The organism is Parvularcula marina (genome assembly GCF_003399445.1).
GTDB lineage: Bacteria > Pseudomonadota > Alphaproteobacteria > Caulobacterales > Parvularculaceae > Parvularcula > Parvularcula marina.
The window spans coordinates 399,920-449,933 of record NZ_QUQO01000002.1; the positions used below are offsets into that span (position 1 = coordinate 399,920).

49 protein-coding genes and 1 pseudogene (1 of these 50 only partly in view) are annotated in these 50,014 nt (G+C 59.9%); 34 read left to right on the forward strand and 16 right to left on the reverse strand.

All coding sequences use genetic code 11. The features are described from left to right. From DX908_RS15720 to pyrG, 4 genes are all read left to right on the forward strand, one after another. On the forward strand, positions 1-735 hold the 3' portion of the coding sequence (locus tag DX908_RS15720) for an alpha/beta fold hydrolase (protein ID WP_158548877.1). The gene continues 132 nt to the left of window position 1, outside the view; 735 of the gene's 867 nt are visible here — the last part of the coding sequence; the start codon falls outside the window, past its left edge; its stop codon occupies positions 733-735. Positions 736-790: 55 nt separating this feature from the next. Further along, positions 791-1,138, forward strand: coding sequence for a chorismate mutase (locus DX908_RS15725; RefSeq protein ID WP_116393431.1), 348 nt, complete (start codon positions 791-793; stop codon positions 1,136-1,138). Between the two features lie 115 nt (positions 1,139-1,253). Further along, complete coding sequence (hbs, locus tag DX908_RS15730; protein ID WP_116393432.1) at positions 1,254-1,526, forward strand: non-specific DNA-binding protein Hbs; 273 nt, start codon at positions 1,254-1,256, stop codon at positions 1,524-1,526. A gap of 109 nt (positions 1,527-1,635) precedes the next feature. Then, the gene (pyrG, locus tag DX908_RS15735) at positions 1,636-3,282 is read left to right on the forward strand and encodes a CTP synthase (RefSeq protein WP_116393433.1); all 1,647 of its coding nucleotides are present in this window, start codon (positions 1,636-1,638) and stop codon (positions 3,280-3,282) included. A gap of 14 nt (positions 3,283-3,296) precedes the next feature. Here pyrG and DX908_RS15740 read toward each other — a convergent pair whose 3' ends face one another. Further along, on the reverse strand, positions 3,297-4,187 hold the full coding sequence (locus DX908_RS15740) for a LysR family transcriptional regulator (RefSeq protein ID WP_116393434.1): 891 nt from the start codon (positions 4,185-4,187) through the stop codon (positions 3,297-3,299). Between the two features lie 137 nt (positions 4,188-4,324). Here DX908_RS15740 and DX908_RS15745 point away from each other — a divergent pair, with 137 nt between their 5' ends. The 3 genes from DX908_RS15745 (at position 4,325) to DX908_RS15755 (ending at position 6,062) form a co-directional block, all read left to right on the forward strand. Continuing rightward, a complete protein-coding gene (locus tag DX908_RS15745) occupies positions 4,325-4,873 on the forward strand; it encodes a carboxymuconolactone decarboxylase family protein (RefSeq protein ID WP_116393435.1) in 549 nt (182 codons plus the stop codon). Between the two features lie 96 nt (positions 4,874-4,969). Beyond that, the gene (locus DX908_RS15750) at positions 4,970-5,431 is read left to right on the forward strand and encodes a nuclear transport factor 2 family protein (RefSeq protein ID WP_116393436.1); all 462 of its coding nucleotides are present in this window, start codon (positions 4,970-4,972) and stop codon (positions 5,429-5,431) included. A 4-nt stretch (positions 5,432-5,435) separates the two neighbouring features. Then, positions 5,436-6,062 (forward strand): pyridoxamine 5'-phosphate oxidase family protein, encoded by a 627-nt coding sequence (locus DX908_RS15755; protein WP_116393437.1) that lies wholly within the window; start codon positions 5,436-5,438, stop codon positions 6,060-6,062. On the opposite strand, the gene DX908_RS15760 is transcribed toward DX908_RS15755, so the two are convergent. The 4 genes from DX908_RS15760 to DX908_RS15775 all read right to left on the reverse strand — a co-directional run bounded on the left by DX908_RS15760 (position 6,034) and on the right by DX908_RS15775 (position 10,402). Beyond that, a complete protein-coding gene (locus DX908_RS15760) occupies positions 6,034-7,800 on the reverse strand; it encodes a glycoside hydrolase family 15 protein (protein WP_116393438.1) in 1,767 nt (588 codons plus the stop codon). The genes DX908_RS15755 and DX908_RS15760 overlap by 29 nt on opposite strands. A gap of 3 nt (positions 7,801-7,803) precedes the next feature. Beyond that, entirely contained in the window at positions 7,804-8,514 is a 711-nt protein-coding gene (gene otsB / locus DX908_RS15765; RefSeq protein WP_116393439.1) for a trehalose-phosphatase, read from the reverse strand. A gap of 46 nt (positions 8,515-8,560) precedes the next feature. Then, complete coding sequence (locus DX908_RS15770; protein ID WP_233508736.1) at positions 8,561-9,916, reverse strand: alpha,alpha-trehalose-phosphate synthase (UDP-forming); 1,356 nt, start codon at positions 9,914-9,916, stop codon at positions 8,561-8,563. A gap of 135 nt (positions 9,917-10,051) precedes the next feature. Further along, positions 10,052-10,402 (reverse strand): hypothetical protein, encoded by a 351-nt coding sequence (locus tag DX908_RS15775; RefSeq protein ID WP_158548878.1) that lies wholly within the window; start codon positions 10,400-10,402, stop codon positions 10,052-10,054. Positions 10,403-10,647: 245 nt separating this feature from the next. Here DX908_RS15775 and rpmF point away from each other — a divergent pair, with 245 nt between their 5' ends. The 7 genes from rpmF (at position 10,648) to DX908_RS15810 (ending at position 17,329) form a co-directional block, all read left to right on the forward strand. Next, on the forward strand, positions 10,648-10,830 hold the full coding sequence (rpmF, locus tag DX908_RS15780; protein ID WP_116393442.1) for a 50S ribosomal protein L32: 183 nt from the start codon (positions 10,648-10,650) through the stop codon (positions 10,828-10,830). 154 nt (positions 10,831-10,984) lie between these two features. After that, positions 10,985-11,911, forward strand: a complete 927-nt coding sequence (locus DX908_RS15785) for a hypothetical protein (protein WP_116393443.1) — start codon at positions 10,985-10,987, stop codon at positions 11,909-11,911. A 111-nt stretch (positions 11,912-12,022) separates the two neighbouring features. Then, on the forward strand, positions 12,023-13,306 hold the full coding sequence (gene eno, locus DX908_RS15790; protein WP_116393444.1) for a phosphopyruvate hydratase: 1,284 nt from the start codon (positions 12,023-12,025) through the stop codon (positions 13,304-13,306). A 181-nt stretch (positions 13,307-13,487) separates the two neighbouring features. After that, positions 13,488-13,925 (forward strand): FtsB family cell division protein, encoded by a 438-nt coding sequence (locus DX908_RS15795; protein ID WP_116393445.1) that lies wholly within the window; start codon positions 13,488-13,490, stop codon positions 13,923-13,925. A gap of 53 nt (positions 13,926-13,978) precedes the next feature. Next, on the forward strand, positions 13,979-14,542 hold the full coding sequence (locus DX908_RS15800; RefSeq protein ID WP_116393446.1) for an NnrU family protein: 564 nt from the start codon (positions 13,979-13,981) through the stop codon (positions 14,540-14,542). Between the two features lie 42 nt (positions 14,543-14,584). Beyond that, positions 14,585-15,535 carry a lipoyl synthase gene (lipA, locus tag DX908_RS15805; protein ID WP_116393447.1) on the forward strand — a complete coding sequence of 317 codons (951 nt, stop codon included), beginning with the start codon at positions 14,585-14,587 and terminating at the stop codon, positions 15,533-15,535. A 69-nt stretch (positions 15,536-15,604) separates the two neighbouring features. Beyond that, positions 15,605-17,329 (forward strand): dipeptidyl-peptidase 3 family protein, encoded by a 1,725-nt coding sequence (locus tag DX908_RS15810; RefSeq protein ID WP_116393448.1) that lies wholly within the window; start codon positions 15,605-15,607, stop codon positions 17,327-17,329. A 48-nt stretch (positions 17,330-17,377) separates the two neighbouring features. Here the strand turns inward: DX908_RS15810 and DX908_RS15815 are convergent, their stop codons facing one another. Continuing rightward, positions 17,378-18,346 (reverse strand): mitochondrial fission ELM1 family protein, encoded by a 969-nt coding sequence (locus DX908_RS15815; protein WP_116393449.1) that lies wholly within the window; start codon positions 18,344-18,346, stop codon positions 17,378-17,380. A gap of 50 nt (positions 18,347-18,396) precedes the next feature. Between DX908_RS15815 and DX908_RS15820 the strand changes: the two genes are divergently transcribed. Next, positions 18,397-18,837, forward strand: a complete 441-nt coding sequence (locus DX908_RS15820; RefSeq protein ID WP_116393450.1) for a DNA polymerase III subunit chi — start codon at positions 18,397-18,399, stop codon at positions 18,835-18,837. Positions 18,838-18,841: 4 nt separating this feature from the next. Here DX908_RS15820 and DX908_RS15825 read toward each other — a convergent pair whose 3' ends face one another. Beyond that, positions 18,842-21,037, reverse strand: a complete 2,196-nt coding sequence (locus DX908_RS15825; RefSeq protein WP_158548879.1) for a lytic transglycosylase domain-containing protein — start codon at positions 21,035-21,037, stop codon at positions 18,842-18,844. Positions 21,038-21,228: 191 nt separating this feature from the next. Between DX908_RS15825 and dapA the strand changes: the two genes are divergently transcribed. From dapA to DX908_RS15855, 6 genes are all read left to right on the forward strand, one after another. After that, positions 21,229-22,134 (forward strand): 4-hydroxy-tetrahydrodipicolinate synthase, encoded by a 906-nt coding sequence (dapA, locus tag DX908_RS15830; RefSeq protein WP_116393452.1) that lies wholly within the window; start codon positions 21,229-21,231, stop codon positions 22,132-22,134. Positions 22,135-22,138: 4 nt separating this feature from the next. Then, complete coding sequence (locus DX908_RS15835) at positions 22,139-22,678, forward strand: DUF1697 domain-containing protein (RefSeq protein WP_116393453.1); 540 nt, start codon at positions 22,139-22,141, stop codon at positions 22,676-22,678. Positions 22,679-22,748: 70 nt separating this feature from the next. Then, positions 22,749-23,246 (forward strand): SsrA-binding protein SmpB, encoded by a 498-nt coding sequence (gene smpB, locus DX908_RS15840; RefSeq protein ID WP_116393454.1) that lies wholly within the window; start codon positions 22,749-22,751, stop codon positions 23,244-23,246. 179 nt (positions 23,247-23,425) lie between these two features. After that, entirely contained in the window at positions 23,426-23,635 is a 210-nt protein-coding gene (locus DX908_RS15845; RefSeq protein ID WP_116393455.1) for a cold-shock protein, read from the forward strand. A gap of 128 nt (positions 23,636-23,763) precedes the next feature. Then, positions 23,764-24,453, forward strand: a complete 690-nt coding sequence (locus DX908_RS15850) for a TerB family tellurite resistance protein (RefSeq protein ID WP_116393456.1) — start codon at positions 23,764-23,766, stop codon at positions 24,451-24,453. After that, positions 24,450-25,262 carry a PhzF family phenazine biosynthesis protein gene (locus DX908_RS15855; RefSeq protein ID WP_116393457.1) on the forward strand — a complete coding sequence of 271 codons (813 nt, stop codon included), beginning with the start codon at positions 24,450-24,452 and terminating at the stop codon, positions 25,260-25,262. Before DX908_RS15850 ends, DX908_RS15855 begins: the two co-directional genes overlap by 4 nt. Here the strand turns inward: DX908_RS15855 and DX908_RS15860 are convergent. Continuing rightward, on the reverse strand, positions 25,239-26,240 hold the full coding sequence (locus DX908_RS15860) for a DMT family transporter (RefSeq protein WP_116393458.1): 1,002 nt from the start codon (positions 26,238-26,240) through the stop codon (positions 25,239-25,241). The genes DX908_RS15855 and DX908_RS15860 overlap by 24 nt on opposite strands. A 200-nt stretch (positions 26,241-26,440) precedes the next feature. Between DX908_RS15860 and DX908_RS15865 the strand changes: the two genes are divergently transcribed. Together DX908_RS15865 and serA are read left to right on the forward strand one after the other, a co-directional pair. After that, positions 26,441-27,601: a phosphoserine transaminase gene (locus tag DX908_RS15865; RefSeq protein WP_116393498.1), complete on the forward strand. Its 1,161-nt coding sequence runs from the start codon at positions 26,441-26,443 to the stop codon at positions 27,599-27,601. Positions 27,602-27,609: 8 nt separating this feature from the next. Next, positions 27,610-29,190 carry a phosphoglycerate dehydrogenase gene (gene serA / locus DX908_RS15870; protein WP_116393459.1) on the forward strand — a complete coding sequence of 527 codons (1,581 nt, stop codon included), beginning with the start codon at positions 27,610-27,612 and terminating at the stop codon, positions 29,188-29,190. A gap of 5 nt (positions 29,191-29,195) precedes the next feature. Here the strand turns inward: serA and DX908_RS15875 are convergent, their stop codons facing one another. Further along, entirely contained in the window at positions 29,196-30,032 is an 837-nt protein-coding gene (locus DX908_RS15875; RefSeq protein WP_158548880.1) for an outer membrane protein, read from the reverse strand. A 155-nt stretch (positions 30,033-30,187) separates the two neighbouring features. Between DX908_RS15875 and DX908_RS15880 the strand changes: the two genes are divergently transcribed. Beyond that, the gene (locus DX908_RS15880) at positions 30,188-31,480 is read left to right on the forward strand and encodes an adenylosuccinate synthase (RefSeq protein ID WP_116393461.1); all 1,293 of its coding nucleotides are present in this window, start codon (positions 30,188-30,190) and stop codon (positions 31,478-31,480) included. On the opposite strand, the gene DX908_RS15885 is transcribed toward DX908_RS15880, so the two are convergent. Together DX908_RS15885 and DX908_RS15890 are read right to left on the reverse strand one after the other, a co-directional pair. Further along, positions 31,477-34,320: a hypothetical protein gene (locus DX908_RS15885; protein WP_116393462.1), complete on the reverse strand. Its 2,844-nt coding sequence runs from the start codon at positions 34,318-34,320 to the stop codon at positions 31,477-31,479. The two genes, DX908_RS15880 and DX908_RS15885, sit on opposite strands and share 4 nt — an antisense overlap. Before the next feature lie 74 nt (positions 34,321-34,394). Further along, positions 34,395-35,507 carry a patatin-like phospholipase family protein gene (locus DX908_RS15890; protein WP_116393463.1) on the reverse strand — a complete coding sequence of 371 codons (1,113 nt, stop codon included), beginning with the start codon at positions 35,505-35,507 and terminating at the stop codon, positions 34,395-34,397. A 98-nt stretch (positions 35,508-35,605) separates the two neighbouring features. Here DX908_RS15890 and trkA point away from each other — a divergent pair, with 98 nt between their 5' ends. From trkA to DX908_RS15915, 5 genes are all read left to right on the forward strand, one after another. Then, a complete protein-coding gene (gene trkA, locus DX908_RS15895) occupies positions 35,606-36,979 on the forward strand; it encodes a Trk system potassium transporter TrkA (RefSeq protein WP_116393464.1) in 1,374 nt (457 codons plus the stop codon). A gap of 77 nt (positions 36,980-37,056) precedes the next feature. Next, positions 37,057-38,409: a potassium transporter TrkG gene (locus tag DX908_RS15900; protein ID WP_158548881.1), complete on the forward strand. Its 1,353-nt coding sequence runs from the start codon at positions 37,057-37,059 to the stop codon at positions 38,407-38,409. Between the two features lie 116 nt (positions 38,410-38,525). Beyond that, positions 38,526-38,774 carry an RNA chaperone Hfq gene (gene hfq / locus DX908_RS15905; RefSeq protein WP_116393466.1) on the forward strand — a complete coding sequence of 83 codons (249 nt, stop codon included), beginning with the start codon at positions 38,526-38,528 and terminating at the stop codon, positions 38,772-38,774. Between the two features lie 2 nt (positions 38,775-38,776). Then, positions 38,777-40,183 carry a GTPase HflX gene (gene hflX / locus DX908_RS15910; RefSeq protein ID WP_116393467.1) on the forward strand — a complete coding sequence of 469 codons (1,407 nt, stop codon included), beginning with the start codon at positions 38,777-38,779 and terminating at the stop codon, positions 40,181-40,183. Beyond that, positions 40,180-40,830: a hypothetical protein gene (locus tag DX908_RS15915; RefSeq protein WP_116393468.1), complete on the forward strand. Its 651-nt coding sequence runs from the start codon at positions 40,180-40,182 to the stop codon at positions 40,828-40,830. Before hflX ends, DX908_RS15915 begins: the two co-directional genes overlap by 4 nt. Here DX908_RS15915 and DX908_RS15920 read toward each other — a convergent pair whose 3' ends face one another. Next, positions 40,831-42,321 carry an alkaline phosphatase gene (locus DX908_RS15920; protein ID WP_116393469.1) on the reverse strand — a complete coding sequence of 497 codons (1,491 nt, stop codon included), beginning with the start codon at positions 42,319-42,321 and terminating at the stop codon, positions 40,831-40,833. It lies immediately after the preceding gene. Positions 42,322-42,411: 90 nt separating this feature from the next. Then, positions 42,412-42,867 (reverse strand): DUF3299 domain-containing protein, encoded by a 456-nt coding sequence (locus DX908_RS15925; protein ID WP_233508739.1) that lies wholly within the window; start codon positions 42,865-42,867, stop codon positions 42,412-42,414. Between the two features lie 180 nt (positions 42,868-43,047). On the opposite strand from DX908_RS15925, the gene acs reads away from it, so the two are divergent. The 3 genes from acs (at position 43,048) to DX908_RS15940 (ending at position 45,516) form a co-directional block, all read left to right on the forward strand. After that, positions 43,048-44,946 carry an acetate--CoA ligase gene (gene acs, locus DX908_RS15930; RefSeq protein WP_116393471.1) on the forward strand — a complete coding sequence of 633 codons (1,899 nt, stop codon included), beginning with the start codon at positions 43,048-43,050 and terminating at the stop codon, positions 44,944-44,946. A gap of 38 nt (positions 44,947-44,984) precedes the next feature. Beyond that, the gene (locus DX908_RS15935) at positions 44,985-45,209 is read left to right on the forward strand and encodes a CsbD family protein (protein ID WP_233508744.1); all 225 of its coding nucleotides are present in this window, start codon (positions 44,985-44,987) and stop codon (positions 45,207-45,209) included. A gap of 142 nt (positions 45,210-45,351) precedes the next feature. After that, positions 45,352-45,516, forward strand: coding sequence for a CsbD family protein (locus DX908_RS15940; protein ID WP_116393472.1), 165 nt, complete (start codon positions 45,352-45,354; stop codon positions 45,514-45,516). Positions 45,517-45,561: 45 nt separating this feature from the next. Here the strand turns inward: DX908_RS15940 and DX908_RS15945 are convergent, their stop codons facing one another. Beyond that, complete coding sequence (locus tag DX908_RS15945) at positions 45,562-47,424, reverse strand: DUF885 domain-containing protein (RefSeq protein ID WP_116393500.1); 1,863 nt, start codon at positions 47,422-47,424, stop codon at positions 45,562-45,564. A 76-nt stretch (positions 47,425-47,500) separates the two neighbouring features. Here DX908_RS15945 and DX908_RS15950 point away from each other — a divergent pair, with 76 nt between their 5' ends. Further along, a complete protein-coding gene (locus DX908_RS15950; RefSeq protein WP_116393473.1) occupies positions 47,501-47,680 on the forward strand; it encodes a hypothetical protein in 180 nt (59 codons plus the stop codon). A 55-nt stretch (positions 47,681-47,735) separates the two neighbouring features. On the opposite strand, the gene DX908_RS15955 is transcribed toward DX908_RS15950, so the two are convergent. Next, on the reverse strand, positions 47,736-49,136 hold the full coding sequence (locus DX908_RS15955) for a serine hydrolase domain-containing protein (RefSeq protein ID WP_199564781.1): 1,401 nt from the start codon (positions 49,134-49,136) through the stop codon (positions 47,736-47,738). Positions 49,137-49,418: 282 nt separating this feature from the next. Between DX908_RS15955 and DX908_RS15960 the strand changes: the two genes are divergently transcribed. Beyond that, positions 49,419-49,856, forward strand: a complete 438-nt coding sequence (locus tag DX908_RS15960; RefSeq protein ID WP_116393474.1) for an FKBP-type peptidyl-prolyl cis-trans isomerase — start codon at positions 49,419-49,421, stop codon at positions 49,854-49,856. A gap of 62 nt (positions 49,857-49,918) precedes the next feature. Here the strand turns inward: DX908_RS15960 and DX908_RS16730 are convergent. Then, positions 49,919-50,014: pseudogene (locus DX908_RS16730) on the reverse strand (electron transfer flavoprotein subunit alpha/FixB family protein); the annotation flags it as partial.

Consider the following 50,014-nt stretch of genomic DNA (forward strand, 5'->3'; position numbering starts at 1 on the left):
GACGGGACATGGGTTGCTGAGGCGATGACGGAGCGGGGCCTGCCGACTGTCAGCTATACGCGGGCAGGGCTCTACGGTTCTGATCCGGTCCCGGCGGGCGAGAGGCCCGATCCTTTCTTTCATGCACGCGACATGGCGCGGCTTCTCGATAGGCTCGGCATGACATCACCCGTGCTGCTCTTGGGTCATTCCATGGCAGGTTTGCGGCTTCGGGCATTTGCCACGCTTTTCCCTGAGCGGGTGAGGGGGCTCATCTTCATTGATGCCGTCACCCCGTCACAGCTCGGCTGGACGGTTCGGCGAGAGTTGGTCCGCACTGGCTGCCGGTTGATTTCGGTCTGTGGCGGCGCTGCGGAGTCGCAGTTCGGGCAGAAAGTTCTTCGTCTTTACCCGAACAATATCCGGCTTGAGGGACGGGCGCGGGCCGACAAGCTCGCCTCACTTGCTTCGGCCGCTCATCTTGCCGCGACACGGGCAGAGATGCTCGCCAGTACCGATCCGGCGCTCAAGCCCCGCTTCGGTGAGCTCCCTGATGTGCCCAACGGTGCCGTCACCGCGACCATCGTCGCGCGCGGTACCAGGGAAGAGCCCTTCCGCCACCTTCATATCCCGCGCACTGGCCATGCCGAGATCCTCCAGCCGGCACCTGCCGCCCGGATCGCCGATTTCGCGCTTGAGGTGCTCGGAGAGGGGGCGGGGCAAGCTGCGGCAACATCGCTTGCATTCCAAGGCTGACAAAGCCGCCTGAAACCGCCACATGCACTGTCAAAGACCATAAGGAGGCGCCGTCATGGCCGCTGATAAAGAGCCCCTCGATCCTGCCGACTGCCAGACCATGGAAGATGTCCGGATCGGGGTCGACACGCTCGACCGGGACCTCGTCAAACTGCTTCTCAAACGGCAGGGCTATATGGCCGCCGCCGCCCGCATCAAGCCCACCGCGGATGATGTCCGGGTGCCCTGGCGGATCGAGGAAGTGGTCGAGAAAGTGTGTGCTGAAGCCCGTAAAATCGGGCTCTCAACCCGAATCGCAGAGCCAGTTTGGCGAGTTCTGATCGAACAATGCATCGAATATGAGCTGGAAGAGTGGCATCAACTGCATTCAGATGGGTTAGAATTAAAGACCGCAAATCAATAAATTAGACAGGTTTTCCCCAGAAATCCCTGTTTTTCACGGCGAACGCCATTTGACGGCCACAAAGAACCGTTCTTACCGTTCCGGCCTGATTTTCTGCCAACCCCAAGGAAATTCCATGAATAAGAATGAATTTATCGACGTCGTTGCTTCCAAAGCTGACATGACGAAGGCCGATGCTGGCCGCGCTGTCGACGCTGTTTTCGACGCAATCACCGAGACGCTTCAGAAGGGCGACGATGTTCGCCTCGTCGGTTTCGGCACCTTCTCCTCGAGCCGCCGTGCAGCTCGTGAGGGCCGTAACCCGCGCACCGGTGAGACGATCCAGATCAAAGCCTCCAACCAGCCGAAATTCTCGGCCGGTAAAGGCCTGAAAGACGCGCTGAACTAATCGCGCCGGATCAGATTTCGGAAGAGGGCGCCTGAGGGCGCCCTTTTTTGTTCTGTCACGTAGTTTCGGGGTTGCCGTCCCGGTCCGAGCGCGCCTACAGGGAAATTCCATGACGCGGTATATTTTCATCACCGGCGGCGTGGTTTCCTCTCTCGGAAAAGGCGTGGCTTCTGCAGCACTTGGTGCGCTTCTTCAGGCCCGTGGCTATACAGTCCGCCTGCGGAAACTCGACCCCTATCTCAATGTCGATCCGGGCACGATGTCGCCCTATCAGCATGGCGAAGTCTTCGTGACCGAAGACGGCGCCGAGACCGATCTCGATCTTGGCCACTATGAGCGGTTCACCGGGGTCAATGCCCGCAAGACCGACAATGTGACGACGGGGCAGATCTATTCCTCGATCATCGAGAAGGAACGCCGCGGCGATTATCTTGGCGCGACCGTGCAGGTCATTCCGCACGTCACTGACGCCATCAAGGAGTTCGTCCTGTCTCCAGCGCTGGGCGAGGACGGCAAGGAAGTCGATTTCTGCCTTTGCGAGATCGGCGGCACTGTTGGCGACATTGAGGGACTGCCCTTCTTCGAAGCCATTCGTCAGTTGGGGAATGAATTGCCCCGCAATCAGGCGATCTTCGTTCACCTGACGCTGATGCCCTATATTCCGGCGGCCGGCGAGATGAAGACGAAGCCGACCCAGCACTCGGTAAAAGAGCTGCGCTCGATCGGCATCCAGCCTGATCTCCTGCTGGTGCGGGCTGACCGGCCGATCCCCGAAGGCGAACGAAAGAAGATCGCGCAATTCTGTAACGTCCGCTCCAGCGCCGTCATTCAGGCGATGGATGCACGCACGATCTATGAAGTGCCGCTGGCCTATCATGGCGAGGGCTTTGACCGCGAAGTGCTCGAAGCTTTCGGCATCACGGATGCACCCGACCCTGATCTTTCCCGCTGGCGCGAGATCGTCAGCCGCGTGACGGCGCCCGATGGTGAAGTCACTATCGCCATTGTCGGCAAATATACCGTCCTCAAAGACGCCTATAAATCGCTGATCGAAGCGCTGGTGCATGGGGGCATTGCGAACAATGTCCGGGTCAATATCGAGTGGATCGACGCCGGGATTTTCGAGCGCGAGGATCTCGCGATCTCGCGGCTTCAATCCGTACACGGTGTGCTGGTCCCCGGCGGCTTTGGTGAGCGCGGCGCAGAAGGCAAGATCAAGGCGGCAGGCTATGCCCGGACCTCGAAGATTCCCTATTTCGGGATCTGCTTTGGCATGCAGATGGCTGTCATCGAAACGGTGAGGAACCTGCTCGGCGATGCGACCGCAACGTCTTCCGAATTCCCGGCTCAGGGCCAGAATGTCGTCGGGCTGATGACTGAATGGGTGCAGGGCAATCAGGTGCAGGCGCGTACCGAGGACAGTGACCTTGGCGGCACGATGCGGCTCGGCGCCTATGAAGCCTCACTCGCCGAAGGCTCGAAGGTGCATGAGATCTATGGCGCGAAGACGATCCATGAGCGTCACCGCCACCGCTATGAAGTCGACATGTCAATCGAGGGCGCGCTTTCCGATCACGGCGTGAAGTTCTCCGGCAAATCGCCCGATGGGCGCCTGCCCGAGATCATGGAGATCGAGGATCACCCATGGTTCATCGCGGTGCAGTACCACCCCGAGCTCAAATCCCGGCCCTTTGATCCGCACCCGCTCTTTGCGAGCTTCATCAAGGCAGCGCTGGAGCGCTCGCGCCTCATCTGATCCGCGGGCGACCTTCAGCTCAGATGCGGGTCCGCGCGCAGACGGCTTGCGGCCATATCAACAAAGGCCCGGACCTTGGCGGAGGCCCGCATCCCTTCTGCATGGATCAGATGGATCGGCAGGGGATCGGGTTCGAATTCGGAGAGCACCGTTTTAAGCCCGCCCGCATCAAGGTCAGGCCCGATCTGATAGGAAAGCACCCGCGTCAGGCCCCATCCGGTTTTCGCGGCAGCAATTGCGGCGGGGACGGAGGCATAGGTCAGGCGAGGGGTCACCTCGACGCTCTCCCCACCTGCAAAGCTCCATTTATTGCTCGCTGAGACCGAGCGCACCGCGATGATGTTGTGGTCCGCAAGATCGGCAGGCCTTTGCGGCAGGCCGTGCCGTTCAAAATAGGACGGACACCCGCAGATCACCCGCCGGACCTCGCCGACCCGGACAGCCCGAAGGCTTGAATCGGGCAGGGGGCCGATGCGCAGGGCGACATCAAAGCCTTCCTCAATAATGCTGGCGACGCGGTCGAGATAGACCGCCTCCGCCGTCACATCCTTATACTGATTAAGGTAATCGAGCAGGATTGGCGAGATATAATGCTGGCCGAAAAGGACAGGCGCGGTCAGCCGCAACAGCCCGGACGGTGCCCGGTGCGCGCCGCGAGCGGCATCATCGGCGGCCTGCATCTCCTCAACGATCCGTCTGGCGTCGGTGAGATAGGCGGCGCCTGCCTCGGTCAGGGTGACGATGCGCGTCGTCCGGTGGAGGAGGGTGACGCCGAGCGCGTCTTCCAGCTCATTGATGATCCGCGTCACGCTCGGCGCGCTGAGGCCTAGCGTCCGGCCCGCCCCGGCAAGGCTGCCGCTCTCCGCCACGGCAATGAAGGTTTCGAGGGCGCGGTAGCGATCCATTCTGCGGCTCCTTTTTTCTTCCATATAATGGAATAATCACTTTTAAAAAGGCGCTATTATTTTGTGAGCGTGGCCGACCATCTCCCTCTCATCGGCGCCGGGCTTCACCGGCACCCCAGATGAAAGGAACGACCCCGATGTCCCGTATTCCCACCCCCGCCAGCGTCAGCGATGCCCCGGCAGCTTCCCAGCCGCTTCTCGACAATGTGAAAAAATCGCTCGGCTCCGTGCCGAACATGTTCCGTATCGTATCGACCAGCCCGGCAGCGCTTGAAGGCTATCTCAGCCTCAGTGGCGCACTCGGCAAAGGCAAGCTCGATCCGGTGACCCGTGAGCGTATCGCGCTGGCCGTCGCCCAGCTCAATGGCTGTAGCTACTGCCTCGCCGCGCACACCTATCTTGGTACCAATATCGCCAAACTGTCGCCGGCAGAGATCGAAGCCAATCGCCGTGGCGGTTCAACCGATGCCAAGGCGGATGCTGCAGTCAAATTTGCCGCTGAAATCGTCCGTGATCGTGGCCGGGTCAGCGCCGCTGCCATCGAAGACGTCAAAGTCGCCGGCTATTCGGACGAAGAGATTGTCGAGATTGTTCTGCACGTCTCGCTCAATACACTGACCAACTATGTGAACGAAGTCCTCGGAACGGAAGTAGACTTCCCCGAGGCGAGTGATCTCGCAGCCTAACCCCGCGAGACTGGCGGACTGGTCAGGCGGTCACACGCCCCTCTCTCTGGCGCCTTGACCGGTCCGCCGCCCTTCCTGATCAATTCGGAGCCCCCAATGCGTCCCCCCTTGCCGCCCTTCACCCATGAAACATCAGTACAGAAAGTCCGCGCCGCCGAGGACGCCTGGAATTCGCGCGATCCTGCCCGCGTAGCGCAGGCCTATTCGCTGAAAAGCGAGTGGCGGAACCGGTCTGAATTCCTGACCGGCCGCGCTGACATCGAGGCTTTCCTGACCCGTAAATGGGCAGTCGAGCGCGAATATCGTCTGACCAAGGAGTTATGGGCGTTTGAAGGAAACCGGATCGCCGTCCGTTTTGCCTATGAATATCTTGCCGCGCACGGTGCCTGGATACGCGCCTATGGCAATGAGAACTGGGAATTTGACGAGGACGGATTGATGCGCCGCCGGATCGCCAGCATCAATGACCTTGAAATCACAGATGCGGAACGCCTGTTCTTCTGGCCTCTCGGCCCCCGGCCTGCCGATCATCCGGGTCTGACTGAGCTTGGGCTCTAGGAACATGGCCACGCTGCAAATTTCTTCCGATATCGCCTTCACGAAAGAGGTAAAGGCGATCCAGGACCGCAAGGGCTCGCGCGACAGCTATGCGCGGATGGAGGAGAAGGGCGGCTGGTCAGTCGATATCGATGATCAGTTGGCGTCCTTTATCGCAGAGCAGCGTAGTGTCTTTCTCGCCACAGTGTCGAGCGATGGCGCTCCCTACATCCAGCATCGCGGCGGCCCGCCGGGGTTTCTCAAAGTGCTCGATGCGCGAACACTCGGCTTTGCCGATTTCAAAGGAAACCGGCAGTTCATCACGCAAGGCAATCTGGTTGAGAACAACAAGGCCCATCTGTTCCTGATCGACTATGTCCATCGCCGGCGGGTCAAGATCTGGGGACGGGCACGGATCATCGAAGATGATCCCGAACTTGTCGAACGCCTGATGCCGGAGAATTACAGGGCTCGACCTGAACAGGCGCTGCTCTTTGATGTTGACGCATGGGATGTGAACTGCCCCCAGCACATCCCGCAGCGTTTTGAGGCCGAAGACGTCGAACGCGCACTTGCGGACCGCGATGCCCGGATCGCCGCGCTCGAAGCAGAGCTTGCGTCTCTCAGACAACCTCTTCCCACGGAAGGCTGAGACGGGCGGCGGCGTTGATAATGCCGACCATTGAATAGGTCTGGGGCAGGTTCCCCCACAGCTCGCCTGACTCCGTATCGACGTCTTCTGACAAGAGGCCGAGCCGGGTGCGATGGGCAAGGACGGATTCGAACATCTCGCGCGCCTGGTCGGTGCGGCCGATCCGGGCGAGGGCGTCGATATGCCAGAAGGTGCAAGCGGTGAAAGCGGTCTTCGGCTTGCCGAAATCATCCGCCTCCCGATAACGATAGACATGCGGACCTTCGCGGAGCTCATCGTCAATGCGCTCGACTGTTGCGACATAGCGAGGATCCATCGGCTCGATAAAACCGATCTCGGCCATCAGAAGGACAGAGGCATCAAGCGCGTCCCCGCCAAAGGCGCCGGTAAAGGCATTGCGTTTCTCGTTCCACGCTTCCTTGAGGATGACCCCGCGCATTTCATCCGCGCGCGCCTGCCAGTGATCCTGCCGTGCCGTCTGGCCCAGTACGCCCGCGATCCGCGCCAGCCGTTCACAGGCAGCCCAGCACATGATCGCCGAAGACGTGTGCACGCTTGCTCGCCCCCGATATTCCCAGATCCCGGCATCCGGGGTGTTATAGACCTGATAGGCGCGTTCACCGACCTTCTCGAAATGCGCAAACTCGAGGGGGCCGGATTTATAGAACAGCCTGTCATCGAAAAAGGTTTGTGCGGCGCCGAGAACGACATGTCCGTAGACATCATGCTGAATATGCTCCGCCGCCTGATTGCCAAACCGGACCGGGCCCATGCCGCGATAGCCGGGTAGGGCGGTGGCGATCGTCTCGGTCAGATCGTCTTCCAGCGATACGCCATAAACCGGCTGGATGTGCCCGCCATCGGTATGGACGACGATATTGCGCAGATAGCTCAGGTAATGCTCCAGCGTGCCGACAGCGGAGAGCCGGTTGAGCGCGGTCACGGTAAAATAGGCATCACGTAGCCAGCAGAAACGGTAATCCCAGTTCCGCTCGGAGCCGCTGTGCTCCGGGATACTGGTTGTCAGGGCGGCAACGATGCCGCCAGTTTCTTCGTAGACGCACAGTTTCAGGGTGATCGCTGCGCGGATCACGGCCTGTTGCCACTCCGCCGGAATGGCAAGGCGCCGCGACCAGTCGCGCCAGTGATCACGTGTCCGCTTGAGCCAGTCCTGCGCCATATCGCCGACACTGTCCGACAGGCTTTCATCGGGGCCGACAATGAACCCGAAGGGACGGTCGAGCACAAACTCCCGGCCATCCATGATGTAGCTGACCGGCACATCAGTCGTGACCCGGAACCCCGCCCCATCATCCGGATAGCTGATATGAGAGACGCCGCGCCGCGGTTCAATGATTTGTGCCCCCCGTTCCTTTGTGCCGCAAAGGTCAATGGTGATCCGTGGCAGGCCCTTGAGCGGTTCGATCATTCGGACAATCGAGGAAGGGCGGAAGAGGCGCCCGCGATCAGTAAAGCGCGGCGCAAAATCGGTGATCTTGACTGCCGAGCCATCCTCGGAATGAAGGATGGTCTCAAGGATCGCGGTATTACCATCATAGCGCTGCTCGGAGCGGATATGCGAGTTGAGCCGGATGCCGAATACGCCCTTGCCACCGAGCAGGGAGTTGAAGACGGGCTCTGCATCGATCCGCGGCAGGCAGAGCCACACGCAAGTACCGTCTTCATCAATCAGTGCAGAGACGGTGCAGTTACCGATCGCGCCAAGTTCGAGATTCATGCTTCACCACTTTTCTGAAAGCCAGGACCACACCGCCTGCGGATCATCCATCCGGTAGGGCGCAACCGTTTCGCCGGCCCCAACCTTGATGGCTGTGCCGCCAATTTCAAGGGCTGTTTTCATCGCATCTTCATCGGTCGCATCATCTCCGACCATGATGGGGGTGCGGCCTTCGAAAGGCGGTGCCGACATCATTCTGGCAAGGGCCGCGCCCTTGTTTGCTTCTGAAGGCTTTGCTTCGAAAACCATCTTGCCGGACTGCAGTCTGTAGCTGGGAAAATCACTCAGGAGACGGCGTAATTCACCTTCGATGTGGTCTGCGTGCTCGGGGATCTGCCGGTAATGAAACGCCAGAACTCGGCCTTTTTCTTCAAGTCGGCTCCCCGGATGGCGCGCTTCTATACCACGCACGCCGTTGAGGAGGTCATATGGTGCGCTTCCCTCGTGGCGTTTTGCTGTTTCGCCCGGCGATGCCACATCAAGGCCATGCCCGCCAATTCGCCAGAGCTCCTGCGGCACGCGGGTCTGCAGGTCCATGACATCGCGCCCGCTGATCACCGCCAGCGCTCCGCCAATCCGTGCCGAGAGCGCCACCAGCGCCTCGGCGCCGCCTTGGGGAAGGGCAACCGTATCCGGATCATCCTGAATATCTGTCAGCGTGCCATCGAAATCGAGAAACAGGGCATGGTCTGGCGATAGGGAAGGGAGCGTCATATGGGGCACCTTTCCGGTAGAGAGTTAAAGGAGGGTGTCCCGCGGCCTAAACGGCCTCAAGGTCATGCAGGTAGCTGTTGCGCCACCATCCGATATCATATTCCATGACGGTCTGGCGCAATTGCTGCCAGCGTTCGCGCCGTTCTTCGACTGGCATGGTCAGGGCCGTGTAGATTGTTTCGGCGACCCGCTCACGGTCATAGGGGTTCACGATCAGCGCCGACTGCAATTGTTCGGCGGCGCCTGCGAATTCCGAGAGAATGAGGACGCCCGGGTCTTCTTCCGTCTGGGCCATGACGAATTCCTTGCAGACAAGGTTCATGCCGTCGCGCAACGGAGTGACAAGTCCTACACGGGCCACACGGAACAATCCGGCCAGCTCTTCACGTGTGTATGAGCGGGCAAGATAGCGCAAGGGGATCCAGTCGAGGTCACCGTAGTCGCCATTGATCCGCCCCGCGAGTTGGTCGAGCTGTTCGCGGAGCTCGCGATATTCCTCGACCTTGGAGCGGGAGGGCGGGGCAATCTGGGTGACCGAGACCTTGCCGTGCAATTCGGGGTGATCGTCGAAAAGTTGGCCGACCGCCTCAAACCGTTCGGGCAGCCCCTTAGAATAATCCATCCGGTCGACCCCGATAACGAGTGAGCGGTTACCAAGGAACCGGCCGATTTTCTCCGCAGCGATGCTTGCTTCTTCGGTATCGCCAGCGGCCTCAAAGCCCTCTGCGTCGATGCCAATCGGATAGGCGGCGACTTTCACGGTCCGGTCGAATGCCCTTATCCGGCCATCGCCGAGATCTTCACCGCCATTGTCTTCGATCAGGTGACGGATGAAATTCTGCCGGTCCTGCTCGGACTGAAAGCCGATCACGTCATAAGCGCACATCGCCCGGGTGATCCATTCGTGCTCCGGGATCGCCCGGAAAACTTCCGGTGCCGGGAAGGGGATGTGGAGGAAAAAGCCGATCGGGCCTTTCCATCCTACCTTGCGCAGGCAGTCCGCCATCAAAAGATAGTGGTAGTCATGGACCCAGACCGCGTCGCCGGGCTCGGCCCGGTCTCCGACGATTTGGGCGATGCGCTGATTGACCTGCGCATATCCGGCAAAGGCCTTGTGATCGAACGAAGCCAGATCGACGCGATAATGGAAGATCGGCCACAACACGCGATTGGCATATTGCAGATAATACTGCTCGTATTCATTGTGAGTGAGGTCTGTGAGAACGAATTCGACGCCGTCATCGCGAAAGACTTCGACCCCGCGCGGGGTCTCATTGACGAGCTTGCCGCTCCAGCCAACCCACATGCCGCCAGAAGACTTGAGAGCTTCCCAGACCGCGACGGCCAGACCGCCCGCCCGCGCCTTGGGGTCGGAAGCTGTCCGGTTCGATATCGCGATCATTCTGCCCATCTCATCCAGCTCCTCTTTTGTGCACCTGCGAACAGCTTAGAGCATATTGCGCATGCACCGAAGAGGTGAATGAATGGAATAACAGTCGGTTCCCTGCGGCCTTACATTCACAGGCCGATGGGCAGCCTAGATTGCGCGGCGCATTTCCTCGGGAACTTCCATACCCAGATCGCGCATCGCCATCCCGCGGAAGGGCGCTTTGCGCCATTCAGGGAGGGCGTCATAGACGGCATTGATCGAGCCGCCGATCCGCTGGCGCTGTTCAGGTTCAATCTCTTTCTCGTAGATCTCGCGGGCGAGCAGATCGACCATCTCCTGCTGGCTGAGTGAGAGATGTGGCCAGGACATGCGGGCCAGATCCTGCACAGGAATCGCCGGTGCTGCGCCAGCAATGGAGGCGCTGACGACTGGCAGGGCGGTGATAGCGAGAAATCCGGCCAGAAAGCCGAATACGAATGGCAAACGAAACAAGGACAACGCAACTCTCCGAGGAACCACAGGCAACCTTAATAGCCAAAGGGAATGAGAACTCGCTGAACTGGACCGTCGAATCTTTTGGTTATCGCGTTAATCATGACGGGCCGATCCGTTCACGATATTCGAGGAAGGGCGTGACCTTTTTGAGGCTTTCGCCAAAAAGAACTTGCGCCGGAACGGACTTCTCGCTAGCTGCGCCGTCTTCCGGTTTTCACCGTCAGAATTCATTCGTCAGGGAGACGATCATGGCCGTCCCGAAGAGTAAGATCACGCGCTCCAAACGCGGCATGCGCCGTGCGCATGACAGTATCAGCGCCGAAACGTTCGTTGAAGACAAACAGAGCGGCAACCTTCGCCGTAACCACCATATCGACCTGAAGTCCGGCACCTATAATGGTCGCCAGGTCCTGTCGCCGCAGGAAGACTAAGCGTCGATACGTTCTGTTACATTGGCGCCTTCCGGGTGCCATCTTGAATTGAAAGGCTCGCAACTCCTGTTGGAGCGGCGGGCCTTTTGTTTACGAACTGACGCCGATCTGTCTTAATCCCTCCCAAGGGACACGAATTTTTTTGAGGTTCGGGATGCGGCGCATTGATCTTGTTATACTTTCTGCCTTCGGCTTGGGATCTCTGACGGCATGTGTGGCGACCGCCCCGCCAGATGATGTTCTGGGCGCCATGGATGCCTGTGACCGTCAGGCAGAAGTCTGTCGCCGCTATGGCGATGAAGACCCGATCTATGACGAATATGGCCGGCGCCTGGGCTGTGAGCAGCAGGCGGATCGCTGCTTCAACCGCGTCTACCGCGATGCCCAGCGACGCTACAGCTACAACACCATCGCTGACGACTTCATCTTCTATGGCCGCTCAGGCTATTGGAGCCCGCGCCACGGCTGGACCTTTGGTCCGCATGGACGAGCTTATACCTACTACCGCGATCGGGATTATGATCGCCGGTACAGTGATCCTTACTACGACGATCCTTATGACTGTTACGGCCGCTATCAGGCGAGCTGGTGCTATGATCCCTATTACCGGCGGGACCGGGACCGTGACCGCGATAGAGATCGCGACCGGGATAGAGATCGTGATCGCGACAGGGACCGCGATACGCCGCCGCCCTCAACCGAGCCGAATCCGAAGGGCAATACACCGGCCCGCCGGCCCGTAGATGAACCAAGATATGTGCCGGGACCGACGGAGGCCAAGCCCGCGCCTGCTGATCCTGCGCGCTCACGCCCGCCGCAGCGCTCGAATCCGCCCAGCCGAACCGAGCCGCCGCGCCAGTCCGCGCCTCAGCCTGCGCCCAAGCCAACGGCGCCGCCGCCTCAGCGCTATGAGCCACCGCCCAGCTCTCCACCGCAGCGGACAAGCCCACCGCCGGAGCGATCAACGCCCGCGCCGGCGCCTCAGCCCGCGGCAAAACCTGCCCCCAGGCCGACACCGAAGCCTGAGCCCAAACGCTCGACGCCCAGAAATTCTGATCCGGATTTCTCGGAAGACAGATAGGGCGATCACGATTTCCTGCCCCGGGCTGTCATGTTTCCGCCCGGGGGGCTTTTCTCCTGCCCCCGCGATGGTCCATAGGCTCCACGAGTATTCAACTATGGAGACTGGCCCGTGACGGCGATCCTCGACATCAATGCGCGTGAAATCCTCGACAGCCGAGGCAACCCGACCCTCGAAGTCGATGTCACGACCGAAGACGGCTTTGTCGGCCGTGCAGCCGTCCCGTCCGGCGCCTCGACCGGCATCCACGAAGCCCATGAGCGCCGCGATGGCGGAGAGCGCTATGGCGGCAAGGGCGTCCGCGAAGCTGTCGATGCGGTGAACACGGAACTTTTCGAAGCGCTCGTTGGCATGGATGTCGAAGAACAGTCCTTCCTCGACAATGTGATGATCGAGATCGACGGGACGCCGAACAAGTCCCGCATCGGGGCCAATGCGATCCTCGGCGTCTCGCTCGCCATCGCAAAAGCTGCTGCCGAACAGACCGACCAGTATCTCTACCGCTATGTCGGCGGGGTCGCCGCGAACCTTCTGCCGGTGCCGATGATGAACATCGTCAATGGCGGGGCGCATGCGGACAATCCGATCGACATCCAGGAATTCATGATCATGCCGGTTGGCGCAGGCAGCTTTGCTGAAGCGCTGCGCATGGGGGCGGAGACCTTCCACGCCCTCAAATCTGAAATCAAATCGGCAGGCCACAATACCAATGTCGGTGACGAGGGCGGCTTTGCGCCGAACCTCTCTTCCTCGCAGGAAGCGCTCGACTTCGTCATGCGCGCCATCGAGAAGGCCGGCTACACGCCGGGCGATGACATGTATCTGGCGCTCGACGTCGCCTCGACCGAGATTTTCAAAGACGGCAAATATGACCTCGCGGGCGAGGGCAAGGTGCTCGATGGCGCCGGCATGGCCGACTATCTTGCCAATCTGGCCAGCAATTACCCGATCATCTCGATCGAGGACGGCATGGCCGAGGATGACTGGGAGGGCTGGGTGGCCCTGACCGAAGCCATCGGCAGCAAGTGCCAGCTTGTCGGCGACGACCTTTTCGTCACCAACTCCAAGCGTCTGAAACAAGGCATCCAGAAAGGCGCAGCCAACTCGATCCTCGTCAAGGTCAACCAGATCGGTACACTGACGGAAACGCTCGCAGCCGTCGATATGGCGCATCGCGCAGGCTATACGGCGGTGATGTCCCACCGGTCGGGCGAGACCGAGGACACGACCATCGCGGATCTATCGGTGGCTACCTGCTGTGGTCAGATCAAGACCGGCTCGCTTGCGCGTTCTGACCGGACCGCGAAATACAACCAGCTCCTTCGCATCGAAGAAACGCTTGGGCCGTCAGCCCGGTATGCCGGCAAAGACGCCCTGCCGATGCTCGGCGCGTAAATCCGCTCAATCTGTACCGGGGCGGGACAAATCTTCCTGTCCCGGTATGAGACATGTGGATAAGTGCGCGAGAGGGTAAACGGACTTTTTCGTTAATAGGCGCGACTTTCACTGGTCTGATTCAGACTCTCCTAACCTTACGAACGCGATACCGGCCTTCCGAGAGAGGAAGGGTGAGTTGATGACGCGTCTGGTTCCGGTATTTCAGTCTGGTCTTGCTGCCATGGCGGTGGTCGCCATCGCGTATAATTTCCTGATGATGTATAATTCATCAGAAGGCAGACGAATGAACGAGATTCTCCAGACGGAGATCGCCGAGCGGCAGGCCCGTCTCGACACGCTGGAACAGGAACATGCCTTCCTTACAGACCGCACCGAGCGGCTGCTCGTCGCAGGTCTTGATGAGGATCTCCTCGAAGAACGGGTGAGGGGGGTTCTCGGCCTTGTGCGCCCCGATGAATATCTTGTCCGCATGGAAGATCTCGACCGCATGGCCGAGATGGGGGCGGAGCACGCCCGTGAAGAAGAGCGCCTCATCCTTGCGGCGGCCTCAACCGAGCACCTCCGCTATGCGGGGCTTGAGACGCTCCTCATCAAAACCGCAGACAGCGGCGCGTGACGGCTGCTCCCTGACGCGCGTATAAGATCGCGACGAGGCACGGGAGCGCGACGATGACCATTTTCCTTGCAGGGCTGGCCCTCTTTATTGGCATCCACCTGTTCACAGGGCTGGCGCGGGGGCCACGCGCCGCCATCATCGGGAAGATCGGCGCGATGCCCTATAAGGGGCTGTTCTCGCTCATCACTCTCGCCGGACTTATCCTCCTCATTTATGGCTGGAAGCAGGTCGGATCGGGCGAGCCCTATTACGTGCTGCCTGACTGGGTTCGCTACATCACCTATTTCTGCGTCTGGATCGCCCTGATCCTGACAGTGGCGGCCAATCTGCCTGCGGGGAAAATCGCTTCAATAGCAAAGCATCCCATGGTGCTGGGCATGAAGCTTTGGGCCTTCGGGCACCTCCTTGCGAATGGGGATTTGCGCTCGGTCATCCTCTTCGGCGCGGTCCTCGCCTGGGGTGTGATCGACCGGATCGCGCTCAAGAAACGCGGCGATATGGGCCGGCCCTTCAAGACGGGGTTCGGCGATGTCCTCGCCATCACCATCGGGACGGCAGGCTTTGCGGTCATCCTCCTCTGGGCGCATGTCTACATTGCCGGTGTGCCGCTCTTTTAAGTCGAGGCTGACAAACCGCATCGCAGTCTCTATTTACGCCCAATGGTCACCCTCATCGATAATTCCCGTGCCCTGCGGCACCCCGAAAAACAAAAGCGCCCCGACAGCGAGGTGAAGCGCAAGCCCGACTGGATTCGCGTGAAGGCGCCGGTGTCCAAGGGCTATGCCGAGACCAAAAACATCGTGAAGTCGAAGGGCCTTGCGACGGTCTGCGAAGAGGCGGCCTGCCCGAATATCGGCGAGTGCTGGGACAAAAAGCACGCGACCATCATGATCCTTGGCGATACCTGCACGCGGGCCTGCGCCTTCTGCAATGTAAAGACGGGCCTGCCCGGCGCGATTGATCCGCATGAGGCGGAGAATACCGGCAAGGCCGCTGCCGAGATGGGTCTCAACCATATCGTTATCACCTCGGTTGACCGTGATGATCTGGATGATGGCGGGGCACAGCATTTCGTCGATGTGATCGAGAGCATTCGCCGCCAGTCGCCGGGCACGACGATTGAGATCCTGACCCCGGACTTCCTGCGCAAACCGAAGGAAGCGGTCGAGAAAGTGATCGACGTCAAGCCCGATGTCTTCAACCACAATCTGGAAACCGTCCCGCGGCTCTATCTCTCTATTCGTCCGGGTGCGCGGTATTTCCATAGCCTGCGCCTGCTCGAAAAGGTGAAAGAGCGCGATCCGAACCAGTTCACCAAATCCGGCATCATGGTCGGCCTTGGCGAGACCAAGGAAGAGGTCATGCAGGTGATGGATGACATGCGCTCGGCGGGCATCGATTTTCTGACCATCGGTCAGTACCTCCAGCCGACGCGGAAACATGCGCCGGTCGATCGCTTCGTTACGCCTGAAGAGTTCAAGACCTATGAGTCGATTGCCCGCGCCAAAGGCTTCCTGATGGTCTCTGCCTCACCGCTGACGCGCTCTAGCTATCACGCCGATGCCGATTTCGCGCAGATGAAGGCGGCCCGCGAGGGACGGCGGAGCTAAGCCCGGCTTTGCGCCGGGAAGCAGGAAGGGCTAGAAGCCGGGGAAAATAACGCTACCCCAAGGTTTCCCATGGCTATCAAATACCTGCTTGCAAGTTCAGTTCTCGCCCTGACCCTCGCTGCCTGTGGCGGTAAGGAAGAGGCCCCTGCAGATGCGGCCGCCACCGGCACGCCGGAAATGGCGGACAAGGCCATGACGGATGAGGTGATGGTTGCCTCGACCGAAGAGCTGGAGATGATGCGGGACGAGATCGCCATCATCGACATGGCGCCTGACACATCGTTCCTGACGGCGGAAGAAAAGCAGGTCGTGAACCTCCTGATCGATGCCGCCGAGCTGATGAGCGAGATTTATCTGCGGCAGGTCAGCGAAGAGAATCCCGCCTGGCGCACCGAAATTGCCGCCAGCGATATTGATAACAAGGCGCTCCTGTTGGAGCTCTTCGATCTTCACTTCGGGCCGTGGGACACGCTCGATCACTTCAAGCCCTTCTATGGCGGCATGGAGCGCCCCGAAGGCGCAGCCTTTTATCCGGCTGACATGACGCGCGAAGAGTTCGACGCATGGATCGAAGCGCATCCGGGTGATGAGGAAGCCTTCAATAGCTGGTACACGGTCATTCGCCGGACCGAGGATGGCGGCCTGAAAGCCATTCCTTATTCTGAGCATTATGCCGAATGGCTGGTCCCTGCGGCGACCAAGCTGCGCGAAGCTGCCGAGATCACGACCAATGAGAGCCTCAAGCGCTTCCTGACCCTGCGGGCGGAGAGCTTCCTCACCGATGATTATTATGAATCCGAAATGGCGTGGATGGACCTTGATGGCCCGATCGAAGTCGCCATCGGCCCTTATGAGGTTTATACGGACGGTCTCTTTGGCACCAAGACCGCCTTTGAGGCGTTCATAACGGTACGTGATCCGGAAGAGAGCTCGGCGCTCGACAAATACAAAGGGATGCTCCGCGATATGGAAGCAAACCTGCCGGTCTCGGATGACTACAAGAACTTCAAGCGCGGTTTTGAATCCCCGATCTCGGTTGTCGATCAGGTCCATGGCGGCGGCGACAATGTGCCGGGCGTCCAGACGATTGCCTTCAACCTGCCGAATGATGAGCGGGTGCGCGAAGCCAAAGGCGCCAAGAAAGTCCTCCTCAATAATGTGATGGGCGCGAAATTCGACCGCATCCTCGAGCCGATGGCCGAGCATGTGCTGGTCGAGGAGCAGGCTGGCCTCTTGATGCAGAAATATATGGGTATGGAAACGCTGTTCCATGAACTCAGCCACTCGCTCGGGCCGGGGACGATTATGATCGATGGTGAGGAAACCACCGTCAATGCTCAGCTCAAGGAGCTTTATTCGACCATCGAGGAAGGCAAGGCGGATGTGATGGGCGCCTATAACATCCTCTATATGATGGAGCTGGGTGAACTGCCGGTCGAAGAAAAGGAAGCTTTCCTTGCGACCTATTTCACCGGCAATTTCCGCGCGATGCGGTTTGGCATAAACGAAGCCCATGGTGGCGGGGCGGCCTATCAGTACAGCTTCTTCAAGGAGCAGGGCGCTTTCGAGGTCGATGAAGAAACCGGCAAATACCGGATCGATTTTGCCAAGCTCGAACAGGCGATCAGTGATCTGACGGCCAAGATCGTCATGCTGCAGGGCGACGGCGACTATGACGCGGCGAAAGCCTTCCTCGATGGCTATCGCGTGCTCGACGAGAATGCCGAAAAGGTCATCGCATCGATGACCGACATCCCGGTCGACATCCAGCCGGTCTATCCCGACGCGATCTAAAAGCGGGCTCATCTTCCCCCGCTTCGGCGGGGGAAGTGCTGAAAGCGGCTAGCGGCCCATCCGCCTGAGGATCTCTGCCGCTGCGCGATCCGTTTCGCGTAACGGCTCATACGTCCACTGATCGTCGGGGCCGCAATGCGGTTTCAGGATATTCCGGTCTTCCAGCGCCTGATGAAATCGCTGCCATTTGGGTGCTCCTCCTTCGAGGGGGAGCATGTGGATCGGCTTGCCGGTAAAGGCCGCGTCGGTGAGCATGTTCGCGCTCTCGCCGGTCACATAGAAACGCTCGGCCACCCCCAGCATCCCAAAATAGGGATTGACCACGCGGCCCACCGGCTCGCCGTCCCAGATCCATGCGTCCGGCAGGGCTTCGCGCAAATGATGTTTCACAAATTCCGGTGTGCGTCGGGATGGGGTGATGAGGAGGCGATAGCCTTCATCCTCTGCGGCCGCGAGGGCTTCTAGCATCAGGGTGGTGACGGGACCTGTCATCTGGTAATCCTTGCTGTCCCCGCCGATCAGCACCGCCGCATAACGCTGGTCTTCATCGAGCCCCAGATCCTCGATCAGCATACCAGCTTCCGTCCGTAGACGGTTTTCCTCAAGCCGGTTCGGGGACCCCAGGATCGGGAAGACATTATCGCCCTTCAACTCATCATGTTCGGGCGGGATGACGAGATCAAATCCGCCGAGCCGCGCGCGCGGATCCTGCGTCTGCACGACCATGGGCACATGACGCTTCATCTCGATCGAGAGCGGCACGACGCGGCGCCCGCATCCGATCCAGAGATCGGGCCAGGGCGGGTCCAGCGAATCAGAATCAGCCGACAGCCGCGACAGAGATGGTCCCATCAGCATACGCGGCAGTCGGTCAAAGGGCGCGCGAATCGCGATGCGTTTGCGCTCGATATAGGCAGGGGTCAGGCGCGCCACGGCCTCGGCAAGGCCCATCACCTGGTTCTCCATGCCGGCCCGGCCGTCCGAAACGGCCCAGATCAGAAGTGGTGTCTCTCCCATGGCAAGGTCTCTAGCCTTGGCAGGTTACCAAGGGCTATCTTCTTTCACTCATGACCGAGATTCTGTTTTACCATATTGAGCGCGGGTCGCCTTCCGACGTCCTGCCGGGGCTGCTGGAACGCACGCTGTCACGCGGCTGGACGGCGGTCGTCCGCTGCCGGGATGAGGGCGAGTTGCGGGCGCTCGACGATCATCTCTGGACCTATCACGACGAAAGCTTTCTGCCGCATGGTGCGGGCGCAGCCGATGAGCGCGTGCCTGTCTGGCTGACGACCGGGGATGAATTGCCAAAGGGCCGCGATGTCCTCTTTGCGCTGTCGGCGGAGACGTTTCGTCCCGAGGGATTAAACGGGTTGACCCGTGCGGTGCTGATGTTTGGCGCGAGCGATGCGCCTGCGGCCCGCGAAGCCTGGAAGGCGGTCAAAGGCGCAGGCGCCGAGGCCACCTATTGGAAGCAGGACGAGGATGGCCGCTGGGTGAAAGCAGGCTAGCGCCTTATTCGCTTTCCCCTTCGGCCTCGACTTCTTCGCGCAGCTCATCTGTGTCAGGAATATCGCTCTCGCCCTCGATGGCGTTATCGAGATGAAGGGGCGGAAAGATCAGCCCTTCGAAGACTTCCTGTGCTCGCGTCCGCGATTTCGGAATGCTGAGCCCGTTCTGGCCGAATGTCGGCTCAGGATCGGCAAGTGACGCTTGAATCATCAGGCGCGGGGAGGGCGGCATGACGCCGATCGCATCTCGATTGCCGCCGCCGCGCGTGATGTCGGCGAGGATGCCGGCGCCGAGCGGCTGGCCTTCAATTCGTGAACGGTAGACTTGCGTATTCTCGGTCACGCGCATGATGTAATTGCGGGTTTCAGAGAAAGGGACGAGCTCGATCCAGTCGATTGGGTCGACATTAGGATCGCGCGGATCGCCATATTCCTCAACCCAGCGGTCGACCCGGTGAGGGCCCGCATTATAGGCGCCCATCACCATGATATAGCTGCCGTTGAAACGGTCGAGCAGGTGGCTGAGATGCGCAGCCCCAAGCGTCATGTTGTAGTCAGGATCAGACAGAAGCCGCGAGGATGAGAAGGGCAAACCCTCCTTACGCGCCGTAATTTGAGCGGTCGAGGAGAGAAGCTGCATCATGCCGCGGGCGCGGGCGCTCGAATAAGCGCGCGGATTAAATTCTGACTCCTGACGCGACAGGCCGAGGATCAGGGGTGTCTCGACATAACGGGCTGCGCTGTCGGGTACGGAGTAAAGCGGATAGATGACATGCGGGACTTCCGCGCCATTGTTCCGCGCGACCTTGCCGCCGCGAACGGCGAGATAGGTTTTCCGCTCACCGATCACAAGATCATAATAGGCAAGGACTTCACCCTCGCTCTGGATCTGATCATCAAGTGCACGAGCGAACCGGTCGAAATGCACGTCCTCACCGATTTCGGCAAGAATATGCATGGCGTGAACCATGGGCCGCGCTTCAAAGACAGTCAGGTCATTGGCGTCAGGTTCTGCGGGGGCCTGTGGGAAGATCACCTGCGGTGCATCGGGGCCGAGTTCCTGCAAAGCGAGCTGACCATAATAGGTATACGGATAAGCCCCGGCGACAAGATAGTGCTGGCGGGCCATGCTCTCTTCACCGGCGGCAGCGAAGGCCCGGCCGAGCCAGTATTCGCCGCGCGAACGGCTGATTGAAGAAGTCACGCCTGTCGCGAGGAAGGCAAAATGCGCCTTGGCCCGTTCCGCATCACCGAGGAAGCGGAGCGCGACCCAGCCGGCCATGAATTCGGCTTCGGCAAAATCGGCGCCATCCTCGAGCCCTGAATAGGCCGACAGGATATAGGCATCTTCAAAGCGGGCATTCTTCAGTGCCCAGCGCGCGAGCAGCTTGCGTTCATAGAACCAGGCGCCGGGGTCTCGCAGGCTGACAGGATCGAGGGGGGCGAGCCCGGCATAAGTGATCGCGAGGGGCTCCTGGTCCATCCGGCGGTAATGACGAACAGCGGCGAGGAGCACGCCGGCATCCTGCTGGCTGTCCGCAGGCAGATTATTGTAAAGTGACGGCGCATTGCGGTCATTGAGGAGGAATGCAATCCGGGTCAGGGCCTCGGCCCGCCGCTCGGATGGCACATAGTTGAGAATCCGTCTGGTGGCGGTTGCGCGAATATCAAAAAGCTGCCGGTCCGCTTTCTCCCAATGGTCCTGCGGGCTCAGAAAACCGCCATAGGCATTGAGCAGATCGGTTTCCTGCCGCGAGGTGTGGTTGAAATTGATCCATGCCGCCTTGATCTGGGCAGTGGCTGCATCGCGATTCCCCCGGCTGAGGAAGGCGCGGGCCAGCTGGAGGTGGCCGTCAGAAGTAACCGGGTCGCGCTTGTCAAAGAAGGCGAAGATTTCCTCGGCAGGCGTTGCGTCCGTGAAGGAGTCCTCAGCCTTTTCGCGAAGTCGCCGTTCATCCGGCCAGCCATAATTCTGATCAAGGAACCGGCTGATCTCAAGAGAAGACAGATTGTCGGCAGAGGACCGCAGATAGGCCCAGTCTGCGACAGCTCGGGCTGTCGGCGCATCTATCTGAGTTCGAAGGACATTCGCCAGATCATAATTCCGGCGCTCAAGCGCTTCGAAAACCGAGCGCAGCTTCCCTTCATCGATGGACGAAATATAAGGCGATTCCGGTGCCGGCGGTTTGAGGGTCGGCAAAGGTGGAACCTTCGCCAGGGTAACGCCACTGGAAAGGACTAAAAACACTGAAAAAAGAACGGCTTGCAATCGTCTAATGGCGCGCATGTCGAACCCGAAAACTTCCCCTCAACTCTCTAGCATGCCTTGTGCCAAAGCGACACAGCAGTCTGACGCTTGCCCGTTTTCGCAGGCAGGACTACGGCGATGACATGACATTCTCAGTATCATCAACCGCCGACTGGATCCGCGGTTCCATCACGGCCCTTGTGACACCGTTTCACCACGGCGCCGTAGCCTATGACACTTATCGTGACCTGATCGACCGGCAGATAAAGGGCGGCACGCACGGCATCGTTCCTGTTGGCACCACGGGCGAGACCTCGACGCTCAATGAAGAAGAGCATGTCGAGGTCATCCGCTGCGCGGTCTCTGCGGCAGACGGACGGATCCCGGTCATTGCCGGGGTCGGATCGAACGATACGGCAACCTCGATCATGTTGGCCGAAAAGGCGCAATCGGCCGGTGCCGATGCGTTGCTGGCGGTGACCGGCTATTACAATAAGCCCTCACAGGATGGCCTGATCGCGCATTTCACGGCGCTGGCGGATTCAACCGACCTGCCGATCATTCTCTATAATGTTCCTGGACGGACGGCCTGCGACATCGCGGTCTCGACCATGAAAGTGTTGGCGCGCCATCCGGGCATCGTTGGGGTCAAGGATGCAACAGGCAATCTTGCCCGTGTCGCGCAGCAGCGGCTCGCCTGCGGCTCGGATTTCATCCAGCTTTCCGGTGAGGACGCAACAGCCGTCGGCTTTAACGCTATGGGCGGCACGGGGTGCATTTCGGTGACCTCGAATGTCGTGCCGGATCTCTGCGCGCTGATGCAGACCGCCACGCTTGAAGGTCGCTGGGAAGAAGCCCGCGAGCTGCAGGACCGTCTGACACCACTCGCCGAGGCGCTGTTCATGGATACGAGCCCCGGGCCGACCAAATATGCGCTCGCACGCCTTGGTCTGTGTCAGGAGGAGTTGCGCCTGCCGCTGGTGCCGGCTTCGGAGAAGGCGAAAATCGCCGTCGCCAAGGCGTTAGAAGGCCTCGGGCTGATCGACTAGCGCGATGCCTCATCGCATCTGTCTACTTCGCGGGATTAATGTCGGGGGACGCAACATCGTCCCCATGAAGCCGCTCTGTGCCATGCTCACCGAGCATGGCTATAGTGACGTGAAAAGTGTCATCCAGAGCGGCAATCTGGTTTTCGACGTGCCCGCAAAGCGCAGTGATGCGGCGCTGGCGGCAGAAATTTCAGACCTCATCGAGAAGGACTTTGACGTCAAGCCACGCGCATTCGTCCTCAAGGAAGCCGCTTTCCGGTCAACGATCGAGGACAATCCTTTCGCGGATAGGCCGGACGCGGAGAAATCCGCTCATTTCTGGTTCCTCGATGGCAAGCCAGCCTCATCAGGGCTTAAGAAGCTTGAGGAGCTCCAAACGGATAGTGAGAGTTTCGAGCTCAATGGACCTGTCTTCTATCTTCACGCACCGGATGGGATCGGCCGGTCAAAACTGGCAGAAGTCGTTGAGAAGGCGCTGGGTGTACCCACCACAGCGCGAAAACTCTCTACGCTTTTGAAAATGCTGGCCTTGCTTGAGGGCTGATCGCATTTGCAGAGCGCTGCAGGGCTCCCTATGTTCTGCGGCTCCCACTAATCCTGAGGACTGCTGAACCATGGCCCCGCCAAAAAAGAAGAAAAACGAGCCGGGCCGGAAGGTGATCGCTGAGAACCGCAAGGCGCGCTTTGAATATCACATCAACGAGACATTCGAGGCGGGGATCGTCCTGAGCGGCACCGAGGTCAAAGCCCTGCGTGAAGGCCAGGCGAATATCGCGGAGAGCTATTGCGCACCTGAGGCGGGGCCGAACGGCACCGAAATCTGGCTCGTGAATGCAAATATCCCCGAATATTCGGCCGGGAACCGGGAAAACCACACGCCGAAGCGGCCACGGAAGCTGCTTTTGTCCCGCAAGGAGATCGGCGTCCTGACCGGCGGGGTCGAGCGCAAGGGCTTCACCGTTGTGCCGCTAAAGCTCTATTTCAATGATCGCGGCATGGCCAAACTCGAGATCGCGCTCGCCGAGGGCAAGAAGCTCCACGACAAGCGCGATACCCAGAAAGAGCGCGATTGGGGCCGCCAGAAACAACGTCTCTTACGCGAAAGAGGCTAGGCGCCAGCTACCGATTTCGATTGCGTCAGCCCCCGGAGCCCCGTAATATTTGGGGCACTGAAAGACTGCTTGGCGACGGACTACCGGCGGAAGACCGCCTCCTACCCGATCTGACTTTCTACCCCTTGCCGGCCCGGTGGTCGGGGCGGATGGGGCAACCGGGTAAGGAGAAACGCAAAATGGCGACCGGTACCGTTAAATGGTTCAATACCGAAAAAGGCTTCGGCTTCATCAAACCGGATGAGGGCGGCAATGACGTCTTCGTTCACATCTCCGCTGTCCAAGCGGCTGGTCTTCAGGGTCTCAAAGACAATCAGAAGATTTCCTACGAACTCGTCACGGATCGCCGTGGACGTTCGTCTGCTGGTGAGCTGCAACTGCAGGACTAACTGGCACGCGAAAGCGAGCAATTGAAAGGCGTGGCGGGCGACCTCCACGCCTTTTTCTATGCCACATTGCAGAATTATGAGGGTAAGGAAGGCTTTTGAGAGTGCCTGACCTCCTCTAAAGCGTCCTCATGAATCTGTGGGAACGAATACTTACTCTTCTTGAAGAGGCGCATGACCGCACGCTTGGCGCGGTCATGGAAAATCTTTCCGCCCGGCGCCTGCGCAAGGACTCGGCGGTTTTCTCAATCGCGCTGATTGCCCTTTCGGCAAAGATGGCCAAAGCGGATGGCATCGTCACCGACGATGAAGTGGAAGCCTTCCGAAGCTTCTTCTCTTATCCGGCTGAGGAAGAGAGCAAGGTCCGGACGGTCTTCTCTCTTGCCATGGAAGATGTCGCAGGCTTTGGCTCTTACGCTAAACAGGTCGCCCGTCTTTATAAGGACGAACCGGCTGTCCTCGAAGACGTGCTCGATTGCCTCTTCTTCGTCGCGCTCGCCGATGGGGTCGCTCATCCCAAAGAGATGGATCTCCTGCGCGACGCGGCGGACGCTTTCGGGCTGAACAAGACCGCGTGGCGGCGGATCAAAGCCGGTCATCTGGGAACGGATCATGAAGATCCGCATGTCATCCTCGGCGTCGAGCATGGCGCGGAGCTTGCCGAGATCCGCAAGGCCTATATGTCACTGGTCAAAGAGAACCATCCTGATGCACTGATCTCGCGCGGCGTGCCGCCAGACCTCGCGCGGATCGCCGAGCATCGAATGGCAACCATCAATGCCGCCTATGAGAAGATTCAGGCAGAGGCTGCCGGGGCATGACGCGCCTGAAAATATATCAGGCCGATGCGTTTGCGGATGAGCTTTTTGCCGGGAACCCGGCAGCGGTCGTGCCGCTCGAAGAATGGTTACCGGACGAGACGCTCCTTAAGATCGCGCAGGAAAACAATCTCTCAGAGACGGCCTACACGGTCAGGATCGATGCGGGCCGGTATCACATCCGCTGGTTCACACCGGGTGGCGAGGTGCCGCTCTGCGGTCATGCGACGCTTGCGACCTCCCATATTCTCTGGACGGAGGAAGGGGAGACATCGGACTATCTGACATTCGAGTGTCTGTCCGGTGAGCTTGAAGTCGTTCGGACGAAGACCGGCTACAGGATGGATTTTCCCTCCCTGCCGCCAAAGCCCATCGAAACGCCTGAGGGCCTTGCGGATGCGCTGGGCGCAGAGCCGCTCGAGGTTCAGGCCGGGCATTATCTTCTGGCGCGGTTCAGGACGGCTAATGACGTCCTCGCGCTGAAACCCGATTTCAAGGCGTTGGCCGCCCTGCCGCTTGATGAGCGTGAAGGTCTTGCGCGGATGAGCGTCATGGCGACCGCGCCGGGCGAGGGGGAGTTCGACTTCGTCTCCCGTTTCTTTGCGCCGCAGGTCGGTATCGATGAGGATCCTGTCACAGGGTCAGCCCATTGCACACTCACGCCTTACTGGGCGGAACAGCTCGACAAGGATATGCTCCGTGCCCGGCAGGTTTCTGCCCGCGGCGGCAATCTCGTCTGCCACATGTCCGCGGCGCGCGTTCTCCTCGAAGGGAATTGCGTGACATATCTATGGGGTGAGATTGCGGTCTGACCGTGGGGATTTGAGCCGCTGGATCAGGCTGAGGACCGGGCCTGGCTGTGCGACAAAGACCCCGCACAGGATGGTTGCCAGCCCCAGCACATGCCAGCCTGTCAGGACTTCGTTGAAGAGCAGTATCCCGAAAATGATCGCGGCGCCCGGCGTCACGTAATTGGCGACAGCGAGGAAGCTCGCCCCTGCGCTTCGGATCATGTGGATGATGCAGATCGTTGAAAGCCCTGTCGGCAGAACGCCGAGATAAAAGATGGCGGCCATGCTAGCGCCACTGACCGATGCTTCACTTTGCAAATAAGTGTGGATGGCAAAGGGGGTCAGCAGGATTGCGGCACATACGAGGACCATGGCGCCGAAACTGCGGGCGGCAACCTGCGGCGCACGGCGCATCATGACGCTTGAGATGGCATAGCCCGTCGTCGCGATGATCAAGGCGAGCTGCGCGATGACCGACGCATTGAGACCATCTGCCGGAAAGGCCGGCAGGATCAGCGCCATGACCCCCGTAAGTCCAAGGAGCGTGCCGAGGATCTTGTTCCGGGTTAGCGGCTCATCCGCGAAAAGCGCAGCAAGCACGACTGTTACCAGCGGCATGAAGGCCATGTAGATCCCGGCGAGTAACGAGGACACCGACTGCTGGGCAAAAGGAAAAAGGAACATCGGCACCGAATATCCGGTCGCCGCAATCGCGAGGGCGAATGCCCAGGCGGGCGAGGGGCGGCCTTGTTCAATAAGCGGAGGAAAGCGCCGGCCCGTCGCGAACATGTAAATCGTCAGGAAAATCGCTGCGACCCATAGCCGGCCAGCACCGACGACAGCCGGCGGGGCGGTCTCGACCGCAATCCGGATCCCGCTGAACGACGATCCCCCGAGCAAGACGACGAAGGCCAGAAACAGCCAGTCCTTAGGCGTCGGCGTCAGGACGGGGAGGGCCGACTTCTTCGTGACAGGGGGGAGTGACGCGATATCATCCATGATTTTGCCCCTGCGCTCATGCGATGACCTTTGACAAGCGCTTATCTTCTAACGGGCAATTCAGCGATTTTCATGCGCAATTAAGCATGATTTGGGTGGAAATGATCGCATTGTGCGTTTCTGACATGTTGATTCTTCGCTGCGGTGCGGAATAGATGGACCTGCTTTATCTCCTCCAGAGAACAGAAGGCTCATCCCTCATGACCGACAAACCTGCCCGCAAACCGGCGCGACCACATTTCTCTTCCGGCCCTTGCGTCAAGCGCCCCGGATGGAAGCTCGATAATCTGGCAACGGACAGTCTTGGCCGCTCCCACCGCTCCTCGATCGGCAAGGAACGCCTGAAGGATGTGATCGACCGCACGCGGAAAGTGCTGGAGGTGCCAGATAGCCATCTTATCGGGATTGTGGCGGCCTCGGATACGGGCGCGGTTGAGATGGCAATGTGGAGCATGCTCGGGCCCCGGCCGGTGACGGTCATGGCGTGGGAGAGCTTCGGCAATGACTGGGTCACCGACACCGTCAAGCAACTCAAGATCGACCCGACTGTCCTGACGGCGGATTACGGCCAGTTGCCGGATATCGCCTCGGTTGATCCCTTGAATGATGTGGTCTTCACCTGGAACGGCACGACTTCCGGCGTGCGGGTGCCGCATGGCGACTGGATCGCCGATGACCGTGAGGGGCTGACCATCTGTGATGCGACCTCCGGCGCGTTCGCGCAGGAGCTGCCCTGGAGCAAGCTCGATGTCGTGACCTTCTCCTGGCAGAAGGTTCTCGGCGGGGAAGCCCAGCACGGCATCCTTATCCTCGGCCCCCGCGCGGTCGAGCGGCTCGAAAGCTATACGCCCGAATGGCCGCTGCCGAAGATTTTCCGGATGACCAAGGGCGGCAAGCTCAATGACGGCATCTTCAAGGGCGCGACGATCAACACGCCCTCCATGCTGTGTGTCGAGGATTGCCGGGATGCGCTCGACTGGGCGGAAGGCATTGGCGGCTGGCGCGGCATGAAAGCTAAGGCGGACGAGAACGCAGGCGTGCTTGGTGAATGGGTCAGCCGGACCGACTGGATCACCTATATGGCGCCCGACGTGTCGGTCAGGTCCAATACAGGCGTCTGCCTGCTTCTCCGTGATGAGCGGATCGAAGCCTTGAGCGATGATGACCAGAAGGCTTTCGTGTCGCGCATGGTCAAACGTCTTGAGGCTGAAGATGTCGCCTATGACATCAACGGCTATCGGGATGCGCCGGCGAGCCTTCGCATCTGGTGCGGCTCCACCGTGGAGCGTGAGGACCTTGAGGCCCTCACGCCGTGGCTCGACTGGGCTTTCGAACAGGAAATTACAGCACTTACCGCTTGAGGCTTATTATGTACCGTGTCCTGATTTCAGACAAACTCGGCGATGACGCCGTCCGCATCCTTGAAGGCCGCAATATCGAGGTGACCTTCGATCCGGCGATCGGCAAGGATCCTGCCCGGCTAATGGAAGTCATCGGCGATTTTGATGGCCTCGCCATTCGCTCCGCGACCAAGGTGACGGCGGATGTGATCTCAAAAGCCAAGAACCTCAAAGTGGTTGGCCGCGCCGGTATCGGGGTCGACAATATCGACATTCCGGCGGCGACCGCCTCCGGTATCGCCGTGATGAACACGCCTTTTGGCAACTCGGTCACGACGGCAGAGCACGCCATCGCCATGATGTTTGCGCTCGCCCGACAGATTCCGCAGGCGAATGAAAGCACGCAGGCCGGCAAATGGGAGAAATCCCGTTTCATGGGGCTGGAGCTTTACGGCAAGACCCTCGGCCTCATCGGCTGCGGTAATATCGGCTCGATCGTCGCGGATCGCGCGCGTGGCCTGCGCATGAAAGTCGTTGCCTTCGATCCTTATTTGACGCCGGAACGGGCGGTTGAGCTGGGTGTCGAAAGCGTGGACCTTGAGACACTGCTCAAGCGGGCGGATGTCATCACGCTGCATACGCCGCTGACGGATGGCACACGGAATATCCTTAATGACGAGGCGCTGGCCAAGACCAAGAAGGGCGTGCGGATCGTCAACTGCGCTCGCGGCGGCCTTGTCGATGAGGATGCGCTTTATGCCGCGCTTGAAAGCGGTCAGGTCGGCGGGGCTGCGCTCGACGTCTTTGCCACCGAACCGGCAACCGAGCACAAGCTCTTCGGGCGTGACGATGTCGTCTGCACGCCGCATCTTGGGGCCTCAACCAATGAGGCGCAGGAGAATGTTGCAATCCAGATCGCCGAGCAGATCGCTGACTATCTCCTCGTCGGGGCGGTCAGCAATGCGCTGAACATGGCGTCCGTGACAGCCGAAGAAGCGCCTCGCCTCAAGCCCTATATTTCGCTTGCGGAGCATCTGGGCACGCTGGCCGGTCAGGTCATCAAAGGGCCGCTGACCGGGTTTGAGATCAATCTTGCGGGCAAGGTCTGCGACCTCAATGCGGCGCCGATGACGGCGGCGGCACTTGCAGGTGTCATGCGGGAACAGCTCGAAGGCGTGAACCTCGTCAACGCCGAAGCCGTGGCCGAAGAGCGCGGCGTCAAGATCACGCAATCGACGACCCATAGCTCGGCGCATTTTGACTCAACGATTTCACTGACGGTGAAAACAGCTGAGGATGAGCGGACTTATGTGGGCGCGCTCTTTGGTGGTGAACCGCGCCTCGTCCGGGTCGGCGATATCCGCCTTGAGGGCAGCTTCAGCAAGAACATGCTCCTTTTACGGAACAATGACAAACCGGGCTTTATCGGTGCGTTGGGGAACATTCTGAGCGATGCCGGGATCAATATCGCGACCTTCCACCTTGGCCGTGGCGGCGCGGACGGCACGGCGATTGCGCTTGTTGCCACCGACGAGCCGGTGTCAGACGAAGTCGTCAAAAAGATCCTGACGCTGCCGCAGGCGCTTTCCGCCTACGCCCTTCATTTCTGAGACGATCAGAAACGCAAACCAACGCCGGTGAGGATTTCGAACTGTTCGGTATCCGCACCGGCTTCATCTTCATCATAAAAGGTGAAGCGGTATTTCGCGGTCGTATAAAGACGATCGGTGAGATGCGCCTCCGTACCTGCGCCAATGCGCCAGCCCGTCGCCGTCTCCGTGCTGGAGGCGAGGAGGGGTTCGCTTTCGATCAGCGTGGTCTGCCCGGAAATCGGATCGAGGAACGGGGTGATGGCCACGGTCTCGCTGTCGACATTGACGGTGAGTTTCGTCCAGGCGCCATCGGCAAAGACATTCCATCCCTCTCGCACCCACCATCCAGCGCGAACGCCAAGCTCGATGGCGTGGGAAACATCTGTCTGGAAAGTCGTCTGCACGATCGTCCCGGAGAGAGGATCAGGCGCGCCTGTCACCACACCTCTGTCCTCGGCAGTCGAGCCATCAACGCTCGCAAAGACGCCGAGGAAAGCCTGCCCGAAGGGATAATCATATCCGGCGCTGATCCCGTGGATCAGGCCATCGGCGCGGTCGTCATCGCCGGTCGCGCCAAGTGTGATCATATCCCAGCCCGTCCGGGCCTCGATGCGAAGGCCGCGCAGCTCTGTCTTCTCACCAGCGGCCTCGGCGCCGAGCTGGCCGCGGTCGATATAACGGCTGCGGCGGATCTTTTGCGGATCATTCGCGCTCGCCATCTCGCCAGAAGGCAAAGTCACGCGCGTCGCTGCCTCGCCCATTAGCGGGCTCGAATAGGCGACCGGCTCGTAGGCTTCGGGCTGTTCTTCTGCCGGCGGTTCCACCGTCTGGAGGAGCGCAAAAGCGGCAATCGTACTCATGAGCATGGGCTAGACCCCCGGGGCGGGTTGTGGTTCATGCCTCCTTGGTATGCGCGAGCCCTTTAAGCGCCCGTTAACCGCGATGGACGCGGGCCCATGGGTGCAAGAAATGCGCTTAGTCAGTCTTACACCAGCGGTATGGAAGGCAGGTGGCCATGGCCAATTGTGCAGTCATCGGCGCCCAGTGGGGCGATGAGGGAAAAGGCAAGATCGTCGACTGGCTGTCGGCGCGGGCCGACGTCGTCGTCCGTTTTCAGGGCGGGCACAATGCCGGCCATACGCTCGTCATTGACGGCGAAGTCTTCAAACTCTCGCTGTTGCCCTCCGGGATCGTCCGTGAAGGGAAGCTTTCCGTCATCGGCAATGGCGTTGTCATTGATCCTTTCGCGTTCAAATCGGAGATCGAACGCCTCGGCGCGCAAGGGGTCAGGATCACGACCGTCAATCTCGCTGTTGCAGAGAATGCCGCCCTGATTCTTCCGCTGCATCAGGAACTCGATGGCCTGCGCGAAGGGGCTGCCGGGGATTCAAAGATCGGCACCACCAAACGCGGTATCGGGCCTGCCTATGAGGATAAGGCCGGGCGCCGGGCGATCCGCGTCTGCGATTTGCGGGATACGGACAGTCTGGGGCCGAAGATTGACCGGCTCCTGACCCATCACAATGCGCTGCGCGTCGGCTTCGGTGTTGATCCGGTCGACAAGGACGAACTGCTCGGTCAGCTCAAAGAGATTGCCGGGTTCATATTGCCCTTTGCCGTGCCGGTCTGGCGGCTTCTCGATGATGCGCGGCGGGCGGGCAAGCGGATCCTCTTCGAAGGCGCGCAAGGCGTGCTCCTCGATGTCGATCACGGCACCTATCCCTATGTGACCTCCTCGAACACGGTGACTGGTCAGGCGGCCGGCGGCGCAGGCGTTGCGCCGTCACAGATCGGCTATGTGCTCGGCATCGTCAAAGCCTATACGACCCGCGTCGGCGAAGGGCCGTTCCCGACCGAATTGCTCGATGAAACGGGCCAGCGGTTGGGTGAGCGCGGACATGAATTCGGCACCGTCACCGGGCGCCAGCGGCGCTGCGGCTGGTTCGATGCGGCCCTCGTGCGGCAGTCACTGAAGATTGCCGGTGTGGACGGCATCGCGCTCACCAAGCTCGACGTACTGGACGGCTTTGAAGAGCTGAAAATCTGTACCGGGTATAAAATCGGCGGTGAGGTCTATGACTATCTGCCCGCCGGGATGGATGCGCAGGCGGCAGCTGAGCCGATCTATGAAACCCTGCCGGGCTGGTCTGACTCAACGGTCGGCGCGCGGAGCTGGGCGGATCTTCCGGCCGAAGCGGCAAAATATGTCCGCCGGGTCGAGGAGATGATCGAATGCCCTGTGGCGCTCGTCTCGACCTCGCCGGAGCGTGAGGATGTGATCCTCGTGCGTGATCCGTTTGCCGACTAATTTGCGGCAGGTTCACTCAGCCAGTAGGTCAGCCCGCCCGCGTCACAGTGCCGGTTGATCCGGTAATGCTTGATCCGGGCGAGGATTTCTTCGGCGCGGTAGCGATTGTCAAAACCGTACCAGCCGGTGCCATTCGCCTCGATGATCCAGCGGCCCTTTGACCATGTCTCGCCCGTCCTGCGCGGAGACTGCCAGCGGACCTTCATGTCATCAAAGGGAATTGCCGAGCATTTTGTGTCGGAATGGGCGGTGGAAGGAATTTTGCCTTCACTCATGTAATACTGGAACGGTGCGGCGAGCGATCGTTCGCCAACGAAGCATTTCTCAGCGAACCCTTCTGCCTTGAAGACGCGCAAGGCTTGTTCAGCCTCTGGGCGGGAAGTGCCGAGCTTTGCGATGACGAAGGGCAGGCCGGAGACGGTTGAGGCCAGCTGAAACTCATCGCCATTCTTCTCGATGGCGAGGTTGTTCGGGTTGAAGGCGGCGCATTTCTCGTCCGCGCTGCCGAAAAGATATCTGTCGGTACAGGCCTTGTTGTCAGACTCATTTGATTCAGGGATCTGGTTGTCCGGATCGAGGGTGACGCAGACCCGATAGAGCCCTTTCCCCGTCGTTGCCGGTATCTTGAGGCTGAACCCGGCATTAAGGCTTTCGCCGGAGGGGATATCCTCGGCATAGCTATACTCATTTGTACTCTGATGGCTTTCATCCGATAGGCGGATGAGGTCGATTTTTGCCAGCGTGTAGGCGCGGGGGCGGTCGGTCCGGCCCGGTGCGGCGGCTTCGATTTTCCCTGCATTGGCGATGGCCAGCTCGACGCGGCCATTGCCGCCGAATTTCGGATAGCTGAACCAGTCATCATCGGCGATAACGAGATTGGCCCGGCTCCTCGGCAGGACCTCCGTGTCCTCAGGTTGCGGGCGGGCCACAAAATCATAAGCGCGAACCGTGCCGTCCACATGATCGAGCTGCGTGCCTGTCGGGGTTGCGAGGCTGTCGATCGTGAAAGGCCCCAGACGGACATTCAGCTCAAGAACGTCGAGAGCAAGATGCAGCTGCACCGCGCTCTTGGGGGAAGCATTAAAGGACAGATCGTAACGCGGCTCAGCCAGTGTGAGGTTCATGAAGGCTGCATTCTCGGATTGTGCCTGCGGGCTGCTGCCTTTGGGGGAGAGGCGTAATTGTGCTGGGCCAGTTCCTGTACGGAATTTATAAGGCACGCTTGTGGGATCACTGTCCGGTACTGGTGTGCCGTCCTCATCGAGACTGTAAAGGCGCGAGGTCTCATCATCACGGAAGGAGAGCGAGCCCGTGCCAGGGATCAATACATGACCATTCATGCCGAGGTTGATCTTCGCTGAGACGCCTGACGTGGTGAGGCTGTCAGCGATACCCGGCGCGCCATCGGGCTCGGCCAAAGTCGCCCGGCCAAGATCAATCTCGCTTTCCGATTGGGTCCGCAGAGAGCGGAGATCCTTATCGGTGGGCGGCACACAGCTGCCATCGCGTTTGCGTGTCGGAATGCTCGCATGGACGGTGCAGGAGATGACCGAAGAGTAGATATATTGCTCGTCCGTGCGATAGGCCGCCGGAATGCCGGCCGCGCCGTATAATTCATCTGCGGTGATCCCATCTGCGCCGCCGGGCAAGGCACCTGCTGCCAGCACCGTCATCTGGCGCTCAAGCGGGATCCGTCCATCGCTTGAGGGCGCAGGGCGGCTCGTTGCATTCACCTGCAACGGCATGCGGAACGCCAACCCATAACGGATGGATGACTGGGTACGGATGAAAAAGCGCTTCGTATAGGTGGTTTCCCGCGCAAAGGTGAGTTCGATGCGCTCAAAAACGTCACGGCCTGTATGACTGCCGGTCAGGAAGAAGATATCTTCATAAGCGATATCGCCGGGGATCAGCTCCTTGACCATCCGTGTGGGGCCGATATCGATATTCTGACCCGTGGCGGCGTCTGCGGCTTCAGTCGTGGATACGGGCGGTAATTCAACACCCGCGATCTTTTGCGTTGGGGTCGTAAGGCTGATCGGATCGCCCGGGCGCCGGCGGTCACGCGGCAAAGGAGGCAGCTCTGTTTCTTCCGTCACCACCGTATCCGCGCTGCCCGTCACATTGCCGCCATTCGTGAAGCTGGCGGCGGAGAGTTTCGATTTGCGCACGATGCTGGTGACGCGAAGGGCCCGATACCGGTCGGTGTCGACAAGAAATCTGTAAAAATCCGAATCTGATTTCTCTGAGAGGCCTCTCAACGTATGGCCATCCCGGAATTTCTCGGACGGATTGAGCTTCTCCGCCGCTTCCATCCTTGTCCTGAGCTGATTGAGGGCCGAGCCTTCCTTGAAGTCAGCTTCAACATCCGTGTTGTTAAAACACAGCTCACGGAGGAAGCGTTTCGTCGCATTCGCGTCGTCCTTTTTCCCGTCGCAGGCTTTGGACAGGAGAGTAAAAGACAGCTCCCGGTCGACGATATAGGCGTCCTCCATATCGTAGATTTTTTCGCGGTAGGCTGCCGGCGCGGCGATCAGTCCCTGACTGACCATCGCATTCGTCATCAGGTCATCAAAGATCGGATGCGTGCTGAGCCGCGAGGTCGTCAGATAGGTGCCGAAATCAAACTCGATCCCATCGCCGAGATCGACGGGCTCGAGCTTTGTGCGCCCGAGAGAGGTCGTTGTGTAGCTGGCGAGGAAGACGGGCGACTGTTCGGCGGCGATCAGGAATTCATCGGTATCGAAATCGATATCAGTGTGACGGCTATCTTCAGGGGATTGCGCCGACGCAAAGCCGATCAGCGACAGTAAGGCCGCCAAAGCCGGTAATATGCGCATCCTACATCCCCCATGCCCACGCGAGGGGAGTCTTGGTTAATGACTAATAGGTGTCAAGCATTCAGGCCATGCAATCAGCTGGCGAAAAGCGAAGATTCCGCTTGCCATTTCGCCAGGGCATCACTTTCCCCCAGATCGATAAGCGCGCCGATATAGCCGGGCTCGAAAAGCAGGTAACTGGGGAGGACCCACGGCTCTTTCAGGGCCCCGATCGCGCCCATGACCATGCGGATGGAGCCCGGTAATTCGCCGATATGCTTGCCCGCGATCGGCCTGACATCCTGGCTGGGGTCAATCGAGGTGATCTGGACCTGACGCAGCGGGCTTTCATCGCGGGTTTCGGGATACATCAGGCCTAGCGTGTGGTTGATCCGTCGGGCCCGCTCGATATCGGCGTCCATATTGTCGTTGAAGAGGATGTCGAGCATCTGACCGGCCAGATAGCCGACCGTTGGATAATCCATGGCTTCTGAGGGCTCTGGGTCGGGGACGATATCGCGCGCACCGATGGTGACGATCTGGCTCGCGCCCAGATGGATGGCAGCGGACAGCGGGGCCGAGCCTCGCAAGGCGCCATCACCGAAATAGACGCCTTCAAGGTCCACGGCGGGGAAGACGAGCGGCAGGGCGGATGAGGCGAGGATATGTTCTGGTGCCAGCTGCGCGCGATGACCGCTCCGCCGGGCGCGCTCCCACGGGCCGATATCGGCGGACGCCACGAAATACGTATAGGCGCGCCCCGTCGCGTAGGAAGACGCCGTAATGGCAAGCGCCCGCAATGGGCTGTTGCCGACCGCGCGATTGACCTCCTCGAAATCGACATGCTGCAGGAGCAGTTCACCCAGAGGGCTGTTATCAAGAAGGGAGGGCGGCGGATGCGCGCCTGCCCAGCCGAAGAAGAGGGAGCTAGCCCATTTGCGAAGGCGGCCCCTGACATCCCGGCCACGTGTTGTGAAGATCTGGTCGCAATGAAGTGAGCGCCAGATTTCCTCTAATTTCCTTGCTCCTGCGGCGAAATTCTCAGGTTCTGTCGCAAGAACGCTGGCATTGAGCGCGCCAACCGACACACCAGTAATGACCGGAAAGGGCTGGGTGCCCTCGGGGGTCAGCTTTGCCAACGCCTTGAGGACGCCAACCTGATAGGCGCCACGTGCGCCACCACCGGTCAGGACGAGGGCCCGGGTCATGATGCTGGCTCCTTTACACAGTTGATGACGCCCCCGTGACATCTGTTGCGAGCGCGCGCAAAAGCAGGGCCTTTCGCGGCCAGTAGAGGGTCCAGAACATGAGAGTGATCGTCTGCGGCGCTGGCCGCGTCGGCTATGGGATTGCCGCGCGGCTTGCCCAGGAAAAGGCGAATGTCACCGTCATTGATCAGGCAGCGAGCCTGATCCAGCAGGTGACCGAGCGGCTTGATGTGCGCGGCGTTGTCGGCTCGGGCTCCTATCCGGAGATCCTGTCCGAAGCGGGCGCGGCCGAAGCTGACATGATCATCGCCGTGACGGCCTCCGATGAAGTGAATATTGTTTCCTGTCAGATCGCGCATTCGCTTTTCTCTATTCCGACCAAGATCGCCCGGATTCGGGCGCAAAGCTATCTCGACACGCGTTACGCAGACGTTTTCAGCCGCGACAATATCCCGATCGATGTCGTGATTTCACCGGAGCATGAGGTCGCGCAAGCGGTCCTGCAGCGGATGACGACGCCTGCGGCCTTCGACATCAAGGCTTTCGCTGAGGGCCGTGTCTGGTCCGTCGGGCTGAAGCTGGGGGAGGACTGCCCGATCCTCGCAACGCCCTTGCGGCAGGTGCGAGAGCTTTTCCCTGACTTGATGATCACTGTCGTGACGGTCCATCGCGGCACGTCGTTGTTCAGGCCGACGGGCGAGGACCAACTTGAAGCCGGTGACGAGATCTATTTCGTCTGTGACCGTGACCGGGTGAACCGGGCGATCGGCATTCTGGGTCAGGAGCAGATCCAGGCCAAACGCGTGATCATTATCGGCGGCGGACATATCGGTTTTGATGTTGCCAAAAGCCTTGAGAAGCTCGGCCAGAGCCGCATCCGCCTGATCGAGAGTGATGCCAATCGCGCTTCCGCCATTGCCGAAGAGCTGACCCGAACGATTGTTCTCAACGGCGATGGGCTTGATCGGGAGATCCTGCGTGAGGCAGGCGTGGCAGAAGCCGAGACAGTCGTCGCGCTCACCAACTCGGATCAGATCAACCTTCTCTCTGCCATCATCGCCAAGCGCGAAGGGGCAAGGCGGACGAATATTCTCGTCAACCAGCCCTCATACGGGCCGCTCAGCCAGTCAGTGGGGATCGACCGGTTCATCGACCCGCGAGCCATCACCATCTCGACGATCCTCCAGCATGTCCGCCGGGGACGGATCAAATCGGTCTATTCGATCCTCGATGGACAGGCCGAACTGATCGAGGCTGTGGCGCTTGAGACATCGAGCCTCGTCGGCTCTCCCTTGAGCGAAAGCGAGTTGCCCAAGGGCGTCGTCATCGGGGCGATTGTACGCGGCGGCGAAGTTGTCCTGCCGCGCTCCGACACTGTGATCGAGCCCGGAGATCGTGTCATCCTGATGGCGCTGCGTGAGGATGTGGCGAGTGTCGAGCGGATGTTCCGTGTCGGCATCGAATATTTTTAAGCGGCGGCGCCCGGCAGATGAGACTAGGCCCCATTTCGCGATTTGTGTCTTATGCCTGCCTCGCGGTGGGTGGGGCCATGATCGTGCCGTGGGTCCTTGCCTGGTCGCATGCTGGTGAAAGCCCGGCCGGCTATCTTCTGGGGATCTTCATTTCGCTCAGTCTGGGTGGGCTCTTCCTTGCGGTCGGGCTCGGCTATACGCGAAAGCCCATTGTGCGGAGTGGGATGCGGGAATTGTTCCTTGCCCTGCTGATCTTCTGGGGCGGTATTCCGTTTCTGGCGGCCATTCCCTTTGTCATTGGCGGGATGCCGATCCATGACGGATGGTTCGAGGCCGTCTCTGCCCTGACGACGACTGGGGGCTGGCTTTCCGATCCGGCAGCGCACGCAACCGATCATGACATGATCTATAGGGCGAGCCTGCAATGGCTCGGCGGCCTGGTCACACTTGCAACGGCAGGGGCCGTGTTCGTCCGGCCAGAATTCACAGGTGTCGCGCCGCTTGTACCGCCATTCTCTCGCGGGGAGAGCGGATCATTCATTCGCGCGTTTGACCGGGCCGTCTGGACCTTCCTGCCGGTCTATGCCTGCATCACGGCGGCAGGGTTTCTCTGCTTTCTTTTTGCCGAAGTGCCGATTGTCGATGCAGCGACTATGGCGATGTCCTTCCTGTCGACCGGCGGGTTCGTGCCGGCGGCAGGGGGCATACTGAGCTATTCGCCAGCTGCGATCTCAATTGCCATGATCCTGATGTGCTTCGGCGCCGTCAATTTTATCGTTATTTCAGGTCTGGTCCTGTCACGCAGCAGCCGGATGCGATCAACGCAGGATGAAGAAACAGCCGCCTTCATCATCCTCCTGCCGCTCATGACGCTGCTCTACTGGCTCTCTGCAGGGGCTGGAGACCTCGATCTGCTGATCCCGCAATTCTACAATGCCGTCTCCATTCTCTCGACCAATGGTCAGATCATCGGAGAAAGCCCGGCGCTTCTGCCCGTGTTGGTGACGGCGGTCATCGGGGGAGCTGCTGTCTCAACCGCTGGCGGGGTAAAGTTGATGCGATGGCTCGTCACTATCCGGCGAACGGGGCAGGAGCTCTGGAAGCTGACCCATCCGGGCGGCGTTCTGGGCAAGCAGCCGCATGTCAACGAGCTCGGGATCTGGATCCATGCGCTCGCATTCACCATGCTTCTGGCGCTCATCGTCCTCCTGACGGCATTTTTCGGGCATCCTCTTGAGACGAGCGCAACCGCGGCAGTGGCTGTCGTTGCCAATGCGGGGCCTCTGATCGATCTCGCCCCTCAAATGACGGCGGACTATGCAAGGTTCGAAGCGCCTTTACGCGGTTTTCTGGGGCTCGCCATGATTGCCGGCCGGCTGGAGCTGGTGGTGTTCATGGTCATGCTCAGCCGCCGTTTTTGGCTTGGCTGACCGTCAGATTTGCCTATTTATGCATTGGAGAAATCCCCAAGCGGCTAATGCGTCTCGACAAATTCAATGTTGCGGTGCAAAAGAGCTTGAACTGAATTGATGATTTGAACGGCACAATGAACGATAAAAAACAAAATCTTCAGGACGTTTTCCTGAACCAGGCACGCAAGTCCAAAGCATATGTGACGGTATTTCTCGTGAATGGCGTCAAGCTGCAGGGGATTATCACCTGGTTTGACAACTTCTGCCTGCTTCTCAAGCGGGACGGGCAGGTGCAGCTTGTTTACAAACATGCCGTGTCAACGATCATGCCATCAGGTCCGATCGATCTGCGACTGGGTGAAGAGGACGACGAGGAGTACTGATTTTGGGTCCAGAAGACAGCGAAGCTTACGAACACGCGTCTCTTGACCATGCGATTGTCCTCCACCCGCACCTGTTCCGTGAACAGAATGGATTGCGAAGCGCCGAAGAGCGCCTTGAAGAAGCTGTCGGCCTGACGGCCGCCATCAAGCTGACCATCACCGATGCGCAGATCGTGACTCTTTCCGAGGCGCGCCCCGCAACGCTGATTGGACGAGGCAAAGTCGAAGAGATCCGTACCGCGCTCGATATGACGGAGCCACGGCCGGGGCTTGTCATCGTCAATGCGAATCTGACGCCGGTGCAGCACCGGAACCTCGAGAATGAATGGAAGGCGAAGGTCCTCGACCGGACAGCGCTGATCCTGGAGATCTTTGGTGCACGCGCTCAGACCAAGGAAGGCCGCCTGCAGGTCGCGCTTGCGCATTTGAATTACCAGCGCTCGCGTCTGGTCCGCTCCTGGACTCACCTTGAACGCCAGCGCGGGGGGGCCGGGTTCCTTGGTGGTCCGGGTGAACGCCAGATCGAGGCTGACCGCCGGATCCTTGCTGACAAGATCGACCGGCTGAAAGCCCAGATCGAGCAGGTGCGCCGTACACGGACCCTCCAGCGCGCCAAACGCAAGAAAGCGCCGCATCCGGTGATCGCGCTGGTCGGCTATACCAATGCCGGCAAATCAACCCTCTTCAACCGGATGACCGGGGCGGGGGTGATGGCGGAGGATCTACTCTTTGCCACCCTCGATCCGACCATGCGGGCCGTCGATCTGCCCGGTGTCGGGCGGGTGATCCTGTCCGATACGGTGGGGTTCATCTCCGACCTGCCGACCGATCTTGTGGCCGCCTTCCGGGCGACGCTCGAGGAAGTTCTGGAAGCCGACATTATTCTGCATGTGCGGGATATTGCGCATCCTGAAAGTGACGCGCAGCGGCATGATGTGATTTCCGTTCTCGGCAATATCGGTATCGAGGAAGATGATCTGGAGCGGCAGGTCATCGAGGTCTGGAACAAGATCGACCTACTTGATGAAGAAGACTGCTCGACCGCGATGTCGGTCTCGAAGCTTCGCAGCGAAGGCGCCGAGGGCAGCCTTGAAGACCCGATCATCGTAGCGGTGAGTGCCTTTGAGGGGATCAATCTCAGCGCGTTGTTTGCCGCCATCGATGAACGTCTTACACGCGAATTCAATCATTATACGGTGGTTCTGGGGCCAGAAGATGGCGCAGCTGAAGCCTGGCTGCACCAGAATGGCGATATCCAGACGATAGAGCCAGCAGACCAGCAGGGCGGGCGCCTGATCTCCGTTCGCCTTGGGGAAAAGGGCGCGGGGCAATTCCAGTCAAAATTCAGCCTTGTTCTGAATCAAGATGGTCTGGACGCGCAGCCCCTCAAGGATACATCGATCGCATGAAAAATCTTCTCTCTGCCATATTGATGTTTAGCGTCAGTATGGGGATGGCGACGGCAGAAGAACCGGCGAATGCAGGGGCGGATGTTCATCTTTTCTATTTCCATGGCCGGATCGTTGAGGATGGCTTGCCTGCCATTCACCCGACATTCGGAGAGTATCAGTTCAAGGATATCGTAACCGCGCTGGATCGTCCGGGGATAAGTCTTCACGCCAAACAGCGGGGACCGGACGCAGATGTCGAAGCCGAGGCCATGGAAGCAGTCGCGGCGATCAACGCGCTCGTCGCTGACGGCGTGCCGGCGGATCACATCGCGATTGTGGGGGCGTCCAAGGGCTCTCTGATTGCTTCCCGCGTGTCACATGAGCTCGGCGATCGGCAAATGAAGCTTGTCATTCTCGCCGGGTGCTGGCCCAGCATGGTCGAGACCCTGATCGCCAATGAGCAATTCGTCTTCGGGGATGTCCTTGAAATCCGGGATATCGAAGACAAAGGCCTTGAGCCGGGCTGCGACGAACTGATCGACGCGTCACCCGGTGTGACGAGGCATAAGGCGATCGTGACCGAACTTGGTGTCAGTCACGGCCTGATCTATCGTCCCTATAAGGAATGGCTGGAGCCGACCCTTGAATGGGTGACGGCGGAGTAATTACTCCTCCGCCGTCAGGGCCTCACGCATCACATAATAGATAAAACTTTGCTCGACGACACCGGAGAGCAGGTGCGCCTGCGGACCGCTGGCAAAGATCGCGACATCCTGACCGCCATGGGTCTCTGAGTATGACGGGATGATGGATTGCTGGCGGTAATCGATGCTTTGCGCTTCCTCGTCACTCACGAAGGGACGTTCGGTAGGACCTTCTGAGCTCGAGCCTGCAAAGGGCGAGCCCGGACCATTGCCATAAGCGAGCGTTGTGTAGGGCTTGCCGTCCGCCGCCGGGCTGAGTGTTGTCGCCGGTTCGCCGGCGCTGGTGACGCTTTTGACGAGGCCAAGGATCGGATTGCCGCGTTGCGGATAACCCTGGAAGACGAGGGTGTGGCCGTGATCGGCAGTCACGATGATCAGCGTATCTTCCGCATTCGTCTTATCGAGTGCTGTTGCAATGGCCGCATCGAATGCGCCGACATCTTCAAGCGCTCGAGCGGCATTGCCCCCGTGGTGGGCGTGATCAACCCGGCCGCCTTCGACCATCAGGAAGAAGCCTTCATCACCGCGTGACAGCTTGTCGATGGCGAACCCGGTCATCTTGGCCAGCGTCGGCTCGCCCGCGCTGTCCTCATTGAGATCAGCGCTATATTGCATGTGGCTTGGCTCAAAGAGGCCAAGCACCTGACCGTCCGCCTCCGGATCGAGGGCCTCAAAGCCTTCCCGGTTCCAGACAAAGCGATTGTCCTTGGCGAGGGCTGTCCATTCAGCCGTCAGGTCCCGGTCATCTTCGCGTTCACCTGTCTCGTCATCATATTCCGGGTCCGTCACGCTTTTGGGCAGGAATTTCTCCCGGCCCCCGCCGAGAGCGACATCCAGCCGGTAGCGGGCCCCTGCAATGATGAGCTGGCTCGCAATATCCATACAGTTCGCATCTTTGGGTAGATCTGTATCACTCTCCCAATTGCGGTTGGCCGCGCTGGCATAGACAGCAGCCGGGGTCGCGTGCGTGATCCGTGCGGTCGAGATGACCCCGATGCGGGCACCCACAGCATCTGCATCCTTCATGATCGTGCTGAGCGGTTTTGCCTTGCCGGCTTCGCAATCGCCCCGCGGGACGGTCTGGTCGACATTGATGACGCCGGATTTGGTCTTACGGCCCGACATCATGGCGGTGGCCGTCCCGGCACTGTCCGGTGTCTGCGCATTTGTATTGTATGTCTTGGAAAGCCCAGCCCAGGGCAGGCTGTCCATCGCCAACACATGGTCTTCACCCGGACCGCCAAGTTTTTGCCCAGCGAGGATCCGGGCTGCCGTGACGGTCGTGATATCCATGCCGTCCGCAATGAACAGGATGACATTCTTGGCTCGCCCGTTGTTCGGCACCTGCGCCTTGGCGGCAGCAAGGGTTTCCTCTCCCATCTTTTCCCAATCGACAGGCTCGACGGTCGCGGGCTGGGCGAGGAGGGCGGCGGACATCAGAAGTGAGAGCATGGGGTTTCCCTTTGGTCGAAAGGTTTGCGGCGCCTGCTAGCGGCTTTTTGTGTCAGTCAGGCGACAGAAGGCGCCTCCGGCCTGCCATCTCTAATCAATGTAGGGCTCGAGTTTTTCCAGCTCCAGCGTGTAGGCGGTATCGCCCAGATCATTCTCGTTGGGTTTCACCCGCATCGTGCCGGTGACCCAGACGGGATCCCACAGGCCTTTCGATTCAACCGGTTTCTCCGCGGTATCAACGAAGACGATCTGGTTCGGCGGTGGCGGGGGCACATGGATGCAGGCGCCATAATAAGGGACGAGCAGGAACGCCCGAACACGGCCGCGCTCGGTATAATCGAGCGGCAGCATGAAGCCCGGCATCTTTATATAGGCGCCATCAAGTTCGGCGACGGTTTCGGCCGATCCGGTCTGCTGGCCGATCTTTTCATGATCAAGCTCAGGGGCTTCGACCTCTTCGACCCCTTCGGGAACAAGATCGTTCCAGCTGATCTCCTGCGGCTCGGCAGGCTGAAGGAGAGAAAGGGCGGCAATGAGGAATGTCATGATCATGACCGCTTGCTACCTCATGCCGCGCCAAAGGGCGAGATGTGGCGGCTGGTCGCGGGCGCCGTAAGGGTTACAGTCCTGAAAACCGGTGCTGCAGCAACCCCGTGACCCGTCCGGGAAAGACGCGATAGGCTGCGGCTCGACAATGACAGTTTCAGGAAGAGGAAACCGACGACGATGATCAAGACCTCCCGCGACCGCATGACCGATGCTGCGCTCTTTGAAGAAGCGCCCGATGTGTTCTGGAAGGGGGTCGCAGAGCGGCTGAAATGGATGACGCTGCCGAGCGAGATTTCGGATGTCTCCTTTGATAAGGATGACCTGCATATCCGTTGGTATGCAGACGGCACACTCAATGTCGCCGAGAACTGTGTTGATCGTCATGCCGAGGCTCGCCCCGACGATACCGCGATCCTGTGGATCGGGGATGAGCCGGGCACCTCGAAGGAGATCAGCTGGCGCGAGCTGCATCACGAAGTCTGCCACATGGCAAATGTGCTCAAAGCCCGCGGGGTCGGGCGCGGTGACCGTGTGATCCTCTATATGCCGATGATCCCGGAGGCGGCCTATGCGATGCTGGCCTGCGCACGGATCGGGGCGGTCCATTCTGTCGTGTTCGGCGGGTTCAGCCCAGAGGCGCTGGCGAGCCGGATCGAGGATTGCGGCGCCGTTGCGGTGATCACCGCCGATGAGGGTCGGCGCGGCGGCAAGACCGTGCCGCTCAAAGCCAATGTCGATGCGGCGTTGGCGCGGGTGTCGGGCGTCCGGCTGGTCCTGACGGTTCAGGTTACCGGCAAGGACATCCATTTCGTGCATGGCCGGGATTACTGGTGGCATGAGGCGCGGGAGGAAGTCCCCACCGATTGTCCTACCGAGGAAATGTCGGCGGAAGATCCGCTTTTCATTCTTTATACGTCAGGTTCAACGGGCAAGCCCAAAGGCGTCCTTCACACGAGCGGGGGGTATCTGGCCTGGGCGAGCTATACTCATGACATGATCTTTCAGTGCGATCCCGGCGATGTCTACTGGTGCGCGGCGGATGTCGGCTGGATCACCGGGCACAGCTATATCGTCTATGGACCGCTCGCCAATGGCATCACGACAGTGATGTTCGAAGGCGTGCCGACATGGCCCGATGCAGGCCGGTTCTGGGCCGAGATCGAGCGTCATAAGGTCAATGTGCTCTACACCGCGCCGACGGCCATCCGTTCCCTGATGAAAGACGGTGATTCCTTCGTGACCAAATATGACCGTTCGTCACTGAAAGTGCTTGGTAGTGTCGGCGAGCCGATCAATCCGGAGGCGTGGCGCTGGTATCATGAGGTCGCTGGTGACGGAAAAGTGCCGATCGTGGATACGTGGTGGCAGACCGAGACCGGCGGTGTCCTGATCAGCCCCATTCCGGGCGACCCCATGACCAAGCCCGGTGCCGCGACCAAGCCGATGCCGGGGATCAAAACGGCGCTCCTTGATCAGGATGCCAAGCCGATTGAAGGGGCGGGGAATGGCAGCCTTGTACTGACATCCTCCTGGCCCGGACAGATGCGCACGGTATATGGCGATCATCAGCGTTTTATCGATACCTATTTCTCTGCCTTTCCCGGCAATTACTTTACCTCGGACGGCGCACGGCGGGACGAGGATGGTGACATCTGGATTACGGGCCGTGTCGATGACGTGATCAATGTCTCCGGCCACCGCATGGGCACGGCAGAGGTCGAAAGCGCGCTTGTCGCCCATGAAGCGGTCGCCGAAGCCGCTGTTGTGGGGTATCCGCACGATATCAAGGGGCAGGGCATCTGGTGCTATGTCATCCTCAAAGCGGGGCATACGTCGCATGACAGTCTCGGCAAGGAGTTGCGCCAGCAGGTCAGGACCGAGATCGGCCCGGTCGCGACGCCGGATGTGATCCAGATCGCCCCCGGCCTGCCCAAGACACGTTCCGGCAAGATCATGCGCCGCATCCTGCGCAAGATTGCTGAAGGGGAGACGTCCTCGCTGGGCGATACTTCAACCCTCGCGGAGCCTGAGATCGTCGATGTCCTGATCCGTGGGGCGGAAGGGGAGCGGAGCTAGCCCTCAGGGAACCAATTTCGGCCCGCTGCGTTTCTGTGATGCGCCTGCTCTGGGGCGCCATACTTGAAGCAGATATTCGGGAAGTAATTGTTATGGACAAGGAGCATTTGAAAGGGGCCGCCAAGAAAACGGAAGGCTCCGTCAAGGAATCTGTTGGCAAGGCGACCGATAACAAGAAGCTCGAAGCCGAAGGCAAGAAAGACAAGGCCGAAGGTGAGCTTCGCAAGGCTGCCGGTGATGTCAAAGACGCCGTGAACAATTAAGCGACTTTTCAATCCGTGATCGTGATGCCGTGGGCTCGTCCCGCGGCATCATTTTTTTGTGCTTTAGAAAAATGAGAACCCTTTGTCCGCTCCGGCGTTCTACTTAAGCGATCAAGCAGCAAACGACCCCAGCGAGGTTCCGATGCATAGGCAATTCGTGATTGGCAGTATCAAACTGGCGCATGGCCTCGTGAAAGAGGCCGCCGGACGGCTGATTGGCCGGCCAGGCTGGCAGAAAGACGGGCGGATCATCCGCGCGGAAGGGCGTATCCGCCAGCAGATGAAAGACAGGCTGGAGGCGGATTAATCCGCCTCCGTAAGTGAAATATAGTCTCGCCGTCTTAGGCGGGGATTACATTTTTTCCCGTGCAATATGATCGTCAATGACGCGGCCGAGCACCGTCATCGGCACATTCCCGCCAAGGACGACCGCGTCGTTGAAACGGCGGAAATCATATGCATCGCCAAGCTCGGCTTGGGTCTTCTGGCGTAGGCGGTTGATCGCGGTATGCCCGACCTTGTAGCCGCAGGCCTGCCCCGGCCATGAGCAATAGCGGTCCACCTCGCTTGCGACTTCTTCCGGGTTCGATCCGTTTTCATTGACGAACCAGTCGACCCCCTGCTGGCGGGTCCAGCGTTTGGCGTGAAGGCCGGTATCGACAACCAGGCGGCAGGCCCGGAAGGCGAGGGACTGAAGATAGCCCAGTCGGCCCACGGGGAAATCGTCATAAACGCCCAGCTCATCGGCGATCTGCTCGGCATAAAGCGCCCAGCCTTCCGAATACGCATTAAAGGCGAGGAGGGAGCGGATCAGCGGCTGCTTGAACGCATATTCGCCCTGCCAGACATGGCCGGGGATCGCCTCGTGATAGGTGAGATCCATCAGCGAATATTTCGAATGGAGTTTCGGGGTCCGCAGGTTGATCCAGAAATGCCCCGGCTGCTTGCCGTCAATTGACCCGGCGCCGCCATAGGCGCCAGGCGCGCCAGCCTCGACCTCGACTGGGATGCGCGTGACCTCAAGGAAGCCCGGCACGAGTGTTTCGAAGGCATCCGGCATCCGCCCACGGATGTCCTCGAGCGTTGCATGGATAAAATCCATGATCTCTTGACGGCCTTCATCGCCATCGGAGAACTGGTAGCGCGGGTCTTCGGCGAGCGCGGTCATCCGGGCGCCGACAGAGCCTTCGGTATAGCCGATCGAGCGCAGGATCGGGTCCATCTCGGCATGAAGGGCTTTGAGTTCCTCGCGGCCCATTTCATGGACTTCGTCGGGCGTCATGGTCGTCGTCGTGCTGGCCGCCAGCGCCCAGGCGTAATATTCCTCACCCTGCGGAATGTCCCAGATCCCTGCATTGCTGTTGGCCTGCGGCGCAAAGCCTTCAAGCGCATCGATCTGGCGTTGAAGGGCGGGGCGGATCTCCTCCTCGGCAATGGCGAGCGCCTTGGCGGCGTAATCGCCCTCCATGCCCTCTGTCCGGCCGGCAAGCGATTTGACAATGCTCCAGTCGGCGGTCTCTGCGCCTTGCGCGCCATGCATCTGGCCGAGGGTTTTGGCCATCAGGAAATCAGGCAGGATGACGCCCTGATTGCCTTCGGCGATGACGCGTTCGGTCTCGCCATCAAGCTGGCCGGCGTAAGCCGACATGCGCTCAAGATAGGCGTCGGCATCTTCCGGCGTTTCGATCGAATGCGCGGAATCAAGGAAGCTGGGGATTTCGACAAATGAACCGATATTCTGCGCCACCGTGTACGGCGCATTTCGGTAGGACCAGTTCGAATTGAGGAGCGCCACATCGCCATAGGGGTAGTCGAACCCTTCGGATGTTCGCTCAAAGACTGTGCGCACAACATCGAGATTGAGCGCTTCGTCATCAGACAATGTGCTGGTGTCAACCTCGTTCATCTTCGCAAGGAGCGCGCGGGTTTTCTCGGCGATTTTCGCCTGTCCCGCCGGAGAGCGATCCGTCAGCTTTGATTTGAGCGCTGCATACTCCTCGCTATCGATGCCGAAGCTGGAGGCGCTTTCAGGATAGGCATTGAGGATGAAATCCGTCGTCTCCTTCATCAGCCCTTCGACATTTGCCGCCGGGGTTCCAGCGGGGGCAGGCGCGGCAGCGGTGTCGGCGGCCTTCTCCTTCCCGCAGGCGGGCAGGGCGGCAAGCACCACAAAGGCGGTTGAATTCTGAAGGAGCGAACGGCGCGAAATGGTCATGGAGGTCCCCATTATCTTGAGATGGGCGGCAACGTAGAGGATATGGTTGAGACAAGGAACCGCTGAGAGGGTGCCCATGGACTGGGACAGTGCCGATTACATTATGGCTGCCGCCATTCTGGGCAGTGCCGCGCTGGCCGTCAGGCTGCTGTTGCGCATCAGGATGAAGCCCATCCTGGTGCTGGTGCTGGTGTTTGCGGTCCTGACGGCGGTGCTGCTCCTTTGGGCGGAGCTGGCCGTCGGGATTTTCCACTGAGCGGACGCCCAGAGGCAGGCCCCGTGAGGCCGGCCAGTTGTCGCTAACCCGGCGACTACCGGCCGAGATAATAGAGCCCGAGCCGGCAGACAGCCCAGAAGACCCCTGTAACCGCTGTGGCGATCAGCATCAGGACAAAGTCCGGCTGGTAGATCTGCAGCGTCCGCAACGGCACGCCGAAGAATTGCGGGATCAGATAAACCGCCATGACGGCCACACCGATGGTCATGAGAAGCGGGAACCAAAGGCTGAACGCGCCAGCCGCGCCGGATTTTGCCCGCAGGCCATCGCGGTGGGTGGCGGCCCAGAGGAGGCTGAGCACGAAAAACACCGGCAGCAGCGCGAAGATGAGATAGAGTGATTTCGGCCCCCATTCCGCAGCGGCAGTGCCCGGATCAAGGCCTAGGCCGATAGCGGTGATACCTTCGCGTAAGTGGAGGGTCGAGGCAAAGCCGAAGCCGCTGCCTGAATTGACGAGCGCGACCGAGCCTTTTCGTTCCGCCGGATAAAGCGCGGCGAGCGTTTCTACCCCGGGGCTGATCCCGGCGTGATAGGCAATCTGCCGCTCGGTATCGAGATACCAGCCGAAGCCGTAAAAGGGCGAGGCGTCACTGGCGGGGCTGAGCATCGCGGTTTTGCTCTCGGCGCTGATGATGTCGTCCTGCCCGTTCAGCATGACGGCGAGATAGAGGGCGAGATCCGGCGCGGTCGCGACAATGCCGCCCGCCGGGGCGGTCACCTTTTGCGGCCGGTTATCCTTCACGGCGCGCTTCATGCCGAACCAGGGTGTGTGCCCGACAGCCATTTCCTCATGAAGCTGACCATCAGCGACAAAGCTGTGCGCCATACCAATGGGCGCCAGTATCTCGGCATTCACGAAACTCGCGTAATCCTCGCCGCTGATCTCTTCGATGAGGGCGCCAAGGATCAAATAATTGGCGTTCGAATATTGCCACCGCGTGCCCGGTTCATGGGCGAGGGGCCAACCCGCGATCAGCTCTACCTGTTGGGAGAGTTCGCTCGCGCCGCCATTCTCATCTTTGTGCCGATCATTCCCCTGATAGGTGGAATAGCCGCTAGTGTGGCTGAGCAATTGCCGGATCGTGACATCGCTGCCCGGCTGGCTAGCAAAGCCCGGCAGATAGGTGGAGATCGTCGTGTCCAGATCGACGCGTCCGTCCTCGACCAGCATCATGACTGCCATGGCGGTAAAGCTCTTTGAAATCGAGCCGATGACGAAAGGCGTGTCCGTCGTCATTTTCCGCCCGCTGCCCTGAAGGATCTCGCCATGGGCGCCAGACGCCAAGGCGCCGTCATCTGTCACCGCATAGGTGACGCCGGGCGCGCCGGAGACGGGCAGCTCGGCCGCGATGAATTCCTCAATCGGGCCAGAGGCTTGGCGCGCCATCGCGACGCCGCCGATCATGACCGCGATGAATATAAGGAATGTCCGCATGACTTGCCCCTCCGCTGCAACGCGAGGCTTAGCACACTCTGCTCCGCCGCAAAGGGCCTTGGCTTGGGGAGTTCAAGCGCTTCCTGAATTGAGAAGGGTATGGGGGAGGCTGAAAGTGCGGGGATAAGTTTGGCCATTCTGTTGGGGGAGGAAATTCTCCCTGCACGTCGGCATTAGTTCAGCATCGTTCTGCGGTGTTTCCCAAGACATCACACCTCGCTCCCTTGCAATGGCGAGGCGAATGCCCAAGTGTCGCCCCTTTACGCAACCACGGGAATTTTTATGACTCACGCACAGGAAGGCGACACGATCCTGATCAATTACACCGGCAGTTTTGCGGACGGCACGACGTTCGACAGCTCGGAAGGCCGAGAGCCGCTGGAGTTCCAGCTTGGCGCCCGGCAGGTCATTCCCGGCCTTGAAAAGGCGCTGATCGGTATGGAAGAGGGCGAGAAAAAGCAGGTCACGATCACGCCCGCCGAAGGCTATGGCGAACGTGACGAGGCCCGCGTGCAGAGCGTGCCGCGTGCTCAGTTACCGAACAATATGCCGACCGAGCCGGGCACCCGCTTGACCATGCAGACCCAGGACGGGCAGGCCGTGCCGGTCGTGATAACCGAAGCCACCGATGAGGCGATTACACTGGACACGAACCATCCGCTGGCCGGTCATGACCTAACCTTCGATGTCGAAGTGGTAGAGATCAAGAAGGCGGCTTAGCCGCGAGCAAACAAGCAAGAGAATGCCCGCCCCGGAAGGAGCGGGCATTTTTGTTTGTCAGCTCAAAGCTTTGAATCCAGCTCCGGCAGCACGTCGAACAGATCGGCGACGAGCCCGTAATCGGCGACGGAGAAGATCGGCGCTTCCTCGTCCTTGTT

What these genes read in the sequence shown, in the direction of transcription:
- DX908_RS15725 (WP_116393431.1), top strand. Translation starts at nt 791, where the DNA reads ATGGCCGCTGATAAAGAGCCCCTCGATCCTGCCGACTGCCAGACCATG.
- hbs (WP_116393432.1), top strand. Translation starts at nt 1,254, where the DNA reads ATGAATAAGAATGAATTTATCGACGTCGTTGCTTCCAAAGCTGACATG.
- pyrG (WP_116393433.1), top strand. Translation starts at nt 1,636, where the DNA reads ATGACGCGGTATATTTTCATCACCGGCGGCGTGGTTTCCTCTCTCGGA.
- DX908_RS15740 (WP_116393434.1), bottom strand. Translation starts at nt 4,187, where the DNA reads ATGGATCGCTACCGCGCCCTCGAAACCTTCATTGCCGTGGCGGAGAGC.
- DX908_RS15745 (WP_116393435.1), top strand. Translation starts at nt 4,325, where the DNA reads ATGTCCCGTATTCCCACCCCCGCCAGCGTCAGCGATGCCCCGGCAGCT.
- DX908_RS15750 (WP_116393436.1), top strand. Translation starts at nt 4,970, where the DNA reads ATGCGTCCCCCCTTGCCGCCCTTCACCCATGAAACATCAGTACAGAAA.
- DX908_RS15755 (WP_116393437.1), top strand. Translation starts at nt 5,436, where the DNA reads ATGGCCACGCTGCAAATTTCTTCCGATATCGCCTTCACGAAAGAGGTA.
- DX908_RS15760 (WP_116393438.1), bottom strand. Translation starts at nt 7,800, where the DNA reads ATGAATCTCGAACTTGGCGCGATCGGTAACTGCACCGTCTCTGCACTG.
- otsB (WP_116393439.1), bottom strand. Translation starts at nt 8,514, where the DNA reads ATGACGCTCCCTTCCCTATCGCCAGACCATGCCCTGTTTCTCGATTTC.
- DX908_RS15770 (WP_233508736.1), bottom strand. Translation starts at nt 9,916, where the DNA reads ATGATCGCGATATCGAACCGGACAGCTTCCGACCCCAAGGCGCGGGCG.
- rpmF (WP_116393442.1), top strand. Translation starts at nt 10,648, where the DNA reads ATGGCCGTCCCGAAGAGTAAGATCACGCGCTCCAAACGCGGCATGCGC.
- DX908_RS15785 (WP_116393443.1), top strand. Translation starts at nt 10,985, where the DNA reads ATGCGGCGCATTGATCTTGTTATACTTTCTGCCTTCGGCTTGGGATCT.
- DX908_RS15795 (WP_116393445.1), top strand. Translation starts at nt 13,488, where the DNA reads ATGACGCGTCTGGTTCCGGTATTTCAGTCTGGTCTTGCTGCCATGGCG.
- DX908_RS15800 (WP_116393446.1), top strand. Translation starts at nt 13,979, where the DNA reads ATGACCATTTTCCTTGCAGGGCTGGCCCTCTTTATTGGCATCCACCTG.
- lipA (WP_116393447.1), top strand. Translation starts at nt 14,585, where the DNA reads ATGGTCACCCTCATCGATAATTCCCGTGCCCTGCGGCACCCCGAAAAA.
- DX908_RS15810 (WP_116393448.1), top strand. Translation starts at nt 15,605, where the DNA reads ATGGCTATCAAATACCTGCTTGCAAGTTCAGTTCTCGCCCTGACCCTC.
- DX908_RS15815 (WP_116393449.1), bottom strand. Translation starts at nt 18,346, where the DNA reads ATGGGAGAGACACCACTTCTGATCTGGGCCGTTTCGGACGGCCGGGCC.
- DX908_RS15820 (WP_116393450.1), top strand. Translation starts at nt 18,397, where the DNA reads ATGACCGAGATTCTGTTTTACCATATTGAGCGCGGGTCGCCTTCCGAC.
- dapA (WP_116393452.1), top strand. Translation starts at nt 21,229, where the DNA reads ATGACATTCTCAGTATCATCAACCGCCGACTGGATCCGCGGTTCCATC.
- DX908_RS15835 (WP_116393453.1), top strand. Translation starts at nt 22,139, where the DNA reads ATGCCTCATCGCATCTGTCTACTTCGCGGGATTAATGTCGGGGGACGC.
- smpB (WP_116393454.1), top strand. Translation starts at nt 22,749, where the DNA reads ATGGCCCCGCCAAAAAAGAAGAAAAACGAGCCGGGCCGGAAGGTGATC.
- DX908_RS15845 (WP_116393455.1), top strand. Translation starts at nt 23,426, where the DNA reads ATGGCGACCGGTACCGTTAAATGGTTCAATACCGAAAAAGGCTTCGGC.
- DX908_RS15850 (WP_116393456.1), top strand. Translation starts at nt 23,764, where the DNA reads ATGAATCTGTGGGAACGAATACTTACTCTTCTTGAAGAGGCGCATGAC.
- DX908_RS15855 (WP_116393457.1), top strand. Translation starts at nt 24,450, where the DNA reads ATGACGCGCCTGAAAATATATCAGGCCGATGCGTTTGCGGATGAGCTT.
- DX908_RS15860 (WP_116393458.1), bottom strand. Translation starts at nt 26,240, where the DNA reads ATGGATGATATCGCGTCACTCCCCCCTGTCACGAAGAAGTCGGCCCTC.
- DX908_RS15865 (WP_116393498.1), top strand. Translation starts at nt 26,441, where the DNA reads ATGACCGACAAACCTGCCCGCAAACCGGCGCGACCACATTTCTCTTCC.
- serA (WP_116393459.1), top strand. Translation starts at nt 27,610, where the DNA reads ATGTACCGTGTCCTGATTTCAGACAAACTCGGCGATGACGCCGTCCGC.
- DX908_RS15875 (WP_158548880.1), bottom strand. Translation starts at nt 30,032, where the DNA reads ATGAGTACGATTGCCGCTTTTGCGCTCCTCCAGACGGTGGAACCGCCG.
- DX908_RS15880 (WP_116393461.1), top strand. Translation starts at nt 30,188, where the DNA reads ATGGCCAATTGTGCAGTCATCGGCGCCCAGTGGGGCGATGAGGGAAAA.
- DX908_RS15885 (WP_116393462.1), bottom strand. Translation starts at nt 34,320, where the DNA reads ATGCGCATATTACCGGCTTTGGCGGCCTTACTGTCGCTGATCGGCTTT.
- DX908_RS15890 (WP_116393463.1), bottom strand. Translation starts at nt 35,507, where the DNA reads ATGACCCGGGCCCTCGTCCTGACCGGTGGTGGCGCACGTGGCGCCTAT.
- trkA (WP_116393464.1), top strand. Translation starts at nt 35,606, where the DNA reads ATGAGAGTGATCGTCTGCGGCGCTGGCCGCGTCGGCTATGGGATTGCC.
- DX908_RS15900 (WP_158548881.1), top strand. Translation starts at nt 37,057, where the DNA reads ATGATCGTGCCGTGGGTCCTTGCCTGGTCGCATGCTGGTGAAAGCCCG.
- hfq (WP_116393466.1), top strand. Translation starts at nt 38,526, where the DNA reads ATGAACGATAAAAAACAAAATCTTCAGGACGTTTTCCTGAACCAGGCA.
- DX908_RS15915 (WP_116393468.1), top strand. Translation starts at nt 40,180, where the DNA reads ATGAAAAATCTTCTCTCTGCCATATTGATGTTTAGCGTCAGTATGGGG.
- DX908_RS15920 (WP_116393469.1), bottom strand. Translation starts at nt 42,321, where the DNA reads ATGCTCTCACTTCTGATGTCCGCCGCCCTCCTCGCCCAGCCCGCGACC.
- DX908_RS15925 (WP_233508739.1), bottom strand. Translation starts at nt 42,867, where the DNA reads ATGACATTCCTCATTGCCGCCCTTTCTCTCCTTCAGCCTGCCGAGCCG.
- acs (WP_116393471.1), top strand. Translation starts at nt 43,048, where the DNA reads ATGATCAAGACCTCCCGCGACCGCATGACCGATGCTGCGCTCTTTGAA.
- DX908_RS15935 (WP_233508744.1), top strand. Translation starts at nt 44,985, where the DNA reads ATGCGCCTGCTCTGGGGCGCCATACTTGAAGCAGATATTCGGGAAGTA.
- DX908_RS15940 (WP_116393472.1), top strand. Translation starts at nt 45,352, where the DNA reads ATGCATAGGCAATTCGTGATTGGCAGTATCAAACTGGCGCATGGCCTC.
- DX908_RS15945 (WP_116393500.1), bottom strand. Translation starts at nt 47,424, where the DNA reads ATGACCATTTCGCGCCGTTCGCTCCTTCAGAATTCAACCGCCTTTGTG.
- DX908_RS15950 (WP_116393473.1), top strand. Translation starts at nt 47,501, where the DNA reads ATGGACTGGGACAGTGCCGATTACATTATGGCTGCCGCCATTCTGGGC.
- DX908_RS15955 (WP_199564781.1), bottom strand. Translation starts at nt 49,136, where the DNA reads ATGCGGACATTCCTTATATTCATCGCGGTCATGATCGGCGGCGTCGCG.
- DX908_RS15960 (WP_116393474.1), top strand. Translation starts at nt 49,419, where the DNA reads ATGACTCACGCACAGGAAGGCGACACGATCCTGATCAATTACACCGGC.